The following is a 44,524-nucleotide window of genomic DNA, read 5'->3' as shown; positions in this document are numbered from 1 at the left end:
CACCCACCCTCGCCTCTCCTCCGCCGCCACGCTTGGCATTGCCGTGGGCATTCTGGCGCCGGCCGACTCGATCATCAGCAAAATCCTCTTCGGCTGGAACGCCGGCGTCTGGGCTTACCTGATCCTGATGCTCTGGCTCACCGCGCGCGCCAAAGCGCCGGATGTGAAACGCATTGCCGAGGTCGAAGACGAAAATGCCGGGCTGGTGCTGTTTATTGTAAGCATCGCCGCGATAGCGAGCCTGGCGACCATCGCCTTTGAACTGGCCGGCAGCAGGGAGCTGGAAACCACCCGCAAACTGTTGCACTACGGCTTTACGGCATTGACCGTGATCGGTTCATGGCTGCTGATCGGGGTGATTTTCAGCGTGCACTACGCCCGTCTGTTCTACACCTGGGCGGGCAAAGACCCTGCACTACGTTTTGCTGAAGGTCTGACAACGCCCAACTACTGGGACTTCCTGTATTTCTCTTTCACTATCAGCGCGGCAGTCCAGACGTCCGATGTCGGCGTGGCGACCCGGGATTTGCGCAAGATTGTCCTGGCGCAGACGCTGATCGGTTTCCTGTTCAACACGGCCATTCTGGGGTTCTCGATCAACATCGCAGCGGGACTGTTCAATTGATCCCTGCACAAACGTTCTAGTCATGGCGCGCCCCCTGGGTGCTTGGGCAGCCACGCGCAGAAGTATTTCAACCGAGCGATGGGAGTCCTCCCTTTAGGTGCAGTCTGGCTACCACTGTTAATGGTATAGACGACATCGCTATAACAGTGTTAATCACTTCCCCAATACAACTCAAGAGCAATTTACACTCACAAATACAGCCTCTTGTAAACTGTCAAGCATGACAGTTTACAAGAAACCCAAAGCACGCTCTTATGGGGCATCCAGAGTAAGGCTATCCTTTCCGAACTTTGGATAACCTACTTCACGAATAACGGAGAGCGCATCCATGAACGCAGTCGTTAAACGAGTCAGCTTTGCTGAAGGAAATTTTGTCACCGCTTTGGCGGTGGGCAATAGTAACTTCCCGGAATTTATTGCCACTTCGCGACTGATTGAAAAAATCAAAGTCGGCAGCACTGAAGTTGTGTTACTAACTGCCATTGAGCGAGTAAATAAAAAACTTCGGGAAATCTATATCAGTGTTCCCGCCGACCTTACGCCCCGGACTTATAACGTACAGAACAATGGCCAAGTGTCTTTCGGTCTGAAAGTCGACGACAACATTTATGAAAGCGTCGCCGGTGAGATCACCCTCAATCCGCCCCTTGACGACAAAAACATGGCCGGTAGTTTCAAAGTAGAAGTCGAAGTGCCTGACAGTGATGGCAAGACCTTTGTTATCAAAGGTAATTTCCAAGTATTGAAGGCGTAAGCTCCCAGCCACAATAAAAAAGGGAAGCCATAGCTTCCCTTTTTTTACTGCCAATGATCTGCGCGCCTTTTTAGTCCAGTTCATTCAGCGTACCTGTAAAAACGCCCGAGACAGTGCCCGGGCGTCTGGTAATGCCTATGTGTTTCTGCGCCAAGGTTCAGAAACTGAAATGTGCCCCCATGTTCACACCAAAGTCTTTGGTTACGTTATCTCCTTTGCTGGTGTCCAGTTCCGCATGCAACTGCCAGCGTTCGTTTAATGTCCAGGACGCCCCGGTGGCTACTTCGAATCGAGTACCGGACAGGTCATTATTGAACTGGTTGTCATTGACTCGAACTTCGTTATTTTTGACAAATTCCTGGACCACCGCGGCACGAATATGCGGTTGCAACTTGCTGCCATTGGCCAGCGTCATGCCGCGTCCCAGTGTCACACCTGCCTTGCCTAGCAAGGAACGCGTGGTATCGGCGTCCGCCTTCAGCCCATTGTCCAGGCTAAATTCTTTTCCTTGTGCCGCTGCCGCTTGCCACTGAGTGAACGGTTCGATGTAGTAACCGTTCTGGAACTCGATGTGTTTGCCGAACTCGACCGATGTACTGGCGCCGAAATTGTTGTAGTTCCCCTTGGTCTTGGTGCCATCGCTCATAGTAACGTCGGCCTCGTTACGGAAGTGATTGAGTTTGGCTAATACATCCAGATAGTAACCGCTGTCGCCCAGCCAGGTGCCGTAAACACCCAGCGATGTACTGTCGATGTCCCCTGAGCTGCCGCGCTTCAAGTCCAGGCTGGATTTGCTGTAGCCGGCAAAAACGCCGAGCAATACTTCCTCGCCAGCGATCTGAACCGGCGTGTCGACACCAATCGACAGACCATATTGGTTTTGGGTATAGCCATCCCCATACGCATTGTTACTGATGGTGTATTTACTGCCGAATGTGCGAGCCCAACCACCCGTCTGGCCGCCATTGACCCGTAAGTCGCCCATGCGGTTGTTCAACAACACCATTTCTGCGTAACTCACGGTAGGCGCGGTGCCAAATATCGCCAATACCGAACGCGTCGGAGTACTGACCTCTTCTTTATTTGGCTTCAGATACCAATCATCGCCTTCCTTGACCAAACCATAGGTGAAGGCACCCACATCAACCGGACCATTGGCCAGACCAAATTGAGCACTGCCACCTTGGGTTTGTACGACTTTGATCGGTGTATCAACCACCGGGTCAGCGCCGCTGCTGGCGACCAGCAACTGGTGACTACCGGCCGAGCTGCCCGTGACGCTCAACAGGTCGCTGGTACCCCTGTAGAAATCAGTACCCATCTCGAACGTACCGCTTCCAGACAGATTGGCGACGTTCAGTTGGAAATATTGCGCGTTAGTGCCAAATCCAACACGACCGCCGTTGAGTGCAAGGCTGTTGATCGACTGACTGTCGGTCATCTGCCACAGGGCCTGATTATTGATCGATAGGCTGGCGACGTTGTTGACCTGCCCAGTGAGTACAGAACGGTTATCCAATGTCAGCGTGGAAACGCTGCCAGGCGCAGCGGTCACATTGCCGGTCATGTTGCTTTGGTTATTGATCGATACTCTGGCGACACTTTCCAGGTCACCGACAAGTGTTGAAGCATTGTCGATGATCAGACTGGATGCACCCACAACATTGCCAGTCATACGCGCCTGATTATTGAGAGTCGCGGTACTGACGTTTTGCAAGTTACCGACCAGCGATGCATTATTTTGCAACGTGACGTTGGCGGTACTTCCAGAAGCGGCCACCACATTGCCACTCAGCGCACTGTTGTCCACCACCAGGTTGGCCGTGGCTCGATTGTTGATGGCCACGAGGGTGCCGTTACCCGCGATCAGCGTCGAGCCATTACGGACCACCAGGTTTGCCGACGTCGGTACGAGCGAGTTGTTCAGACCCACAACAATGGCTGAGCCAGTCGAGCCCTCTAGCCGCGTGCTGTCCAAAGTAATCGTCGAAGAAACTAACGCTGTCGGGAGTGTGTCGGTACCAATCGTCAACCCGTCCCGGCCACCGATGATCGTGGCGCCGCTGGCATTGAGGGTTCCCTCAAGCAGGCGTACACCGAAACTGTTCGCCCCAGTGCCTTGCACTGTGGAGTTGTTAAGGTTTAATTCGCTGAAACGATTACCCGCAATACCACCCAGTAAACCGCGAACAACACTGCCGTTATTTAGCGTTACGGTTGAACCACTGGGGACTGCCACGTTGCGTACGGCGGATATACCGATGTCGTTGGTGCTGATAACGGTTGAATGGTTCAGCGTCGCACTGGCATTGGTTAACACAATACCTCTGGTCAGCCCACCTTCTCCCGAAGAAGTAGCCGTCGAGTTGGTCAGGTTGATGACACCGCCGGCACTGCTGGTTAAACCGAAGGTGACAGCCCCCGTGCCTGTTAGCGTGGCGTTGTCCCCAAGCTGCCAGAAATCCTGTGCAGTGGTGTTATCAAGTGTCTGGTTGCCCCCAGGTAAAACAATGGCTGCCTGCGTCATTGACGCACTCATGGCGAACAAGGATGAAGACACCAAAAGACTGATGTGTTTTCGTTTCAAACAACTAACTGACTGTAATGTCATTCTGAATTTCCCGCTCTATTACATTCCAAGACAAACAAGCCAACAACCCAGGAAGTTAATGAGTCGGACTATTTAAAGGCCGCCAGCCTACTGTTTATCCGCACATTGTTATGTAGGATTAATCCTGCGAGACGTATGAAAAGTCCTCAGTCGTTGTGATGACTCGAAAAAAACAATGTAGGAGATTTCGTCAACCCCTCCATATGGGCGACAGTTCTTACGCCCATATGGAGAGGATTACTGACGTGACATGCCGATCAAGGTGCTTCCGGGCGCTCTACTTCGCAGTACACAAAGCTGGCGTTAATTAGCGCGACCGGCACGATCACCGAAGACTCCGTTCCGTTGACGGTATAAGCAATGCGCGCATAACGAGTAGCAGGTCGCGTCGGCTTGGTTTCCGGCGGTACTGGTGGCACTGGAGGCAGTTGAATCTCGCGCATGGCTGCGTAATTGGTTAATCGGAACTCAAGATCACCCGTCGCCGGCATCGGCAACGACGCTTCGATCAGAGTATTGGGAATTACCGGAGCTCCCACGGTGTTAGTTGTCTGCCCCTCAAATCGCAGATTGACCATCGCGCCGGTGGGAATATTGGTATCGCGTCTGACTCTGATCCGCAGGGCCCGGGGGAGATAAGTTGCTGGCGGCCCCACTGTCAATTGATGATTCAGGCTCGGACAATTGAGCACGGTCCCCACGCGCTCCGGTGTCGTGCCGAAGCCTGAAATAATCATTTGCGGCGCAGGCAAGTTAATGACAATAGCCGTGACATCAACATTGGTATCAATCGCTTGTTTCATTGGATTGGCACCGCCAGGGAACCCGACCGTCACATAGGCTTTTCGGGCGTTCACGCCAGTTCCGTTTTTCTCTGTCTGAATCGTCTCCCACGGCAGAGTGGTAGTGACTGCAGTGTCGCCAGCTCGTACCGGGATGGGTGCTCCGACCTGTTTGCCTTGATAGTAGAACGTGACAATCTCACGCCCGGTCACCGGCCGGGCCGGGTCCGTGGGCCAAAGCGGCCAAGTCATCGTGGCGTCCAAAAGGGCTTGCTGTGGCCCCAGTGTGTTGGGGGTGGGTGCTGGCGTTCCCGCGCCTTGGACCACGACTGGAAGGATATTGAGGTTGTCCTCACCGGGCAGGTTGGGTTGCTCTGGACCGGCATAGGTGAAATCAACAGTCGCTGTTGCCAGCGGAGAAACAGGGGGTACTGGAATCGTTGACCGCACCAACTCGTACCCATAGTCGATCGATACATCATCAGTGCCATTGGCGTCGCCAAAAAGCGGCGCCAGGTCGGTTTCATACTCCAAAACAAAGCGCAGAGGGCCAAGGGTTCCATCCGGCGGAATAGACTGCTCCGGCAGAAAGACAGTATCGTGGATTGAACTCAGGGACGGAATAATCCTGTCCCCCTCTAACGAATGGAGCGGAAACTCAATTTCCATCACCACGCGGCTAGGCGCAGGATCTCTTACGGCCGCGAAGGTAATCGGCGTAAGGCCGTCAGCGCCTGTGATTGGAATTCTTGCTGGCCTCAGAACAGGGGCGGGGGCTTTGACCACCGAGAAAATGTTAGTAATTTGCGAGTTGTGGCTGATATTGCCCGGCAGGTCCCGAAGGTTATAAGCGTAATAGTGCTCCCCCTCGGGCAGCCCGCGCAGGAAGGCCAGCGGGATATTGATAATGCCACTGGCAGGTAATACGCCGCTGAATGCCGGCGGCTCACCTTGCATCAGTGCAAAAGTCAATCGCGTCGAAATGTAGAAGTTGATGACGTCCACACCGGCTTCAAACTTGGTGTAGGCGGTGGGAACGGTCACGTTCAAACCACCGGCATTGGCAGGGTCGGCGAGCCAGGCGTCGTTGATGATCACATTGGGCACTGTCACCAGTGCAGGCCGCAGCTTGGCCCGCTCCGGCTGGACCTGATATGGGGCAGTAAGGTCCACCAGCGGACGGGCAAGGTTGGCCACGGGCGTTGTATCCGGGTTTTCGAACTCGTCATAGACCGCAAACCCGAAGTAATAGGGCGCGTAGCCGCCTGTTGCATGGTAGTGATCCAACATCAATGCCCCAAGGGTCAGGCTATCGGATTTATCACCGACCCGATCATCGAGGCTGACTGTAAATTCAATGTTTGTCGGCCAGACACCTCCTGGCTGATCGGCCCTCAACATGGCTTTCCCGACCCGGCTGGATTTGTTGGCGTCATCGAAGTTTACGGACGTGGGTAAAGTAGCGAAAAAATGAAGTTCCACCGATGTACTGTTCGGGTCCGTAAGTGTTGTCACACGTACGGTAAACGTTCTCGTCACCCTCAATTGCTCATACGTAAACCTGCCGTCGGCGGTCAAACCGTCAATCACCGGTGCCACAGCCAAAATGCCACCGCCCATATTTGCCTTTACGTTCATTTTCAGAGACTCCAGCCAAGCGTTGATTATTGACTTGCGCTTACTTATTGAGCCGGCGGAGAGCTTCGCGACAACAGCTGCATGTTTCATGCACTGCAAGTGCAAAAAATCCGGCTTTGAAGCGGCACAAGACGTACGGGACAAGCGTTAAAACATCTACCAATTACAACTCACCTGATTTACTTTGAAGCGACATGCTTCGACAACGCTTAGTTGCAGCGTCAATCAGGGTTTACGGCCTATAAAACCTATCAAAACTTCAAACATTCAACTCACTTACATCCAAACAACATTTTCCGATTCTTTAACATGCCTATCTTTTACAGGTGTCATGTTCACGATCACAATGAAAGATTTCACCTGGAACAACCCGGTCAAACTTAGCCCAACCTACATCGGATTGGCCCATCGCAGTTCCACCGCGATAAAGTGTGTAACGTGCCGACGCCGAACCTGTCGTGCCTGCCTTGCCATCTGTCTTTATCTCTATCTTGCCCATTGGTGCGATGTATCGTTCAAATTTGTCCGCCCCCAAAACAAAATCGAAACCGATGGGGGAGTCGGCATCCTGTTTAGTCAGCTTCTTTACAAACCGGCCCGCAGTACCGGGGATTGCTCTAACGCCGTTCAGTGTGTAGAAACCCTCCCAATCCAGGATGCACTCATCATCTTCGGAAAACCGGCCGGGTTGCGCTGGAACGCGCACTTTTACTTCGTCCCACATTCGCGGCACTGAACAGCATTTGAAGTACCCCCAGAGTGTTGCGCTGGGGAACACCGGTTTAGCCAAATTGATCGGCACCTGGCGCTTCAACGTGAACCGTTGTGGCAACGCTGTATCCGGGTTCCCGTTTTCTCCTAACGTCACCCGATACCGCAGGCTGATCTCACCTTCACGTTGCAGGTACTGTGCCGGCAGATGGAACCGCGCGGGGATTGTTACCGGGACAGGAAAAAGGTTGCTATAGAAAAGCCTTTCAAGCAGTACACCCGGCTCCAGCACCCAGATTTCCAACAAGTCGCTTTTACCAATACAGACGGATGGCCCCTCCCACATGGGAATGTTCAGGTACACGCCTTTGGTCGATGCATCAGGCGGCAACTGCGCCGTCGGGTCGTTTGGATCTACGCCCTCCACAGTGAACGCTCGGGCGAACAAACCAATTCCGGTATTTGTTGTAGAAGCCATTTGTTGTTCCCCGGTTCAGAGTAATTGGGTGCGCATGGAACAAATTAGACCCGCTTATCTCATTGCCGCCTACTGTCACATTTGACAGGTAGCGCGACCGCTCGTCGGAATAACAACGCTTCGCTCCATCGATCGCGGCACGACTTGCTTGACGTACGACCCTTAATGGAGTTTCCTGAAACCGGTTTCAGCGCAGTATGCTCGAGCCTAATAACTCCAATAGAAAGGTCAACCTTTTGAACGATTTCTCCGCCGCCCAACGCAGCCGCGTGACCATGCTCGACGTCGCCGAACACGCCGGCGTCTCCAAGGCCAGCGTCTCGCGCTTCATCGGCGATGACCGCGCCCTGCTCTCCGATGCCATAGCCCTGCGCATCGAGCAGGCGATTGCGGAACTGGGCTATCGCCCGAACCAGATGGCCCGCGGCTTGAAGCGCGGGCGCACTCGCCTGATCGGCATGCTGGTGGCCGATATCCGTAACCCTTATTCGATTGCCGTGATGCACGGGGTGGAAACCGCCTGCCGTCAGCACGGCTACAGCCTGGTGGTGTGCAACACCGATCGCGATGACGAGCAAGAGCGTCAGCACCTGGCGTTGTTGCGCTCGTACAACATCGAAGGCTTGATCGTGAACACCCTCGGCCATCACCGCGACGAGTTACGTGAACTGCACCGGGAAATGCCGCTGGTGCTGGTGGATCGCAAGGTCGAGCAGCTGGAGAGTGATCTGGTCGGCCTGGACAATCCGGCCGCCGTTGAAATGGCCCTCGCTCATTTGCAAGAACGCGGCTATCGCGATGTGCTGCTGGTCACAGAACCCTATGACGGCACCAGTTCGCGGATCGAGCGGGTCAGCAGTTTCAAGGCGCAGATCGAGCAGCGTCCGACGCTTCAAGGGACCATCGCCGAGACCGGCAGCGATCTGAGCACACGTTTGAAAACCTTCCTCGAAACACCCGGCCCCGGTCCGAAAGCGCTGTTCTGCGCCAACGGTATCGCCGCGCTGGCCACCACCCATTCGTTGCGTGAACTGAAGTGCAATCTTTTCGAGGATGTCGGCCTGATCGCCCTCGATGATCTGGATTGGTATCCGCTGGTGGGTAGCGGGATCACCGCCCTCGCCCAGCCGACGGCTGAAATTGGCGCCAGTGCGTTTGAGTGTTTGCTCAAGCGTTTGCGTGGTGATGACGGGCCGGTGCGGACCCTGGATTTTTCGGCGCGGTTGATTGTGCGGGGGTCGACCGATGGACATTCTCGGTGACTGGACCGGCCTCTTCGCGAGCAAGCCCGCTCCCACAAGTGCACCGCGTTCCAAGGTGGGAGCGGGCTTGCTCGCGATGAGGCCGGTAAATTCACCACAAAACATCATCACTATTTTTTTGAATAAAAATGAAACCGGTTTCAGAGGTATACAACAATGAATAAACCACCCGTTTCCATCAGCCTGTCGAGCTACGGCGCCGACCTTGTTCGCCAACGCGGCCAAGGCAGCTTCATCGACGTATTGGCCGCCGCGGGCGCCACGCGCATCGAATGGCGCGAAGAACTGCTGACCGTCGAAGACCCCGCGCAACTGGCCGATGCCACGCAGGCCCAAGGCCTCGAAAGCGTGTATTCCTCGCCGATGGAGTTGTGGCTGGCCGGCCAGTCAAAACCCAATCCCGAACTGATCTCTGCGCTCCAGCGCGCCCAGGCATTCGGTGCCAAATGGCTGAAAGTGTCCCTGGGTTATTTCACCGACAACAGCGACCTCCAGGCCTTGTCCCGCGTACTAGGCAAAAGTGCGGTGCAGTTGCTGGTGGAGAACGATCAAACCTTGCACAGCGGCCGCATCGAACCGTTCCAGCGCTTTTTCACTGAAATAGAGCAACATAAGCTGCCGGTCAAAATGACCTTCGACATCGGTAACTGGCATTGGCAAGACCAGTCCGCCGCCAGCGCCGCGCGGTTGCTCGGTCGCCACGTCGGTTATGTGCACTGCAAAGCCGTGACGCGCCGGGCGGACGGCAAACTGGTCGCCATACCGCCGGCCGTCAGTGACCTGTATCTGTGGGAGCAACTGCTGCGGCACATGGCCCAAGGCGTGATGCGGGCGGCGGAATATCCGCTGCAAGGCGACGACCTGGTGCAGCTGACCACCGAGCACGTCGCCACCCTCGCCCGCCTCGGTCAAACCCGGTTGGAGAGCGCTCATGTCTGAGATCGATATCCTGTCGTTCGGCGAAACCATGGCCATGTTCGTCGCCGAGCAGAACGGTGATTTGGCCGACGTCGGCCACTTCCACAAACGCATTGCCGGGGCCGACAGCAATGTCGCGATTGGCTTGTCGCGGTTGGGCTTCAACGTGGCCTGGTTGAGCCGGGTGGGCGCTGATTCTCTGGGACGGTTCGTGATCGACACCCTGGAAAAGGAAGGTCTGGATTGCAGTAACGTCGCCCTCGACACCGCGCACCCCACCGGTTTTCAGCTCAAGTCGCGCACCGACGACGGCAGCGATCCGGTGGTCGAGTACTTCCGCCGTGGGTCGGCGGCGAGTCACCTGTCGCGGCAGTCGATCGCGCCTGAGTTACTGAACGCCCGGCACTTGCATGCCACTGGCATTCCCCCGGCGCTGTCCGAAACGGCTCGGGAAATGTCTTTCGAATTGATGACCCGCATGCGCAATGCCGGGCGCAGCGTGTCTTTCGACCCGAACCTGCGCCCAAGCCTGTGGGCCAGCGAACAACAGATGATTAGCGAGATCAACCGTCTCGCCGCCCTCGCCCATTGGGTGCTGCCGGGGTTGAGTGAAGGCCGTTTGCTGACCGGTTTCGAAGACCCGGCCGACATCGCAGCGTTCTACCTCGACCAAGGCGCCGAAGCCGTGGCGATCAAACTGGGCCCGCACGGTGCGTATTACCGCACCCATCTGGACCAGGGTTTCGTGGCGGGCGTGCCGGTGAAAACGGTGGTCGACACCGTCGGTGCCGGCGATGGTTTTGCCGTTGGCATGATCAGTGCCCTGCTGGAAAACCACAGCTTTGCCGACGCCGTGAAGCGTGCCAACTGGATTGGCAGCCGCGCGGTGCAGAGCCGTGGGGATATGGAGGGGTTGCCCAATCGACTTGAGATGTCCGCCGAATTTGAGGCCGCCATTCGCGAGCAAGCCCGCTCCCACATTCAATCGGATTCGCCCTCCCATTCTGTGTATGACACAGATTCAAATGTGGGAGCGGGCTTGCTCGCGAAGAGGCCCGCACAATCCCTGAAGATTTAACCCGTTACCTGCTGCGACAAAAACAACAAGCTCAGGAGCACCACTATGAAAACCGCAACACTCGCCGCCCGCCGCTGGTGGTACATCATGCCGATCGTATTCATCACCTACAGCCTGGCGTACCTGGACCGCGCCAACTACGGGTTCGCCGCCGCCTCCGGGATGGCCGCCGACCTGATGATCACACCGGGCCTGTCGTCGATGCTCGGCGCACTGTTCTTCCTTGGCTACTTCTTCTTCCAGGTGCCGGGCGCGATCTACGCCCAGAAGCACAGCGTCAAGAAGCTAATTTTCGTCAGCCTGATTTTCTGGGGTGGCCTGGCCACGTTGACCGGGATCGTCTCCAACGCCTATTGGTTGATCGTGATTCGCTTCATGCTCGGGGTGGTCGAAGCGGCAGTGATGCCGGCGATGCTGATCTATCTGTGCCACTGGTTCACCCGTGCCGAACGCTCGCGCGCCAACACTTTCCTGATCCTCGGCAACCCGGTGACCATGCTCTGGATGTCGGTGGTCTCGGGGTATTTGGTGCAGCATTACAGCTGGCGCTGGATGTTCATCATCGAAGGTTTGCCGGCGGTGCTCTGGGCGTTTATCTGGTGGCGTCTGGCCGATGACCGTCCCGCCCAGGCCAAGTGGCTGAGCGACCAGGAAAAGCACGATCTGCAAAGCGCCCTGGCCGCCGAACAGGTGGGCATCAAAGCGGTGAAGAACTACGCCGAAGCCTTCCGTTCGCCCAAGGTGATCATCCTGGCCTTGCAGTTTTTCTGCTGGAGCATCGGCGTCTATGGCTTCGTGTTGTGGCTGCCGTCGATCCTCAAGGCTGGCGCGCAAATGGACATGATCGAAGCCGGCTGGCTCTCGGCGCTGCCGTATCTGGCGGCGGTGATTGGCATGCTGCTGGTGTCCTGGGGCTCGGACAAAATGCAGAAGCGCAAACGCTTCGTCTGGCCGCCGCTGCTGATCGCCTCGATTGCTTTCTATGGCTCCTACGCCTTGGGCGCTGAACACTTCTGGTGGTCCTACACCCTGCTGGTGATCGCTGGCGCCTGCATGTACGCGCCTTACGGTCCGTTCTTCGCAATCATTCCGGAAATCCTTCCAGCCAACGTGGCCGGGGGTGCCATGGCGCTGATCAACAGCATGGGCGCGCTCGGTTCGTTTGGTGGTTCGTATCTGGTCGGTTACCTGAACAGCTCCACCGGCTCGCCGGGTGCTTCTTATCTGTTGATGAGCGGCGCGTTGATGCTCTCGGTGGTTCTGACAATTTTCCTCAAGCCCGGCGCCAGTGACCGGGTCGTGGCCAAGGCCGCTGTGCAACGGTCTACGGCCGCTCATTCCTGAATTGAAGTTGAGATGATGACGATGAAAAAGCAGGTTGTGCTGTACAAGAAACTCTCGCCGCTGCTGATGGCTCGCCTGCACGAGCAGACCGAGGTGACGCTGATCGACAACCTCAATGCCGACGGCTTGGCAGCGCTGCGCGAGGCCCTGCCCCGCGCCCATGGGTTGCTCGGTGCGAGCCTGAAACTGGATGCCGGATTATTGGATCTGGCACCTGATCTGGAAGCCATCGCCAGCGTCTCCGTGGGGGTCGACAACTACGACATCGACTACTTGACCGAACGACGGATCCTGCTCAGCAACACCCCGGACGTGCTCACCGAAACCACGGCCGATACCGGTTTCGCGCTGATCCTGGCGACCGCCCGGCGCGTGGTGGAACTGGCGAACATGGTTCGCGCCGGTCAGTGGAAGCGCAATATCGGTCCCGCGCAGTTCGGTACCGATGTACACGGTAAAACCCTGGGCATCATTGGCATGGGACGGATCGGTGAGGCGCTGGCCCAGCGTGGGCATTTCGGGTTTGGCATGCCGGTGATTTACCACAGCCACTCGCCGAAACCGGCGGTGGAGCAGCGGTTCAATGCGCAATACCGCAGCTTGCCGGAGCTGTTGCAGCAGGCGGATTTCGTTTGTCTGACTTTGCCGCTGACCGCTGAAACCGAAGGGCTGATCGGCGCAGAGCAATTCGCTCTGATGCGCCCAGAAACCATCTTCATCAACATTTCACGGGGCAAGGTGGTGGACGAGGCAGCACTGATCCGGGCCTTGGGTGAGGGGCAGATTCGCGCTGCGGGGCTGGATGTGTTCGAGCGTGAACCGCTGAACACTGACTCTCCGCTGTTGCAGCTGAACAACGTGGTGGCGACGCCGCACATTGGCTCGGCGACGCATGAAACGCGGGAGGCGATGGCCACGTGCGCGGTGGATAATCTGCTGGCGGCGCTGGCGGGTAAGCGGCCGAAGAATCTGGTGAATGTCGGGGCGTGGAAGGCTTAAGAAATTCGGCGCCTGTCAGGCAGCCTTCGCGGGCAAGCCCGCTCCCACAGGGTTTTGTGAACGCCAGAGATCCCTGTGGGAGCTCGCTCGCGAAGAGGCCGGCAATGGCAATACAGACTTTCAGGCCCGACGCGCTTCCAGCAAGTCCGCCGCACACAACGCAATCCGCCGACACGCATCCGCCAGCTTCAGCTGATCCACCACCAACCCCAGTCGAATATGCCCCGCCGCACTCGGGCCGAACGCTTCACCCGCCAGCACCGACACGCCATAACCTTCCAGCAGCCGCTCGGCAAAACCCTGGGCACACAACCCGGTCTGGCGTACATCGATCATCACGAACATCCCGCCATCAGGCCGGATCGGCCGGATGCCCGGGCAATCCCTCAGACGCGCGCACACCAGGTCGCGACGCTGGCGATACTCCTCGCGCATCTGCGCCACTTCCGGCAGGTCCTCATCCAGCGCCAATTGCGCAGCGTTCTGAATGAAATCCGGAATGCCAAACAGCATGCACAACGACAGGTGCACCAAGTGTTCGGCCAAAGGTTTCGGCCCGATCACCCAGCCCACGCGCCAACCGCTCATGGCGTGGGATTTGGACAGGCTATTAATGGTCGCCGTGCGCTCAGCCATGCCCGGCAGGCTCGCCGGGCTGATGTGCACGCCTTCGTACAACAGATCGCTGTAGACCTCGTCGCTGATCAGCCACAGGTCGTGACGAACACACAGCGATGCCAGTTCCTGCCAGACCATCAGCGGCAAACTGGCGCCGGAAGGATTGTTCGGACTGTTGAGCAAAATGGCGCGGGTCTTGGGTGTGATCAGCGCCGCGACATCCGCCGGATCGACCCGAAAGCCGTTCTCGGGACGTACCGCCACCGGCACTACTTTGGCCGCGCAGGCACCGAACACGCCTTCATAGGTCACGTACATCGGCTCGGCGACGATCACTTCATCGCCCGGGTCGAGCAGGCACTGCGCGACCGAATACACCGCACACTGCGCACCCGGCAGCACGATCACATGATCGGCCTCCACCGCTTGACCACTGCGACGTCGATGGCGGTTGGCAATGCTGTCGCGTAACCCCCGACTGCCACGTACTGACGGGTAGTGGGTGTCACCGGCCAACAAGCTATCGATGCACGCCTGAACGATGGGCTGCGGCGTATCGAAGTCGGGATCGCCGATCGATAGCAGCAGCACATCAACACCCTGCTCAATTAATTCAAGTGCTCGGTCATGAATCTGCCAGGCCGCAGCGCCGTCACCGGCAATTCGTTTGGTCAAGGCTGAATAGCGCATGTAATTCTCCAGTCGCGCAGGTTCCAAGCCACAACCCTATCTCAAATCACGAAACGCGCCAGCTATTTGGCATCACCCGCAGCTCGCGGTGTAAAACCCACTAATGTGGCTGCATTCTCGTGGGCCGTCTACCTGACAGATCTGACAGTAGACCAGGGTGTTATCGGGCGGCTCAATGACGTCAGGAATTTCGTTTTCCCGATGCAGTTTCCTGCCGAAAACCACCTAACGATGGAGCATCGACATGTCGAATTTGAATGATGGAGTCCTTGAACTGGCGCGCCCCGAAATTATTGGAGCATTGCCCAATTTTCCAGGTAGTGAAAATAATCTGCTGCCAAGGGCATTGCTTTTCGACCCGCTTAAAGTGGCCATTCCCACCTGGCAAGAGCTGGAATCTCCCGCATTTCTGACACTCTGGTTAGGCTGGAATGGGCAAACCCTGCCAGTCACAGAATACTATTTCGAACCACCAATCAACCCCGGCCTGTTCCCCTATACCGCAGAAATTGCACCCCAGCTTTTTTCGCAGGAGGGCGAATACGAAGTCCACTATAAGTTAGATATAGGAGGAAATGAGTACGTGTCGCACCTCAACACCTTCACCGTCGACAGGACTCCACCAAACTTAGGTAATCCTGGCCCATTGCCTTTGTTTCCACAGGATTTGATTGATCGCACCATCACTCCCGAATACCTGGCAGCACACAACGACGAGGTGGAAGTCACCATCGCACGTTATTTAGGTCAACGGCCGTGCGACGTCATCACGTTCTATTTTGGCGCTGCGACCGAAAATAATGGTCTGCAGATATCCGTCCATGACTCAGCTTCCGACACGGTTTTCAAACTCAAAGGGGACATTATTCGTGCGAAAGGCGATGGAGACCACTTCGCGTTCTATTCGCTGAACGACCGCGCCGGTAACGAAGGACGCAATTCTCGGTATCAGCCAATCAGAGTGAGTGGAATGTAAAAACAAAACGGTTGTAGAGAGCCTTGTAGAACTAACAGCACTCTTTCATTTCTTCCAGCTTATACCGCTACTGTTCCACTAAAGCTGGAGCGTTGAGTCGCTCCAGCTTTAGGCCTTCAAATCACGAAACGCGCCACCATGGCATTTAAATCCACGGCCAGGCGCGACAGTTCGTGCGTCGCGGCGCTGGTCTGATTGGCACCGGCGGCAGACTGGGTAGCGAGGTCGCGAATGTTCACCAGGTTGCGATCGACCTCGCGGGACACCTGGGCCTGTTCTTCGGACGCGCTGGCGATCACCAGGTTGCGCTCGTTGATCAATTGGATCGACTGAGTGATCTGCTCCAGCGCCACACCAGCGGCGCGGGCCATTTCCAGGGTGCTTTGGGTGCGTTGATTGCTTTGTTGCATTGAGGAGACCGCTTGGCCGGTGCCGTTCTGGATGCCGGCGACCATTTTTTCGATTTCCTGGGTCGATTGCGCGGTGCGATGGGCCAGCGCCCGGACCTCGTCGGCCACCACCGCAAAACCGCGTCCGGCTTCACCGGCACGGGCGGCTTCGATGGCGGCGTTCAGTGCGAGCAGGTTGGTTTGCTCGGCGATGGCGCGGATCACGTCCAGCACCTTGCCGATGTCGCGCCCCTGAGCGGCCAGGCCTTCAATCATCACCGAGGTGTTTTGCACATCGTGGGTCATGGTCTGGATCGCGCCAACAGTTTCCACCACACGGTCACGACCTTCGCGGGCGGCCTGGGTCGACTGGTTCGAGGCTTCGGACGTCGACACCGCGTTGCGAGCCACTTCTTCCACGGCGGCGGTCATTTCGTTGACCGCGGTGGCAGCCTGTTCGATCTCGTTGGTCTGCTGTTGCAGACCGCGGGACGCTTCCTGGGTGACCGTGCTGAGTTCTTCAGCGGCGGCACCCAGCTGGGTGGCAGAACCGGCGATTTGTTCGATGGTTTTGCGCAGGCTGGCCTGCATCGCGGACAAGGCACCGAGCAAGCGGGCCGGTTCGTCAGTGCCGTCGACCTCGATGACGTTAGTCAGGTTGCCGCCGGCAATGGTTTGCGCCGCCAGCAACGCACGGTTCAGCGGTGTGACGATGCTGCGGGTCAGCAACCAGGCCAGCAGCACGGTCATCAGCGCCGCGATGACCGCCACGGCGATGATGCCGGTAATGGCGCTGCGGTACTGCTCGCCCGCTGTGGCCGATGCGGTTTTCGCATCGGAACTATTCAGCGCCACCAGTTTGTTCAACTGCTCGCCCATCTGGTCCGTACCTTCCTTGATCCGGGTGTTGATCAGCGTGCGCATTTCATCAAGCTTGTTCTGTCGCGACAGCTCCAGCATCTGATTCTGGGCTTGCATGTAGCTGTCCAGCGTGGCCGTGAACGTCTTGTACAGCGCAGCTTCTTCCGGTGAGGCCGACAACGCGGCATAACTCGATTGTGCGCTGCGAACCTTGTCGACCAGCACGCCGATACGCGTCTGGGCTTCCTGCAACGCGGCTGGATCACGATTGACCAACACCCGGAACGAGAGAATGCGCATGCGCAGTACGTTTTCCGTCAGGTTGCCGAGAAACCCGACGCTGGGCAGCTGCGTGGTTTCCATGTCGATGGAGGCTTGGTGGATGCTCGTCATGCGGTTCACGGCAAACACACCCAGCACGATGACGAGCAAGGCAATGAAGGCAAAACCCAGGAAAGCTCGAGGCGCGATATTCAGATTACGCAGTGACATAGGATGATTCTCGGGTGATGGGGCTACGAGCATCCTTGCGTGATCGCTGAAATGGCGGGCGGCGGCGCACGCGCGTTCAGTTTGGCGCCACTGTTGGAATAGGTTTGTGTGGGCCTATTGGCTGTATCGGCCGGAGATGAGGATTTTTGCGGGGCGTTGAGAAATAAATTTCAGGAGGTTGCGAGTGTTTCAGCGGTGAAACACCCGAGCGATACGTAGCAGCTGCCTTGTGGCGAGGGGATTTAGCGAAACGTCGCACCGCCCCGTTGGGCAGCGAAGCGGCCCCTGTTTTTCCAGCCATACCGTCCAATGGATTACGACGGCTTCGCCGCCGAACGGGGCGGTGCGACGTTTCGCTAAATCCCCTCGCCACAACGCAACTGCTACAGAATCGTGGGGGCGTCAGGTTTTGCGAGCGGCCACTCTCCAAACCCGCGCAACATCACTCGCCCGTTCCCGCAACAACCGCGGTGCCTCGGCACACGCCTGTTCCAGTGTCATCGGTCCACTGGCCAAGGCAAACGCGGCATCGATGCCATGTTCGTACAGCGCCTGATACCCCTCACCCAGTGTTCCGGCGAGGACGATCACCGGCACGCCGTGCTGCCGAGCAATACGCGCCACACCAAACGGCGTCTTGCCACGCAGGGTCTGAGCGTCGAAACGACCTTCACCGGTGATCACCAGGTCGGCGCCTTCGACCGCATCGTCCAGGCCGACCAGTTCAGCGACCACTTCGACCCCGGCCTTGAACTGAGCCCCCAGAAACGCCTTGGCAGCAAACCCCAGGCCGCCTGCCGCACCGCTACCCGGTTCGTCACGTACATCTTTGTTCAGGACCTGAGCGCACCGTTCGGCAAAGTGCCCGAGCGCGCGATCCAGTTGCTGGACTTGCTCGGGCGACGCGCCTTTTTGCGGGCCGAAAATCGCTGAGGCACCGTGAGGGCCGCACAGTGGATTGTTGACGTCGGCGGCGATGTCGAATTGCACCTCGGCCAGACGCGGATCGATTTCACTCATGTCGATTCGCGCCAGTTGCGCGAGGGCCAAGCCGCCCGGTGACAGTATTTGCCCCTGGGCGTCCAGCAGTTTGACGCCCAAGGCTTGCATCGCACCCGCCCCGCCGTCGTTGGTGGCGCTGCCGCCAATCGCCAGAATGACCCGTTGCGCCCCGGCATCGAGCGCCGCGCGGATCAACTCGCCGGTGCCGAATGTACTGCTGATGCAGGCATCACGCTTGCCCGGCGGAACCAGTTGCAAGCCACTGGCCTCGGCCATTTCGATGATCGCGGTGTGGCTCTGGGGCAGCCAGCCCCAGGCGGCCTCAACCGTTGCGCCGAGCGGCCCACGGACTTGGGTGCGGCGCAGTTCGCCCTCGCACGCCGCCAGAATGGACTCGACGGTCCCCTCCCCGCCGTCCGCCATCGGGCATTTGACCAGGAGCGCATCGGGCCACACCTGCGCCAACCCCAGAGCAATGGCGTCAGCCACACCCTGGGCACTCAGGCTGTCCTTGAACGAATCGGGGGCGATGACGATTTTCATGCGAATTCTCCAGTTCCAATGCGTTCCATGCTGCCAGCAGGCAAGAACAATAACGCCGGTCCGCTGCACAAGCCGGTGTGGCGTTTATTGTTCATTTCCACAAAGTCCGTGTTTTCAAATCTAGCTCCGAGTTGACTGATCGTCCGCTATCGCGAGCAAGCTCGCGATGACGTCCTCGGACTCGCCATCGCCATCGCCGGCAAGCCATGCGCCTACAGAGTTGTGGGCGCGTCAGTCTGGGGTAGGAGCTGGACGCCGAGATAGAGCGCAAGCATCCCGTCCAGCTTTAGCGGATCAACACCGCTGAGCTCGGCAATCCGCTCCATCCGGTAACGCAAACTGTTGCGATGGATGCCCAGCGCATCGGCGCAAGCCTGGCTCTGACCATCGTGATCGCACCAGCTGCGCAGGGTCGCCAGCAGTTGGCCGTTGCCATCCTTGGCGATGACTTTGCGCAGCGGTTTGAGCAACTCGTCCAACGCGTCGTCGTTGCGGTGCCGCCAGAGCATCACCGGCAACCGATAACGGTTGAGCGTCAGCAAACGGGAATGCGGCAACACCAATCGCCCATAGGCCAGCAAATCGCCCACGCGTCGATAGCAACGACGCAGCCCGGACAATCCATCCGCCTGCCCGCCCACGGCGATGCGCAGAATGTTCCAGCCGAGGCCGTCGAGTTTTTCCAGCAGCCGATCATTCTCGATCGCCTGCGCCGCCGGTCGGCACCAGAGCAACGATGACTTGGCCGAACTCATGCACCAACTGTCCGGGTAGCGCGAGGTCAGCCAGGCGCTGAGCGCCTCGACAGTTTGCCCCGGACCGTGTTCCATCCCAAACTCGAACAGGTACGGCACCCGCGTCATCTGCGGCTTGAGCCCCAGCTGCTGCGCTTCGTCGATCAACCGCGGCGAATCCCCGGCCTCGCTGAGCAGCAGCGCCAGCAGATCGTCGCATCGCTGGCGCCGCCATTGCTGTTCGGCCTGCTGATTGCGCTGGGCGACCAGCATCTCGGCGGTCATCCGCACCAGTTCGGCGTAGGTGCGCAATTGCTCGGGTTCACCGGTGATGCCCAGCACGCCAATCAAGCGCTGATCGAGCAACAACGGCAGGTTGATACCCGGTTGCACGCCTTTCAAATGAATCGCCGTTTGGGCGTCGATCTCCACGACTCGCCCGTTGGCCAGCACCAGTTGCGCACCTTCATGCCGGGTGTTGACCCGCTCCGGCTCGCCGCTGCCAAGAATCAGGCCCTGGCTGTCCATGACGTTGACGTTGTACGGCAGGATGGCCATCGCCCGGTCGACGATGTCCTGGGCCAGGTCGTGATCGAGTTCGAACATAGCGCGGATCCTTGAAAGCGTGATGGAGCGGATTGTTCACCCGCACAGGCCTTGGTTGCAAACCATGTGCTCAGGCACAAAGACAATGACCCAGACGGTGGCCGAGACTCACCGGGCGGTCAACGTTACCCTTGCATCGCAAAAAATCATAATAAAGAGAGAGCCCGCCATGTCACAGAGCGCCGCCGCTACCCAGGCCATCGTTGACGAAAAAAATGCCGTCTACAAGCGCATTACCCTGCGTTTGATCCCCTTCATCTTCATCTGCTACCTGTTCAACTACCTCGACCGGGTGAACGTTGGATTTGCCAAGCTGCAGATGCTCGACGCGCTGAAGTTCAGCGAAACCGTGTACGGCCTCGGGGCCGGGATCTTCTTTATCGGCTACGTGTTGTGCGGCGTCCCCAGCAACCTGGCCCTGACCAAATTCGGCCCGCGCCGCTGGATCGCGCTGATGATGATCGTCTGGGGCTCGCTCTCGACCTGCCTGCTGTTCGTCACCACCCCGACCGAGTTCTACACCCTGCGCCTGTTCACCGGCGCGGCCGAAGCCGGGTTCTTCCCAGGTGTGGTGCTTTATCTCTCGCAGTGGTTTCCGACCTTCCGCCGTGGCCGCATCATGGCGCTGTTCATGTCGGCGATCCCGGTGTCCGGCCTGCTCGGCAGCCCGTTTTCCGGCTGGATTCTCAATCACTTTGGCGCAGGCCAGGCAGGTTTGGCGGGCTGGCAGTGGATGTTCCTGCTGCAAGGCATTCCGACGGTGATCCTCGGCGCTCTCGCCTACTTCCTGCTCAGCGACAGTTACGCCAACGCCAAATGGCTCACGCCGTTCGAGCGCTCGGTGCTGGAAGCCGACCACGCTATCGATCTGGCCAACAAACCGAAAACCACCACCGACTCGCTGCTGGCCGTGTTCAAGAACCCGGCGATCTGGGCCTTCGGTCTGATCTATTTCTGCATCCAGAGCGGCGTCTACGCGATCAACTTCTGGCTACCGTCGATCATCAAGAACCTGGGCTTCAGCGATAACCTGGTGATCGGCTGGCTCAGTGCGATTCCGTACCTGCTGGCGGCGCTGTTCATGTTGATGGTCGGCCGCTCGGCGGACCTGCGCAAAGAACGCCGCTGGCACTTGGTGGTGCCGATGCTGATGGGCGCGGTGGGTTTGCTGATCGCTGTGAACTTTGCGACTACGCCGGCCATTGCCATCCTCGGCCTGACCATCGCCACCATGGGCGCCCTCACCGGCCTGCCGATGTTCTGGCCGGTGCCGACTGCGCTGCTGAGCGCGGGCGCTGCGGCAGGTGGTTTGGCGCTGATCAACTCCATGGGGCAGATGGCCGGGTTCCTGAGTCCGTATCTAGTGGGTTGGGTCAAGGACAGCACCGGGTCGACCGATGCCGCGCTTTACCTGCTGGCGGGCGTGATTGTTTGCGGGAGTTTGTTGGCGCTGCGCATGACCCGTACGCTTCGCGTCTGATCACCGGCAACTGATCGTTCCCACGCTCTGCGTGGGAATGCAGCCCGGGACGCTCTGCGTCCCTTTCCAGAGCTGGAACGCGGAGCGTCCCTTGAGGCATTCCCACGCAGAGCGTGGGAACGATCGGCACCGGGTGTTTGAGATTTGCGTTTGCTCTGGGCAGTCGTTCTGGTATTTGATTGAGCCTTTCTCCCACCGGTAAAAGGATTTCGTCATGAGCTATCGCACGCTGGGTCATTCGGGTTTACAGGTTTCCACCCTGACCCTGGGCACCATGATGTTCGGCGAACAGACCAGCACCGAAGATTCCCTGCGGATCATCGACAAGGCCTGGGACCAGGGCATCAATTTCATCGACACCGCAGACGTTTACACCAACGGCCGCTCCGAAGAGATCGTCGGCGAAGCGATTGCCGGCAACCGCCACGAATGGGTGCTGGCGACCAAGGTCGGTTTCGGCCCGGTGGACGGCGTTCCAAACCGCAGCGGTCTGAGCCGCAAGCACCTGTTCAATGGCATCGACGCCAGCCTGACGCGTCTGGGCACTGACTATCTCGACATCTATTACCTGCACCGCGAAGACCACAACACACCGTTGGAAGTGACGGTGTCGGCCATCGGCGATTTGATCCGCCAGGGCAAGATTCGCTATTGGGGTTTGTCGAACTACCGTGGCTGGCGCATCGCTGAAGTGATTCGCATCGCTGATCAACTAGGCGTCGACCGGCCGGTGATCAGTCAGCCGCTGTACAACATCGTCAACCGTCAGGCGGAAACCGAGCAGATCACCGCCGCGCAAAACTATGGCCTGGGCGTGGTGCCGTACAGTCCGCTGGCGCGTGGTGTGCTCAGCGGTAAATACGCGCCGGACGTGAAGCCGGATGCCAACAGCCGCGCCGGCCGCGCAGACAAACGCATTCTGGAAACCGAATGGCGCGTTGAATCCCTGCGCATTGCTCAGCAGATCCAGCAGTACACCCAGGGTCGCGGCGTGGGCATCGTCGAATTCGCCATCGCCTGGGTGCTGAACAACAGCGCCGTCACCTCGGCCATCGTAGGGCCGCGGACCGAAGAACAATGGGATGCCTACACCAAGGCTCAAGCGGTGAAGATTACGCCTGAGGATGAAGCGTTCATTGATTCGCTGGTGGTGCCTGGGCATGCGTCGACACCGGGGTTTAATGATGTGAGCCACTTTGTGTCGGGGCGCAAACCGCGTCTGGCTTGAGATTGATCGCGAGCAGGCTCGCTCCCACAGGGGATTCGTGGCGGATGCAGATTTTGTGTTCGGCGCAGATCAAGGTGGGAGCGAGCCTGCTCGCGAAAGCGGTGGGTCATCCAAATAAGATGCTGGATGTGCCGGCCTCTTCGCGAGCAGGCTCGCTCCCACAGGTTCTTAGCTCATTAGTTAGATAAGCTTTAGCCCACAAGAAAGCCATGTTGTGAATATTGATCACTCGGCCAATATTCAGCACAAAAACCACGTATCCTCCGCACCCGTTTCACGTTCAACTTCGCGAGGACAGTTTGTCTAAAGGTATCGCTCTATCGGTTTCAGCCTCGGTGCTGTTTGCCGTCATGTATTACTACACGTCGTTGCTCACGCCTTTGAGCGGCGTGGAAATTTTCGGTTGGCGAATGCTGCTGACCCTGCCCTGCATGACCGTGTTCATGGTGGTCTCCGGTGAATGGAAACGCGTCGTCGCCCTGTTTCGACGGCTGGTTGGCCAACCAAAACTGCTTGCCGGCCTGATCCTTTCCGCGACGCTGCTTGGCCTGCAACTTTGGTTGTTCATGTGGGCACCGCTCAATGGCTATAGCCTCGACGTGTCCCTGGGCTACTTCCTGTTGCCACTGGCCATGGTGCTGACCGGGCGGTTCGCCTATGGCGAGCGACTGTCTTACCTGCAAAAGGTTGCCGTGTTTTTTGCGTCCCTCGGGGTGCTCAACGAGCTGTATCAGGTCGGCGGTTTTTCCTGGGCGACCTTGCTGGTCGTCATCGGTTATCCGCTCTACTTCATCCTGCGCAAACGACTGGCGACCGACAACCTCGGCGGTTTGTGGATGGACATGGCCTTGATGATTCCGTTGGCGTTCTGGTTCGTACAAGGCGGTGAACAGGGTTTCGCTGTATTCGATCAACACCCGTGGCTGTCGCTGCTGATCCCGTTGCTCGGCGTCATCAGTGCTTCGGCGCTGGTGGTTTACATCATCGCCAGCCGGTTGTTGCCGTTCAGCCTGTTCGGGTTGTTGAGTTACGTCGAGCCGGTGCTGTTGCTCGGCGTCGCATTGCTGCTGGGGGAAAGCATCAAGCCCGGTGAGTGGCTGACCTACATTCCGATCTGGTTGGCGGTGGTTGTTCTAGTGTTCGAAGGGTTCAAACACCTGGTCCGGCATCGACGAAAATCGATGTAGGACCGGCACGAAAAAGCCCGGTCAGCATTGCTGCTGACCGGGCTTTTTTTACATCTGAAATGGCTTAGTCGGTGGAGAGCACGCCACGACGAACCTGGTCGCGCTCGATGGATTCGAACAGCGCCTTGAAGTTGCCTTCGCCGAAACCATCGTCGCCTTTACGCTGGATGAATTCGAAGAACACCGGGCCCATCAAGGTTTCCGAGAAGATCTGCAGCAGCAGACGCTTGTCGCCTGACTCGGACGAACCGTCCAGCAGAATGCCGCGCGATTGCAGTTGATCAACCGGCTCACCGTGGTTCGGCAAACGACCTTCGAGCATTTCGTAATAGGTTTCCGGCGGCGCGGTCATGAAACGCATGCCGATGCTTTTCAGGTGATCCCAGGTCTTGATCAGGTCATCGGACAGGAAGGCAACGTGCTGGATGCCCTCGCCGTTGAACTGCATCAGGAACTCTTCGATCTGCCCGGCACCCTTGGACGATTCTTCGTTCAACGGGATGCGGATCATGCCGTCCGGCGCGGTCATGGCCTTGGAGGTCAGGCCGGTGTATTCGCCCTTGATGTCGAAGTAACGGATTTCGCGGAAGTTGAACAGCTTCTCGTAGAAGTTGGCCCAGTAGGCCATGCGACCGCGGTACACGTTGTGGGTCAGGTGGTCGATGATCTTCAGGCCAGCCCCGACCGGGTTGCGGTCGACACCTTCGATGAACACGAAGTCGATGTCGTAGATCGAACTGCCTTCGCCGAAACGGTCGATCAGGTATAGCGGCGCGCCGCCGATGCCCTTGATCGCGGGCAGGTTCAGTTCCATCGGGCCGGTTTCGATATGAATCGGCTGGGCGCCCAGTTCCAGGGCCCGGGCAAACGCCTGCTGGGCATTCTTGACGCGGAACGCCATGCCGCACACCGACGGACCGTGCTCGGCCGCGAAGTACGAAGCGACGCTGTGGGGTTCGTTGTTGAGGATCAGGTTGATCTGGCCCTGGCGATACAGGTGTACGTCTTTGGACCGGTGGGTCGCGACCTTGGTGAAGCCCATGATCTTGAAGATCGGCTCCAGCGTGTTCGGGGTCGGCGATGCGAATTCGATGAATTCAAAGCCCATCAGGCCCATTGGGTTTTCGTATAAATCTGCCATGGTTGGCGCCTCATCATTTTCTTGTCAATTAACGGATCGTTAGTTGCTAGCAATGCTGAGACCGGCGGGTGGCGCGCAGGAGATGCCCCGCACGCTGCGGGCGAGGAAGTCACCGTAGATCAATTGAAACCCAAAACTCTTCATTGTCGACCCAAGGCTCTTGCGGGCGAGGCTTCTGCTGCCAGAAGACGATTATTCTTATATGCGTAACCCGATTCTACACAGCGTAAATAGGTTTGTCCGCCTTCTGTATCAAATCCCCTTTTTCCCTGCTCGCGCAAGGGGTTTGTTGCACAGGAAAATCCCCACGAGGATCAGCCCTCCTCCCAGGCACATCGCCAGGGTCAACTGCTCGCCCAATAGCAGCGCACCGAGGATCACCGCCGTCAGCGGGTTCAGAGCGATGAACACCCCTGAACGCGTCGCGCCGATTTTGCGAATGCCGTCGTAATAGCCAATATAGGCCAGCGCCGAACCCAATACGCCCAGGTACATCAGGCTCAACCATTGCGTGGGTCCGAGGCTGGTGAGAGCAGCCACACTCAACTCACCACGAACAGCACTGGTCACCCACAGCATCAGCGTGCCCAACAGAATCGAGTACGTCACCGTTTGCACCGGCCCCAGGGTGTGATTCAAATCTTTGGAAAACAGCGAATAAACGCCCCAGCCAAGCACACAGCCGAAGATCAACAGATCGCCGATCCACGCGTCGGCGTTGCCGGCCAACAATTGCGGGTTGCGGCTGACGATCACCAGGCTCGCCCCGGCAATACAGATCGCGATTCCGAAAACCTTTGCTCGACTCAAGCGTTCCTTGAACAACAGCCACGACGCCAGCCCGATCACGGCCGGGTTCAACGCCACGATCAATGACGCCCGTGAGGCATTGATGTAGTGCAGGCCATAAAAGAAGCACAGGTTGTAGAAAAAGATCCCAAAGAACCCCAGCAGCGCCAATTGCAGCCATTGCCTGGGGCTGGGCCTTGCAAGGGGCACGCGGGCCAGTAGCAGAAACACCAGCAACGCCACGCTGGCCAGCAAGAATCGCAGGCTGGCGGCAAACAAGGGGCTGAGGCTGTCGGCCAGAAGCCGTCCGGCGACAAAGGTGCCGCCCCAGATCATGGTGACGGCGGCCAGTTTCAGATAAACCGGGACATCCGAAGGGCTGGACAGGCTTTGTTCACAGGTCGTCATAGGTTTCCAGAACGAGAAAATCGGGAGAGATGACGTATCATTCGGCTAATACCTTCTCATCGTAAAATGAGTAAACACTCATGACACTGACCCAACTGGAGATATTTTCTCTGGTCGCCGAGCTTCACGGTTTTACCGCGGCAGCCAATCGCTTGGGGATTTCCCAATCCGCGGTCTCTCACGCCCTCAAGTCGCTGGAACAGGAATTGGGCGTCGAGCTGCTGCGTCGGCATCAGTCCCGGGTCGAACTCAGCGACATCGGCCAACAGCTTTTGCTGCGCGCCCGGGCGATGCTGGGCCTGGCCAACACCCTGCGCCAGGAAGCGGCCGATGCTCGCGGGATGAAACGCGGCACGTTGCGCATCGGCTCGTTCGGCCCGACCTCATCGATCAAACTGCTGCCGCTGATCCTGCAGCACTACCGCGCGGCTCACCCGGGCATCGAGGTCCATATAGATGAAGGCCCGGACCGACAGGTGATCCAGTGGCTGGAGGAACGGCGCATCGATATCGGTTTCGTGGTGTTGCCCGAGGAGCGGTTCGACACCTTTGCGCTGATCGAGGACCAAATGGTCGCGCTGCTGCCCGTCGATCATCCGCTGGCCCGCCGCGACAGCCTTAGCTTGAGCGATTTGTGCAACGACCCCTTTGTCTTGACCGAGGCCGGTTCGTCGGAACTGGTGTCGCGACTGTTCAGCGCTGCGCGGCTGACACCGAACATCCGTTATCGCTGCTCGCAACTACTGAGCACGCTGGACACCGTTGGCCGAGGCGACGCGCTGACGGTCGTCGCCGAAAGCTCATTGCCCGATGATCGCGACAGTCGCTACGTGAAAAAACCGCTGTCGCCAACGGTCACACGCCAGGTGGGTCTGGCAGTGCTCGATCTGCGCCAGTCATCACCCGCGACGCTGGCCTTTATCAAACTGGCAGAGCGACTGAACGACCGTTGAGCGGCGTACGCGCCGGGGGCCAACTATCATGGCCTCTACCTGAACTCTTTTTGGAAGGCGTTCGGTCCTGCCGATTATCTGACCGCTCACGGCGTGAACTTCTTGCAAGGTTTTCTGTTCGGCCGGCCAATGCCCGGCGCGGACTTCATTAACGCATTAAGTCACCATTAACTAGCGGCGCTCAGAGACGCGACAAGGAAATCGCGCACCAATTTGAATCAAAAGACTACTGTTGTTACATGAAGAAAAAGACAGGATTTACTCTTGGCCAATTAACTACTACAATTTTTCATGCCTGCACTAGATTGGCAGGTGAGCCATTATCACCGGGTCGCTTCAAGGCTCTTGGCTTATAGCTTTGTTTGCGGTTGGTATCAGCCAAACACACTATTGGAGTAAAGATATTGTCCAGACTCGCTGAATTTCGTGCAGCTGAAAAGGCCCTTCAAGAGCAGCTCAAGCAGCTGGAAACCCTGAAGAATGATGCCGGGCTCAAGAAAGAAATCGAATTCGAAGAAAAGCTCCAGGGGCTGATGAAAACCTACGGCAAGAGCTTGCGCGACATCATCGCCATTCTCGATCCGAACCCGGCCAAATCCGGTCTGCAACAGGCAACACCTAAAACCCGCCGCGCTCGCGTGGTCAAGGTTTATCAGAATCCACACACCGGTGAACTGATTGAAACCAAGGGTGGCAACCACCGCGGCCTGAAAGCCTGGAAGGAACAATACGGTGCCGCTACCGTTGATTCCTGGCTGCGCGGCTAAGCACTCGCGGTGACCAAAAAGCCCTGCCAATGCAGGGCTTTTTCATGGATGCCTTCTAAATGCAACGTTTGGCGTCGATCAACTCGCTACTTGTTGAACAACTTTGTGCTTAATCCGTTTGGGTATCTAAAAATTTCAGAATGCGCTGAAACCGGCAGCCATTGAAATCTTTAACTAAAGTTTCAAGCTGTTACGGGCTGTCTCTATTTCATCCTGACTTGCCTTATAAACCTCTGCCTGCCCCGCGTAGGAAAGAACATAGGCCTTATCGCCATCCACGGCGGCGACCAATGTTTGAGAGAGCACATGCCTTCCGTTCTGGGTGATCGTGCAGGTAGTTTCCAGCGCTGATAAGCGGCTCAAGGTCGTCGGGTGAATCTTGTTGCAGACACTTTGATAACCGCCTTGAAAGAAGTCCTTCTGCACCGACTTGCGCATCTCCAGCAATACGCCTTGCAGATTTACCTGATGACCGCTTTCCACCTGAGTCATGGTCAACTCCATCACCATCACCGGCGTGCCGCCCTGATCGTTTTTCACCGCGCGCTGGCGGGATACCTGGGCGTTGGCGTCATCTTGCGGGACAGCTTCGACCTCCCAGCCGTTGGGCCAGGTCATGATTGGCTCGTCTGCGTGAGCGCTGTTAACACCTGCAAGCACACAGATCAGGACGAACATCGATTTACAAAAACGCATCATTGCAATGAACACTCACGGATTGAACCGTAAAGTCTGAGCCTCGCCCGTCGGTCAGGCAATAGCCGACTGTTTGGGTTTGGTGATGTCAGAGCCCTTGCGTATCATTGTCGCCATTCGTTAGCCCCACTTATTTTCCGGAGGGCCCATGAGCCTGCACGAATTGAACACCTTCCCAGGCGTGACTGCCCAACCTGACACCGCCACCCAGAAGTTCGTCTTCAACCACACCATGCTGCGGGTCAAGGACATCACCAAGTCCCTGGATTTCTACACGCGCATTTTGGGTTTCTCGCTGGTTGAAAAGCGCGATTTCCCGGAAGCCGAGTTCAGCCTGTACTTCCTGGCGCTGGTTGATAAAAACCAGATCCCGGCCGACGCTGCTGCTCGCACCGAGTGGATGAAGTCGATCCCCGGCATTCTCGAGCTGACCCACAACCACGGCACCGAGAACGACGCGGATTTCGCTTACCACAACGGCAACACCGACCCGCGTGGCTTCGGTCACATCTGCATCTCAGTGCCGGATATCGTCGCGGCGTGCGAGCGCTTCGAAGCGCTGGGCTGCGATTTCCAGAAGCGCTTGAATGACGGCCGTATGAAGAGCCTGGCATTCATCAAAGACCCGGATGCGTACTGGGTCGAAATCATCCAGCCTGCACCGATGTAAGCCCGCTCCCACATTGGGAATGTGCAAGACATAAAAAACCCCATGATCGCTCATGGGGTTTTTGTGTTTTCAGCGTCGGGTTTTATGCCGGAGCCGAGGTCCGGATCAAGTGATCGAATGCGCTGAGGGAGGCCTTGGCGCCCTCGCCCACCGCAATCACGATCTGTTTGTACGGCACGGTGGTCACGTCACCGGCAGCGAACACACCCGGCATCGACGTTTCACCGCGGGCATCGACGATGATCTCACCGCGAGGCGACAACTCGATGGTGCCTTTGAGCCAGTCGGTATTGGGCAGCAAACCGATCTGTACGAAGATCCCTTCCAGCTCGACACTACGCAACTCGTCCGACTGACGATCCTTGTAACGCAAGCCGTTGACCTTCTGGCCGTCGCCCAACACTTCAGTGGTTTGCGCACTGGTAATCACGGTGACGTTCGGCAAGCTGTGCAACTTGCGCTGCAAGACCGCATCGGCGCGCAGCTGCACGTCAAACTCCAGCAGTGTTACGTGGGACACGATACCCGCCAGGTCGATGGCCGCTTCGACGCCGGAGTTACCGCCGCCAATCACCGCCACGCGCTTGCCTTTGAACAGCGGACCGTCGCAGTGCGGGCAGTACGCAACGCCTTTGTTGCGGTATTGCTGCTCACCCGGGACGTTCATTTCACGCCACCGCGCACCGGTCGCCAGGATCACGGTCTTGGCTTTCAGGGTCGCGCCGCTGGCGAAGTGGACTTCGTGCAGCTCGCCATTTTTACCCGGCACCAACTTGTCGGCGCGCTGCAGGTTCATGATGTCGACGTCGTATTGCTTGACGTGTTCTTCCAGCGCCACCGCCAGTTTCGGCCCTTCGGTTTCCTGCACGGAGATGAAGTTCTCGATGGCCATGGTGTCGAGCACCTGCCCACCAAAACGTTCAGCCGCCACACCGGTACGAATGCCTTTACGGGCAGCGTAGATCGCGGCCGAAGCACCGGCCGGGCCACCGCCGACGACCAGCACGTCGAAAGCTTCTTTGGCGCTGATCTTCTCGGCCTGACGCTCGATGCCGCTGGTGTCGATCTTGGCGAGAATTTCTTCGAGGCCCATTCGGCCCTGGCCAAAGTTCACGCCGTTCAGGTAAACGCTTGGCACGGCCATGATCTGACGGTCATCGACTTCGGCCTGGAACAGCGCGCCGTCAATGGCGACGTGGCGGATGTTCGGGTTAAGCACGGCCATCAGGTTCAGTGCCTGGACCACGTCCGGGCAGTTCTGGCAGGACAGCGAGAAGTAAGTCTCGAAGCTGAACTCGCCTTTGAGCGAGCGGATCTGTTCGATCACTTCAACGCTGGCTTTCGAAGGGTGACCGCCGACTTGCAGCAAGGCCAGCACCAGGGATGTGAATTCGTGGCCCATCGGGATGCCGGCGAAACGCAGGCTGATATCGGCACCCGTGCGGTTGATCGAGAACGATGGTTTACGGGCATCGTCACCGTTGTCGAGCAAGGTAATTTGAGTAGAAAGACTGGCAACGTCTTTGAGTAATGCGAGCATTTCCTGGGATTTCGCACCGTCGTCGAGGGATGCAACGATCTCGATCGGCTGGGTGACCCGTTCCAGGTATGACTTCAACTGGGCTTTAAGATTGGCGTCCAACATACGGGCGATTTCCTTTTTGAATTCGAAAAAAAACGCCCGAGCGAATCTCGCCCGGGCGTTTTTATTGGGCGGTTGCAGCTTACTTAGGTGCGGAAACCCGCCCTGATGATGCGATCCACAGACTTAGATCTTGCCGACCAGGTCCAGGGACGGAGCCAGAGTGGCCTCGCCTTCTTTCCACTTGGCTGGGCAAACCTGGCCTGGGTGAGCAGCGACGTACTGAGCAGCCTTGATTTTGCGCAGCAACTCGGAAGCGTCACGGCCAACGCCGCCATCGTTCAGTTCAACGATTTTGATCTGGCCTTCAGGGTTGATCACGAAGGTGCCACGGTCAGCCAGACCTGCTTCTTCGATCAGCACGTCGAAGTTGCGGGAGATGGCGTGAGTCGGGTCGCCGATCATGGTGTACTGGATTTTGCCGATGGCTGGCGAAGTGTTGTGCCAGGCAGCGTGGGCAAAGTGGGTATCGGTGGAAACGCTGTAGATCTCGACGCCCAGCTTCTGGAACGCGTCGTAGTTGTCAGCCAGGTCTTCCAGTTCGGTCGGGCAAACGAAGGTGAAGTCGGCTGGGTAGAAGAACACGACAGACCACTTGCCTTTCAGGTCAGCGTCCGACACTTGTACGAAGTCGCCATTTTTGTAGGCGGTAGCTTTGAACGGTTTAACTTGGCTGTTGATGATAGGCATCGATGACTCTCCGTCAGGGTTTAAAAGTTTGGTTGAGAAGTTGATGGAGTGGATCCTACCGACTCGATTGCCGGATGGCTCATTGGCAAAGCTCATGCTGCTCATTGGTTTTCGCTATTAGCCGAACGTATTAATAGAAGAAACCTTACTTGGCAGCGCCAATGGTTTTTTCCGCGAGCGGTGTCATCCCGAGAAACGGGCTGGCTTCAACATAGCGCATGGCGGACTTCATATCCTTCCAGCCCACGTAACTCATCAACGACTTCAAATCCCACCCGCTCTGATGCGCCCAGGTAGCAAAGCCGCGGCGCAAGGAGTGACTGGTGTAGTGCTCGGCCGGGATGCCGGCGCGCTCCAGCGCCTGGCGCAGTAACGGGATCACGCTGTTGGCGTGCAGCCCCTCCTCGCTCAGGTGGCCCCAGCGGTCGATGCCCCGGAATACCGGCCCGCGAACCAACGCGGCTTCGCTGATCCAGTCGATGTACGCCTGCACCGGGCACAGGCGCTGCAACGCTGGCGTCTGGTAAGTCTTGCCGAGGTTTTCGCGGTCGCTCTTGGTTCGCGGCAAATACAGCGTGATGCCTGAGCCGGCAGCCGCTTGCACGTGCTCGATCTGTAACCGGCACAACTCATCGCTACGAAAACCGCGCCAGAAGCCCAACAGGATCAGTGCCCTGTCGCGCCTGGCCCGCAACAGAGCCGGTTGATCGTGTTCGGATTTTGCGGTGTGCGCTTCTTGCTCCAGCCAGGCAACGACTTGCTCCAGATGTTGAAGCTGTAACGGCTCGGCCTGTTTTTCTTGAGCCGGGTGTAGCGCGCGAATGCCCTTGAAGACCTTGCGCACCACCGGCGCCTTGGTGGGATCAGGAAAACCCTGACTGTTGTGCCATTGCGCCAGCGCTGACAAACGCAATTTCAAGGTATTGATCGACAGCACACCCGCATGAGCGACGAGGTAACGCGCCACGCTGTCACTGGTCGCCGGCAGGAAACCGCCCCAACTGACTTCGAAATGCTCGATAGCCGCCCGGTAGCTGCGACGGGTGTTGTCGCGGGTGGCGGCTTGCAGGTAACGATCCAGCTCAGTCATGGGCTCAACTCTCTAAAACGTACCGCTTTGGCGGGTGAAAACGCGCTACAGGGCTTATCACGCGGGGTAATACCAGTATATCCCGCCTGAATACTTGTCGTATTTTACGTTTTTATGTTGCGTGGTACATTGTGTACTTAGGTGGCATGTACCACAGTACGAAATCGTAGGAGAACTCATGGCTCGTGGCGGTGTAAACAAAGCGGTGGTGCAAGCGGCGCGCCTGGCAATTCTGGCGCGCGGTGAAAACCCAAGCATCGATGCGGTACGGATCGAGATGGGCAACACGGGCTCGAAAACCACAATTCATCGCTATTTGAAGGAACTGGATAACGGCACCGAGCGCACCGAAGTACTGCCAGAACCGATTGATGACGAGCTGGCGGGACTGGTCGCGCGGCTGGCACAAAGACTCAAGGAACAGGCTCAGGAGCCTATCGATCAGGCCCGCGAGCAGTTCGATAAACAAAAGAAAGCGCTGGATACGCAACTGCATGAAGCCCAACAAGCCAACACGCAATTGCAGCAGCAGTACGAAATTCAAAGCCTGGCACTAACTCAAGAGTCCGAGGCCCTGCAAGAAACCGGCGCCATGCTGCAGACCGAGCAAACCCGCAACGCCGGACTGAACCAGGCGCTGGCGGATTTCGAATTACGCTTGCAAGACAAGGATGAGCAGATCCGCTCACTGGAAGAAAAGCACCTGCACGCTCGCGATGCCCTGGAACATTATCGCAACGCTGTCAAAGAACAACGCGAGCAGGAGCAACGTCGCCACGAAAGCCAGGTGCAGCAGATTCAAATGGAGTTGCGCCAGGCCCAGCAAAGCGCATTGGTGCGTCAGGATGAGATCACGCAATTGCACCGCGACAACGAGCGTTTGCTGACGGAGAACCGTGGCACCCTGAGAGAATTGAGCCTGCTGCAGGATCAACTCAAGCAAACCAACGCTCGACAGGATCAGTTACTGGAACAGGTCAACCGTATCGACAACGAACGCACCCTCCTCCAGGAACGCTTGCGCGCTGCCCTGCTGGAAAGCCAGTCACTGAAACAGAGCGTCGATGAGCAGTCGCAGATAAACAAAGCGCTGGAAATTGAGTTACTCAAGACTCAGGCGAATCTCGATGAGAGCGTGCGCCTGGCGGCCGTCATTGCGACAGCGCCAGACGCATCAGAGCCCAAAAAGGACGATTAACCCGCGACCGGCGTGCGCATGGTGACGAATTCTTCGGCGGCAGTGGGGTGCACGCCGATGGTTTCATCGAAGTCGCGCTTGGTGGCACCTGCCTTCAAGGCGATCGCCAAGCCCTGAACAATTTCCCCAGCCTCCGGACCGACCATGTGACAGCCCAGAACCTTGTCGGTCTTGGCGTCCACCACCAGTTTCATCAGGGTTCGCTCCTGACATTCGGTCAGGGTCAGTTTCATTGGACGGAAGCGGCTTTCGAAGATCACCACATCGTGACCGGCCTCCCGCGCCTCTTCCTCGGTGAAACCGACCGTGCCGATGTTCGGCAAGCTGAACACCGCGGTCGGGATCATCTTGTAATCCACCGGGCGATATTGCTCAGGCTTGAACAAACGTCGCGCCACGGCCATGCCTTCGGCCAGAGCGACCGGCGTCAGCTGAACCCGACCGATGACATCGCCAAGCGCCAGGATCGACGGTTCAGCCGTCTGATACTGCTCGTCGACTTCGACGAAACCTTTCTTGTCGAGTTTGACCCCTGTATTTTCCAGCCCAAGATTGTCGAGCATCGGACGTCGACCGGTGGCGTAGAACACACAATCCGCTTCCAGCTCACGGCCGTCCTTGAGGGTCACCTTCAGGCTGCCATCGGACTGCTTGTCGATACGCTCGATGTCGGCGTTGAACTGCAGGTCCATGCCACGCTTGGTCAGCTCTTCCTGCAAGTGTTTGCGCACCGCACCGTCGAAGCCGCGCAGGAACAGCTCACCGCGATACAGCAACGTGGTGTCGGCGCCCAGACCGTGGAAGATCCCGGCGAATTCGACGGCGATGTAACCACCGCCTACGACCAGAACACGTTTGGGCAGCTCTTTGAGGAAGAACGCCTGGTTGGAACTGATTGCATGCTCATGCCCCGGAATCTCCGGAATCTGTGGCCAGCCACCGGTAGCAATCAGGATGTTTTTGGCGGTGTAGCGCTCGCCATTGATCTCGACCTGGTGCGGATCAACGATTTTGGCGTGGCCTTCATGCAAGGTCACGCCGCTGTTAACCAGCAGGTTGCGATAGATGCCGTTCAGTCGATTGATCTCGCGATCCTTGTTGGCGATCAGCGTCGCCCAATCGAACTTCGCTTCGCCCGGCGTCCAGCCAAAACCCGAAGACTGCTCGAAGTCTTCGGCGAAGTGTGCGCCGTAGACCAGCAGTTTCTTCGGCACACAGCCGACGTTCACACAGGTGCCGCCAAGATAGCGGCTCTCGGCCACAGCCACTTTCGCGCCAAAACCGGCAGCAAAACGCGCAGCCCGCACACCGCCGGAACCGGCGCCAATCACATAAAGGTCAAAATCGTAGGCCATTTTCAATCTCCTCGGCAGTCCACAAGCATACCCGCAGACATCCGTTGGGCAAGCGCTGCAAACGATATGGGGACGGAAAATGAAAAAGCCACCCGAAGGTGGCTTTTCGATACAAGTGGGTCAGAGGCTATCAGTAAGCCTTGCCAGTCTTGTAGAAGTTCTCGAAGCAGAAGTTGGTGGCCTCGATGTAGCCTTCAGCGCCACCGCAGTCAAAACGCTTGCCCTTGAACTTGTAGGCAATCACGCAACCGTTTTTCGCCTGCTTCATCAGGGCGTCGGTGATTTGAATCTCGCCGCCTTTGCCTGGCTCGGTTTGTTTGATCAGCTCGAAAATATCCGGCGTCAGGATGTAACGACCGATGATCGCAAGGTTCGACGGTGCGTCTTCCGGGGCTGGTTTTTCGACCATGTTGCGAACGCGGTACAAATCATCAGCGATCAGCTCGCCGGCGATCACGCCGTACTTGTTGGTTTCCTGCGGATCCACTTCCTGGATCGCAACGATGGTGCAGCGATACTGCTCGTACAGCTTGACCATCTGGGTCAGGACGCCGTCGCCTTCGAGGTTGACGCACAAGTCGTCCGCCAGCACTACCGCGAACGGTTCGTCACCGATCAGCGGGCGACCAGTCAGGATCGCGTGGCCCAGGCCTTTCATTTCGGTCTGACGGGTGTAGGAGAACGAACACTCGTCCAACAGTTTGCGGATGCCGACCAGGTATTTTTCCTTGTCGGTGCCTTTGATCTGGTTTTCCAGCTCGTAGCTGATGTCGAAGTGGTCTTCCAGAGCGCGTTTACCGCGACCGGTGACGATGGAGATTTCGGTCAACCCAGCGTCCAGTGCTTCTTCGACGCCGTACTGGATCAGTGGCTTGTTTACCACCGGCAGCATTTCTTTGGGCATGGCTTTAGTCGCTGGCAGGAAGCGAGTACCGTAACCGGCTGCTGGGAACAAGCATTTCTTGATCATATAAGTCCTTGATAGGGCTGTGTGTACGAGTTTCGGCGCAGTCTAATCAGGCGGCGTGCACCTTACAATGCCCCCGCGCTGGCTAACCGATGCCATCATAGAGAAATATTCTCGCGGATAGTTCCCGAGATAACTCCGCAGCCTTTATAGATAGCACAGACCATCAGGTCTGCACGGCCGCCAATCCTACACCTTCAGCACCCGTTGAGTGCATTTGGCGCTATCATTGCGCGATTGAACCAGCCAACGAGGCAGATAGATGTCGGAAGCAAAAAGTGTCAACGGGTTCCTGATCAATCAGGCGAAAGACGGCCAGTGGTGGGTAGACAGTGCAGGCGGCGAAAATATCGCCGGGCCTTTCCCTACCGAAGCGTTGGCGATTGAAGTGGCATCCGTTCTGGAGCTCGAACACCCAGCCCCGAAGCGTCGCGGCAAGGACAAGTCCTGAGAAGTACCGAACTCGGCCCAAGCCCTGCCTTACGCGGGGCTTTTTTGCGATTGCCTGAAACTAAGTGGCCATTCGCTATAACCTTTTGATGCCAGCGCTGTCACAGGCTCAGCCCCTTCATCCTGATGACGACAACGACATGAATAAATTCTTGCCACTGATTGCGGCACTGGCCCTGAGCGGCTGCGCCACTTCCGAAACGACCTACCTGAACAACGGCGAGCAAGGCCTGGCCATCGACTGCTCCGGGGAAGCCAATTCCTGGGCGACCTGCTACGAAAAAGCCGATGCCTCTTGCGCCGGCACCGGCTATCGGATCGTCGGTACCGACGGAACACCCTCGACCAAGGAAAGCGACAAGACGCTGGGCGTCGACGTCGGCAATTACAAGAACCGCAGCGTCGTGGTGGTCTGCAAGTAAGGCGCCCTGCCCTACATGTGAATTTCGGCGAACTTGATCCCCAGACCGCGCACCGTCTCGATCAATTCATCGAGGCTACTGAAGGATTCGACTTCATCGTTTTCATCCACCAGAAAATAACTGCGCCCGGCGCTTTTCTTGAAAAACACGATCCATTCGCCCGGATTCGCCGGATTCTGAATCACGTGGGTGGCAGAGATGTGACCCTCTGCATGGCGCTGCTGTACCTGCTCTCGCTTCATGCTCGACTCCAGAAATGACAATGCCGCCAAAGCGCTGCTTTGGCGGCATCGTGCTGACGGGCGACAGTCTATCAGCCGGAAATGCACGCCGTAGCGGCATTGCGTACATCCATGGGGCGCAACGGCACATTTGATATACGCTCATGCAATTTGATGCTGCTGCCAGTGGAGCGGTCTTCGATATCAAATACCGCGGCCGGCCCCGACGAGAACTTCTGCGGCACGATGACTCGCATACCATCCTTGTGCGGCTCGACTTGCAGGGCTCCCCGGCTACCGGCCAGTTTTTCGGTCAGGCATTGCGCGTACTCATGAGGCTTCTTGCCTGAAATTACGTTCATGGTCGGTAGCGACTCATTGATCTCCGAGACACTCGCACAACCACTCATCGCTATTGCCATAGGCAGGAACAGCACACCCCACTTCATACAACACCTCCGATAAAGACACTCCGACAGTACAAATGCTGTTTTTCTCCGAGGCATGCTGCATTTATCGCTCATAGAATTCCGAATAACTGTTTTTAATTGTCAAAGCAGACCTCGACGACCGGATAATAACCCGTTCGGGCTGATAAACTGCGCCAATCGCACATGCTATCGTTTTGATTTTGTAGAAAAAGCCCTTCTGGAGGCGCCTCATGAAATTTATCCACCAGCGCGAGCACCTCAACGAAGACGACATCGTCGTCATTCAATGCTCCCAAACATGCAATATCCGCTTGATGAACGACGCCAATTTCCGCAGTTTCAAAAATGGCGGCCGCCATACTTATCACGGTGGTGCATTCGACACCTTCCCAGCCCGGATTACTGCACCGAGCACCGGTTTCTGGAACATCACCATCGACACGGTCAACCGCCGGCCGATCAGCGTGACTCGCAAACCGACCCTGACTCACACCATCAAGATCATCCGCCGCTCCAGCACGAAACTGAGCTGAGTGACACCCAAACACCAAGACAAGCAGGTATGACCGTGGCTCAAACGACCAAGTACGTCATCAAGTACAAACTCAATGGTGAGCGTCGCTTCGAATTTGCCCAACTTGAAAAAGGCACCGAAGAAGAAGCCAAGGCCGCATTGGATGCTCTTCACGGTTCGAGCGAAGACGTCATCAGCGACATCAACGTCAGCAAAGCGCTGTAACGGGATCCGGAGCGACAACATGGACGTCTGCTCCTGTCTCTGGAATTCAACCGCAAGCGCCGGAGTGTTAACGAAGTCCCCGCTCCCTAGACTGGCTACCTCAACCTTTGGTTAAGGAGTCAGAACATGTCTACTTCCTCGATTCGCTTCATCAGCGGCACTTCCAGCCTTGGCGTCTTGCTGCTGGCGTTCAGCGCCGAGGGCTTGTGTGCACTGCTGATCGGTGATGATCTGGCAATGCTGGAACGCGATCTTTCGCAACGCTTCCCCGGCCAACAAGCACCGCAGCGCGATGAAGGCTTGATGCCTGCGCTGGAGAAAACCCTGCGCCACCTCGAAGACCCGCGCACCACTCTGGATTTGCCGCTGGATCTGACAGGCAGCGTGTTTCAACGGCGAGTCTGGGATGCCCTGCGGCAAATACCCGTGGGTGAAACCGCCAGCTATCTGGATATCGCGCGACAACTGGGTCAACCCACGGCTTTTCGGGCGGTGGCCAATGCCTGCGGAGCCAACCCGCTGGCGGTGATCGTGCCGTGCCATCGAGTGCTGCGTCAGGATGGCAGCCTTGGCGGCTACCGTTGGGGGCTGGAGCGCAAACGGCAACTGCTGGATCGTGAGGCGCAGCGATGAGCGAGCGTTCTCTCGATGAACTGGACTGGGAAGCGCTGGCACAGCAACTCGATCAGGATGGCTGCGCGATCATCCGGTCGCTTTTAAGCCACGAGACATGCGATGAAATCAGCGCTCTGTACGCCAGTCCCGAGCCGTTTCGCTCGCAAGTGATCATGGCTCGTCACGGCTTTGGCCGTGGCGAGTACAAATACTTCAAATACCCGTTGCCGGATATCGTCGCCCGTTTGCGCAGCGCGCTCTATCCTCGATTGGTGCCCATTGCCAATCGCTGGTGCGCGCACATGGACCTGCCGACCCGTTTCCCTGAAGCGCATGAAGCGTTCCTCGACCGCTGTCATGCCGCCGGTCAGACACGCCCGACGCCGTTGTTGCTGCAATATGGACCGCAGGACTACAACTGCTTGCATCAGGACCTGTACGGCGAACACGTCTTCCCGCTGCAAGTGGCGATTCTGCTGTCAGAGCCGGACGACGACTTCACTGGTGGCGAGTTCGTGCTGACGGAACAGCGCCCGCGGATGCAGTCGCGCCCTCAGGTCATTGGCCTGAAGAAAGGCGACGGGCTGATCTTTGCCGTCAACCAACGACCGGTCAAAGGCGTTCGTGGCTATTACCGAGTCACCCTGCGCCACGGCGTGAGTCGCCTGCACAGTGGAAAACGGCATACCCTTGGAATCATCTTTCACGACGCGCTATGACCCCATGAACCCGCTCACCTTCGACTTGTTTGCCGACGCGGAACCCGAGCAGCAACCCAGGCTCGATCATATCGGCGAACAATCCTGCGTCCTCAGAGGCTTTGCCCTGCCCTGGCTGGATCAGTTGCTGCCCGCACTGGACACGGTTCTGGCGGCGGCACCGTTTCGGCAGATGATCACGCCCGGAGGTTTTACCATGTCGGTCGCCTTGAGCAGTTGCGGCGTGCTGGGCTGGACCACCGACCGCAGCGGCTATCGCTATACCCGCGATGATCCGCTGACTGGAAAACCCTGGCCGAAAATGCCCGAGGTGTTTCTCGAACTGGCACAAGCGGCGGCCCGGGAAGCGGGGTTTGCGGATTTCACGCCTGATTCCTGCCTGATCAACCGCTATGTTCCCGGGGCCAAGATGTCGTTGCACCAGGACAAAGACGAAGTTTCCTACGCAGCGCCCATTGTTTCAGTGTCTCTGGGATTGCCGGCAATGTTCCTGTTCGGCGGCTTCGAACGCAGCGATAAAAGCCAACGAGTACCGCTGCTCCATGGCGACATCGTGGTCTGGGGTGGCGTGGATCGCTTGCGTTATCACGGGGTCTTGCCGATCAAGGACGGCCAACACCCGCGACTGGGCGAACAACGGATCAACTTCACCTTTCGTACCGCCGGATAAAGCCTTCGAATTCGACCGCAAGACCCGGGGTGCAGCGACCCCGTCGGCTGGTTAATCTGCATGAAACGGATCAACGGACATGAAGCCATGACAAGCCATTCGACAAAGATTGCCACCGAGAACGATCCTCGCTGGGCCGCCGTTGTCGCGCGTGATCCCCGGGCAGACGGACAGTTTGTATACGCGGTGAAAACCACCGGCATTTACTGCCGCCCCAGCAGCCTGGCGCGTTTGCCGAAACCGCAGAACGTCGAGTTCTTCGACACCGCCGAGCAGGCCCAGGCGGCGGGTTATCGCCCCAGCAAACGCGCCGCGAAGGATCAAAGCGATATCGCCGCGCAACATGCTGCGACCGTGGCGGCCGCTTGTCGCCAGATCGAAACCGCGGAGAATCCGCCTGTCCTGAGCGAACTGGCTGTTGCTGCGGGCCTCAGCAGCTTTCACTTCCATCGGGTGTTCAAAGCGGTGACCGGTCTGACGCCCAAGGGTTACGCTGCGGCCCACCGTTCACGCCGGGTCCGTGAGCGCCTCGCGGACGGAGACTCTGTGACCGACGCGCTGTATGACGCCGGCTTCAACTCCAACAGTCGTTTCTATGAATCCGCCGATCAGCTATTGGGCATGAAACCCGGTGATTACCGTGCGGCCGGTCAGAACAACGACATTCGTTTTGCCGTCGGCCAGTGTTCCCTGGGCGCGATTCTGGTAGCGCAGAGTGAGCGTGGTGTTTGCGCGATCCTGCTGGGCGATGACCCGCACCAACTGGTCTGCGATCTGCAGGACAAGTTTCGGCGTGCCAATCTGATTGGCGCCGACCAAGCGTTCGAGCAACTGATCGCCAAGGTAATTGGTTTTATCGAAGCGCCGGCCCTTGGCCTGGACTTGCCGCTGGACGTTCGCGGCACGGCTTTTCAGGAACGGGTCTGGCAAGCCCTGCGGGAGATTCCCGTCGGCTGCACCGCCAGCTACGCCGATATCGCTCAGCGAATCGGCGCGCCAAAAGCGATGCGCGCCGTGGCTCAAGCCTGCGGCGCGAACAACCTGGCGGTGGCGATTCCGTGCCACCGCGTGGTGCGAAGCGACGGCAACCTGTCGGGCTATCGCTGGGGTGTGGAGCGCAAGCGTCAGTTGCTTGAGCGCGAAAACCCGTCTGAGTCCTGAATGCCGATATAGACCGACACTGAATCCGCGCTGGTATAGACCTCGAAGTCCGTTGCGAACGAGCGGCAAACCTGCGGGTTGTCCTTAAAGTAAGCCCAGATCAGGCCCCACGCCTGAATGACGCAGTCCGGCATCGCTCCTTTGGCGCTGAACACCAGGTAATCGCCTCCTTCCACCTGAATCTGCGCAAAGCCCTCCGAGGGCGCAGTGACCGCCACACCCGCCGTCACATCGAAGCAGCCCGAAGCGTCGGACTCGTAGTTGGAGTAGACGCCGTACATGAAGGAATCCGGCTGTTTGTGGGGGATCTTGTCGAAAATCCCCTCAACGAAGAATTGTTCCCACATCGGACCGATGCGCGCAGTGCCTGGTTGCTGCTCTGCGGCATTGCAAGTGCGCACTTGCAGGCCCGAGACGCTAAAGGGCCGTACTTCACGCTGCTTTACATCCATGGTCAATAGTCCTTGTCTCTGTCATTTGTTTGTTTGAATTATGGTGCAACAGTCAACGATTGACGTCGACCACCACCCGACCACGCAACTGACCAGCGAGCAAACGCGGTGCGGCCTCGATCGTTTCACTCAAACCGATTTCGTGACTGATCAACGGCAGCAAGGCGAAGTCGAGATCCCTGGCCAGACGATTCCACGCCAGTATCCGCTTGGCTTTGGGTTGAGTCACGCTGTTGATCCCGGCCAGGGTCACGCCACGCAAAATGAACGGTGCGACTGAAGCCGGGAAGTCCATGCCTTGCGCCAGGCCACACGCGGCGACAGTGCCGTTGGCCTTGGTGCTGGCACAGGCGTTGGCCAGGGTGTGACTGCCGACCGAGTCGATGACCGCCGCCCAACGCTCCTTGGCCAAGGGCTTGCCCGGTTCGGACAGCGTGGCGCGGTCGATGATTTCGCTGGCGCCCAGTTGCTTGAGGTAATCGTGCTCGGAGGTTCGGCCGGTGGATGCAACCACCCGATAGCCGAGCTTGCTCAGCAGTGCGATGGCGAAACTGCCTACACCGCCATTGGCGCCGGTGACCAACACTTCGCCTTGCTCCGGCGTCACGCCATTATGTTCCAGCGCCAGGATGCTCAGCATCGCCGTGTAACCCGCCGTGCCGATGGCCATCGCTTGCGCCGCAGTGAACTCTTTGGGTAGCGGAATCAACCAGTCGCCATTCAAGCGAGCCTTCTGCGCCAGTCCGCCCCAATGTCCTTCACCAACACCCCAGCCATTGAGTACGACCTGATCACCGACCTTGTAGTCTGGATGCTCACTGGATTCGACAGTGCCTGCCAGATCGATCCCCGGCACCATCGGGAATTTTCGCACCACCGGGCTGCTGCCGGTGATCGCCAGGCCGTCCTTGAAGTTCAGCGTGCTGTATGCCACCCGCACAGTCACATCGCCCTCGGGCAGTTGATCGTCATTGATCTCTTGCAGTGTGGCCCGGTAACCGCTGTCGTCTTTGTCGATCAAAATGCCTTGGAACATTGCTGCCTCCAGATGGAATCACTCAGTTATCGTGCCGTTGAAATAACATATAGCAACATTTCACCGTACTCGACTTTAAGCCAAGAGTGACACACGGAACAAAAACTCGACTGGCCTTATGTCAGGCATAGCTGTTACAAAATCGGTCCTACCGTCCCTGCCCTGTTATGACGTCGGAGAACCCTTCAAATGAGCAAATGGCCAGATACCCGCATTCTTGACCTGCTCGGCATTGAGCTGCCGATCATCCAGGCCCCCATGGCCGGCGCGACCACTTCGGCCATGGTTATCGCAGCCTGCAATACCGGCGGCCTGGGCTCGATGCCCGCCGCCATGTTGAGCATCGATCAGTTACGCGAGGAGCTGAAAACGATTCGTCAACACACTCAGCGCCCGATCAACGTCAACTACTTCTGCCATCAGCCGCCCGCCGCCGATGAGCAGCGCGCTCGAGACTGGAAGAATCTGCTGGAGCCCTACTACCGGGAACTTGGCGTGGACTTCGACGCGCCGACGCCGGTGTCCAATCGAGCACCGTTCGATAACGCGGCCTGCGAAGTGATCGAAGAGTTTCGCCCCGAAGTCGTGAGTTTCCACTTCGGCCTGCCGGAAAAGCCCCTGCTGGATCGCGTGAAAGCCACTGGGGCGAAAGTGCTCTCCTCGGCCACCACGGTCGAAGAGGCCATTTGGCTCGAGCAGCACGGTTGTGACGCAATCATTGCCATGGGGTATGAGGCCGGTGGCCATCGGGGCATGTTTCTCAGTGATGATCTGAGCAGCCAAGTGGGGATCTTTGCGCTGGTGCCGCAGATCGTCGATGCGGTGAAAGTGCCGGTGATTGCTGCCGGCGGGATTGCCGATGCACGAGGCGTCGCAGCGGCTTTCCTGTTGGGGGCTTCGGCGGTGCAAGTGGGCACGGCGTACTTGTTCACGCCAGAGGCCAAGGTCAGTGCGTCTCATCACAAGGCGTTGCGCACGGCCAAGGAAAGTGAAACCGCCGTCACTAACATTTTCACCGGACGCCCGGCGCGCGGCATTCTCAATCGGGTAATGCGCGAACTCGGACCGATGAGCGCCAAAGCACCGGCCTTCCCGCTGGCGGGTGGTGCGCTGATGCCGTTGCGGGCCAAGGGAGAAGCGGACTTCAGCAATCTCTGGGCAGGTCAGGCATTCACCCTGGGCGTTGAAATGACCACGGCTGAACTGACCCGGCGCCTGGCTGAGGAAGGATTGGCT

At 57.9% G+C, this 44,524-nt stretch carries 43 protein-coding genes and 1 pseudogene; 24 read left to right on the top strand and 20 right to left on the bottom strand.

Annotated features, from left to right (window positions below; genetic code table 11):
• A partial coding sequence (locus tag KGB03_RS21375) for a DUF1345 domain-containing protein (RefSeq protein ID WP_223528802.1) occupies positions 1–625 on the top strand: 625 nt, incomplete at its 5' end.
• A 328-nt stretch (positions 626–953) separates the two neighbouring features.
• Positions 954–1,379, top strand: a complete 426-nt coding sequence (locus tag KGB03_RS21370; protein WP_223528799.1) for a hypothetical protein — start codon at positions 954–956, stop codon at positions 1,377–1,379.
• A gap of 157 nt (positions 1,380–1,536) precedes the next feature.
• Here KGB03_RS21370 and KGB03_RS21365 read toward each other — a convergent pair whose 3' ends face one another.
• The 3 genes from KGB03_RS21365 to KGB03_RS21355 all read right to left on the bottom strand — a co-directional run bounded on the left by KGB03_RS21365 (position 1,537) and on the right by KGB03_RS21355 (position 7,599).
• Complete coding sequence (locus KGB03_RS21365) at positions 1,537–3,906, bottom strand: autotransporter outer membrane beta-barrel domain-containing protein (protein ID WP_223528796.1); 2,370 nt, start codon at positions 3,904–3,906, stop codon at positions 1,537–1,539.
• Between the two features lie 341 nt (positions 3,907–4,247).
• Positions 4,248–6,410, bottom strand: coding sequence for a hypothetical protein (locus KGB03_RS21360; protein WP_223528793.1), 2,163 nt, complete (start codon positions 6,408–6,410; stop codon positions 4,248–4,250).
• Positions 6,411–6,723: 313 nt separating this feature from the next.
• Entirely contained in the window at positions 6,724–7,599 is an 876-nt protein-coding gene (locus KGB03_RS21355; RefSeq protein ID WP_223528791.1) for a hypothetical protein, read from the bottom strand.
• A gap of 236 nt (positions 7,600–7,835) precedes the next feature.
• Between KGB03_RS21355 and KGB03_RS21350 the strand changes: the two genes are divergently transcribed.
• The 5 genes from KGB03_RS21350 to KGB03_RS21330 all read left to right on the top strand — a co-directional run bounded on the left by KGB03_RS21350 (position 7,836) and on the right by KGB03_RS21330 (position 13,200).
• Positions 7,836–8,861 (top strand): LacI family DNA-binding transcriptional regulator, encoded by a 1,026-nt coding sequence (locus KGB03_RS21350; protein ID WP_317851241.1) that lies wholly within the window; start codon positions 7,836–7,838, stop codon positions 8,859–8,861.
• 156 nt (positions 8,862–9,017) lie between these two features.
• Positions 9,018–9,800, top strand: coding sequence for a sugar phosphate isomerase/epimerase family protein (locus KGB03_RS21345; RefSeq protein WP_223528788.1), 783 nt, complete (start codon positions 9,018–9,020; stop codon positions 9,798–9,800).
• Positions 9,793–10,857 (top strand): sugar kinase, encoded by a 1,065-nt coding sequence (locus tag KGB03_RS21340; protein WP_223528785.1) that lies wholly within the window; start codon positions 9,793–9,795, stop codon positions 10,855–10,857. Before KGB03_RS21345 ends, KGB03_RS21340 begins: the two co-directional genes overlap by 8 nt.
• Before the next feature lie 45 nt (positions 10,858–10,902).
• Positions 10,903–12,201 carry an MFS transporter gene (locus tag KGB03_RS21335; protein ID WP_223528782.1) on the top strand — a complete coding sequence of 433 codons (1,299 nt, stop codon included), beginning with the start codon at positions 10,903–10,905 and terminating at the stop codon, positions 12,199–12,201.
• 21 nt (positions 12,202–12,222) lie between these two features.
• Entirely contained in the window at positions 12,223–13,200 is a 978-nt protein-coding gene (locus KGB03_RS21330) for an NAD(P)-dependent oxidoreductase (protein ID WP_223528779.1), read from the top strand.
• Between the two features lie 120 nt (positions 13,201–13,320).
• Here KGB03_RS21330 and KGB03_RS21325 read toward each other — a convergent pair whose 3' ends face one another.
• On the bottom strand, positions 13,321–14,508 hold the full coding sequence (locus tag KGB03_RS21325; protein WP_218538869.1) for a pyridoxal phosphate-dependent aminotransferase: 1,188 nt from the start codon (positions 14,506–14,508) through the stop codon (positions 13,321–13,323).
• 244 nt (positions 14,509–14,752) lie between these two features.
• Here KGB03_RS21325 and KGB03_RS21320 point away from each other — a divergent pair, with 244 nt between their 5' ends.
• Positions 14,753–15,484 (top strand): hypothetical protein, encoded by a 732-nt coding sequence (locus tag KGB03_RS21320; RefSeq protein ID WP_218538870.1) that lies wholly within the window; start codon positions 14,753–14,755, stop codon positions 15,482–15,484.
• Positions 15,485–15,600: 116 nt separating this feature from the next.
• On the opposite strand, the gene KGB03_RS31420 is transcribed toward KGB03_RS21320, so the two are convergent.
• The 4 genes and pseudogenes from KGB03_RS31420 to KGB03_RS21305 form a co-directional block, all read right to left on the bottom strand.
• The gene (locus KGB03_RS31420; protein ID WP_371922171.1) at positions 15,601–16,464 is read right to left on the bottom strand and encodes a methyl-accepting chemotaxis protein; all 864 of its coding nucleotides are present in this window, start codon (positions 16,462–16,464) and stop codon (positions 15,601–15,603) included.
• A pseudogene (locus KGB03_RS31415) lies at positions 16,459–17,226 on the bottom strand (MCP four helix bundle domain-containing protein); the annotation flags it as partial. The gene KGB03_RS31420 and the pseudogene KGB03_RS31415, both read right to left, overlap by 6 nt.
• Positions 17,227–17,628: 402 nt before the next feature.
• On the bottom strand, positions 17,629–18,771 hold the full coding sequence (locus KGB03_RS21310) for a glycerate kinase (RefSeq protein ID WP_223528776.1): 1,143 nt from the start codon (positions 18,769–18,771) through the stop codon (positions 17,629–17,631).
• A gap of 212 nt (positions 18,772–18,983) precedes the next feature.
• Positions 18,984–20,111: a sugar diacid recognition domain-containing protein gene (locus KGB03_RS21305; protein WP_223528774.1), complete on the bottom strand. Its 1,128-nt coding sequence runs from the start codon at positions 20,109–20,111 to the stop codon at positions 18,984–18,986.
• Positions 20,112–20,280: 169 nt separating this feature from the next.
• On the opposite strand from KGB03_RS21305, the gene KGB03_RS21300 reads away from it, so the two are divergent.
• The 3 genes from KGB03_RS21300 (at position 20,281) to rarD (ending at position 24,006) form a co-directional block, all read left to right on the top strand.
• On the top strand, positions 20,281–21,591 hold the full coding sequence (locus KGB03_RS21300; RefSeq protein WP_223528771.1) for an MFS transporter: 1,311 nt from the start codon (positions 20,281–20,283) through the stop codon (positions 21,589–21,591).
• A 214-nt stretch (positions 21,592–21,805) separates the two neighbouring features.
• Positions 21,806–22,819, top strand: a complete 1,014-nt coding sequence (locus KGB03_RS21295) for an aldo/keto reductase (RefSeq protein ID WP_218538875.1) — start codon at positions 21,806–21,808, stop codon at positions 22,817–22,819.
• A 299-nt stretch (positions 22,820–23,118) separates the two neighbouring features.
• A complete protein-coding gene (gene rarD / locus KGB03_RS21290) occupies positions 23,119–24,006 on the top strand; it encodes an EamA family transporter RarD (protein ID WP_218538876.1) in 888 nt (295 codons plus the stop codon).
• 64 nt (positions 24,007–24,070) lie between these two features.
• Here the strand turns inward: rarD and hppD are convergent, their stop codons facing one another.
• Positions 24,071–25,147 (bottom strand): 4-hydroxyphenylpyruvate dioxygenase, encoded by a 1,077-nt coding sequence (gene hppD / locus KGB03_RS21285; protein ID WP_111450107.1) that lies wholly within the window; start codon positions 25,145–25,147, stop codon positions 24,071–24,073.
• Positions 25,148–25,399: 252 nt separating this feature from the next.
• On the bottom strand, positions 25,400–26,344 hold the full coding sequence (locus KGB03_RS21280; protein WP_223528768.1) for a DMT family transporter: 945 nt from the start codon (positions 26,342–26,344) through the stop codon (positions 25,400–25,402).
• A gap of 80 nt (positions 26,345–26,424) precedes the next feature.
• On the opposite strand from KGB03_RS21280, the gene KGB03_RS21275 reads away from it, so the two are divergent.
• Positions 26,425–27,297 carry a LysR family transcriptional regulator gene (locus tag KGB03_RS21275; RefSeq protein WP_218538878.1) on the top strand — a complete coding sequence of 291 codons (873 nt, stop codon included), beginning with the start codon at positions 26,425–26,427 and terminating at the stop codon, positions 27,295–27,297.
• A 404-nt stretch (positions 27,298–27,701) separates the two neighbouring features.
• A complete protein-coding gene (locus KGB03_RS21270) occupies positions 27,702–28,064 on the top strand; it encodes a histone-like nucleoid-structuring protein, MvaT/MvaU family (RefSeq protein WP_008155126.1) in 363 nt (120 codons plus the stop codon).
• A gap of 174 nt (positions 28,065–28,238) precedes the next feature.
• Here KGB03_RS21270 and KGB03_RS21265 read toward each other — a convergent pair whose 3' ends face one another.
• Positions 28,239–28,742 (bottom strand): DUF4946 domain-containing protein, encoded by a 504-nt coding sequence (locus KGB03_RS21265; protein ID WP_375154743.1) that lies wholly within the window; start codon positions 28,740–28,742, stop codon positions 28,239–28,241.
• A gap of 166 nt (positions 28,743–28,908) precedes the next feature.
• Here KGB03_RS21265 and gloA point away from each other — a divergent pair, with 166 nt between their 5' ends.
• Entirely contained in the window at positions 28,909–29,430 is a 522-nt protein-coding gene (gene gloA / locus KGB03_RS21260) for a lactoylglutathione lyase (protein ID WP_033055156.1), read from the top strand.
• Positions 29,431–29,512: 82 nt separating this feature from the next.
• Here gloA and ahpF read toward each other — a convergent pair whose 3' ends face one another.
• The 3 genes from ahpF to KGB03_RS21245 all read right to left on the bottom strand — a co-directional run bounded on the left by ahpF (position 29,513) and on the right by KGB03_RS21245 (position 32,852).
• On the bottom strand, positions 29,513–31,075 hold the full coding sequence (ahpF, locus tag KGB03_RS21255) for an alkyl hydroperoxide reductase subunit F (RefSeq protein ID WP_223528765.1): 1,563 nt from the start codon (positions 31,073–31,075) through the stop codon (positions 29,513–29,515).
• Positions 31,076–31,198: 123 nt separating this feature from the next.
• A complete protein-coding gene (gene ahpC / locus KGB03_RS21250) occupies positions 31,199–31,762 on the bottom strand; it encodes an alkyl hydroperoxide reductase subunit C (RefSeq protein ID WP_008155117.1) in 564 nt (187 codons plus the stop codon).
• A gap of 145 nt (positions 31,763–31,907) precedes the next feature.
• Positions 31,908–32,852 (bottom strand): site-specific integrase, encoded by a 945-nt coding sequence (locus tag KGB03_RS21245; protein ID WP_111450113.1) that lies wholly within the window; start codon positions 32,850–32,852, stop codon positions 31,908–31,910.
• Positions 32,853–33,030: 178 nt separating this feature from the next.
• On the opposite strand from KGB03_RS21245, the gene KGB03_RS21240 reads away from it, so the two are divergent.
• On the top strand, positions 33,031–34,050 hold the full coding sequence (locus KGB03_RS21240; RefSeq protein ID WP_218538880.1) for a DNA-binding protein: 1,020 nt from the start codon (positions 33,031–33,033) through the stop codon (positions 34,048–34,050).
• Here the strand turns inward: KGB03_RS21240 and gorA are convergent.
• Entirely contained in the window at positions 34,047–35,405 is a 1,359-nt protein-coding gene (gene gorA / locus KGB03_RS21235; protein WP_111450115.1) for a glutathione-disulfide reductase, read from the bottom strand. The two genes, KGB03_RS21240 and gorA, sit on opposite strands and share 4 nt — an antisense overlap.
• A 130-nt stretch (positions 35,406–35,535) precedes the next feature.
• The gene (gene galU / locus KGB03_RS21230) at positions 35,536–36,375 is read right to left on the bottom strand and encodes a UTP--glucose-1-phosphate uridylyltransferase GalU (protein ID WP_008155104.1); all 840 of its coding nucleotides are present in this window, start codon (positions 36,373–36,375) and stop codon (positions 35,536–35,538) included.
• A 259-nt stretch (positions 36,376–36,634) separates the two neighbouring features.
• Between galU and KGB03_RS21225 the strand changes: the two genes are divergently transcribed.
• On the top strand, positions 36,635–36,823 hold the full coding sequence (locus KGB03_RS21225; RefSeq protein WP_111450116.1) for a hypothetical protein: 189 nt from the start codon (positions 36,635–36,637) through the stop codon (positions 36,821–36,823).
• Positions 36,824–36,962: 139 nt separating this feature from the next.
• The gene (locus tag KGB03_RS21220) at positions 36,963–37,244 is read left to right on the top strand and encodes a hypothetical protein (RefSeq protein WP_056740098.1); all 282 of its coding nucleotides are present in this window, start codon (positions 36,963–36,965) and stop codon (positions 37,242–37,244) included.
• A gap of 11 nt (positions 37,245–37,255) precedes the next feature.
• Here KGB03_RS21220 and KGB03_RS21215 read toward each other — a convergent pair whose 3' ends face one another.
• Both KGB03_RS21215 and KGB03_RS21210 read right to left on the bottom strand, forming a co-directional pair.
• Complete coding sequence (locus KGB03_RS21215) at positions 37,256–37,486, bottom strand: hypothetical protein (RefSeq protein ID WP_111450117.1); 231 nt, start codon at positions 37,484–37,486, stop codon at positions 37,256–37,258.
• A gap of 71 nt (positions 37,487–37,557) precedes the next feature.
• Positions 37,558–37,914 (bottom strand): hypothetical protein, encoded by a 357-nt coding sequence (locus KGB03_RS21210; RefSeq protein WP_111450118.1) that lies wholly within the window; start codon positions 37,912–37,914, stop codon positions 37,558–37,560.
• Positions 37,915–38,126: 212 nt separating this feature from the next.
• On the opposite strand from KGB03_RS21210, the gene KGB03_RS21205 reads away from it, so the two are divergent.
• The 6 genes from KGB03_RS21205 to ada all read left to right on the top strand — a co-directional run bounded on the left by KGB03_RS21205 (position 38,127) and on the right by ada (position 41,800).
• Entirely contained in the window at positions 38,127–38,429 is a 303-nt protein-coding gene (locus KGB03_RS21205) for a DUF1883 domain-containing protein (RefSeq protein WP_024164534.1), read from the top strand.
• A gap of 29 nt (positions 38,430–38,458) precedes the next feature.
• The gene (locus tag KGB03_RS21200) at positions 38,459–38,635 is read left to right on the top strand and encodes a hypothetical protein (RefSeq protein WP_218538881.1); all 177 of its coding nucleotides are present in this window, start codon (positions 38,459–38,461) and stop codon (positions 38,633–38,635) included.
• 126 nt (positions 38,636–38,761) lie between these two features.
• Complete coding sequence (locus tag KGB03_RS21195) at positions 38,762–39,268, top strand: methylated-DNA--[protein]-cysteine S-methyltransferase (protein ID WP_218538882.1); 507 nt, start codon at positions 38,762–38,764, stop codon at positions 39,266–39,268.
• Complete coding sequence (locus KGB03_RS21190; RefSeq protein WP_218538883.1) at positions 39,265–39,969, top strand: 2OG-Fe(II) oxygenase; 705 nt, start codon at positions 39,265–39,267, stop codon at positions 39,967–39,969. The genes KGB03_RS21195 and KGB03_RS21190 overlap by 4 nt, the downstream gene beginning before the upstream one ends.
• A gap of 4 nt (positions 39,970–39,973) precedes the next feature.
• The gene (gene alkB / locus KGB03_RS21185; protein ID WP_218538884.1) at positions 39,974–40,639 is read left to right on the top strand and encodes a DNA oxidative demethylase AlkB; all 666 of its coding nucleotides are present in this window, start codon (positions 39,974–39,976) and stop codon (positions 40,637–40,639) included.
• 87 nt (positions 40,640–40,726) lie between these two features.
• Positions 40,727–41,800 (top strand): bifunctional DNA-binding transcriptional regulator/O6-methylguanine-DNA methyltransferase Ada, encoded by a 1,074-nt coding sequence (gene ada, locus KGB03_RS21180; protein WP_218538929.1) that lies wholly within the window; start codon positions 40,727–40,729, stop codon positions 41,798–41,800.
• Here ada and KGB03_RS21175 read toward each other — a convergent pair.
• Complete coding sequence (locus KGB03_RS21175; protein WP_218538885.1) at positions 41,764–42,252, bottom strand: GyrI-like domain-containing protein; 489 nt, start codon at positions 42,250–42,252, stop codon at positions 41,764–41,766. The two genes, ada and KGB03_RS21175, sit on opposite strands and share 37 nt — an antisense overlap.
• A gap of 52 nt (positions 42,253–42,304) precedes the next feature.
• Positions 42,305–43,288: an MDR family oxidoreductase gene (locus tag KGB03_RS21170; RefSeq protein ID WP_218538886.1), complete on the bottom strand. Its 984-nt coding sequence runs from the start codon at positions 43,286–43,288 to the stop codon at positions 42,305–42,307.
• A 189-nt stretch (positions 43,289–43,477) separates the two neighbouring features.
• Here KGB03_RS21170 and KGB03_RS21165 point away from each other — a divergent pair.
• The coding region (locus tag KGB03_RS21165; RefSeq protein ID WP_223528762.1) for an NAD(P)H-dependent flavin oxidoreductase at positions 43,478–44,524 on the top strand (1,047 nt) is incomplete at its 3' end.

The organism is Pseudomonas sp. BF-B-26 (genome assembly GCF_019956495.1).
GTDB lineage: Bacteria > Pseudomonadota > Gammaproteobacteria > Pseudomonadales > Pseudomonadaceae > Aquipseudomonas.
The sequence above is the reverse complement of the archived record's forward strand: the minus strand, read 5'-3'. Positions and strand labels throughout refer to the sequence as shown.

Excerpts from the sequence above, each read along its gene's own strand:
- KGB03_RS21370 (WP_223528799.1), top strand. The coding sequence starts at position 954 with ATGAACGCAGTCGTTAAACGAGTCAGCTTTGCTGAAGGAAATTTTGTC.
- KGB03_RS21365 (WP_223528796.1), bottom strand. The coding sequence starts at position 3,906 with ATGACGCAGGCAGCCATTGTTTTACCTGGGGGCAACCAGACACTTGAT.
- KGB03_RS21360 (WP_223528793.1), bottom strand. The coding sequence starts at position 6,410 with ATGAACGTAAAGGCAAATATGGGCGGTGGCATTTTGGCTGTGGCACCG.
- KGB03_RS21355 (WP_223528791.1), bottom strand. The coding sequence starts at position 7,599 with ATGGCTTCTACAACAAATACCGGAATTGGTTTGTTCGCCCGAGCGTTC.
- KGB03_RS21345 (WP_223528788.1), top strand. The coding sequence starts at position 9,018 with ATGAATAAACCACCCGTTTCCATCAGCCTGTCGAGCTACGGCGCCGAC.
- KGB03_RS21340 (WP_223528785.1), top strand. The coding sequence starts at position 9,793 with ATGTCTGAGATCGATATCCTGTCGTTCGGCGAAACCATGGCCATGTTC.
- KGB03_RS21335 (WP_223528782.1), top strand. The coding sequence starts at position 10,903 with ATGAAAACCGCAACACTCGCCGCCCGCCGCTGGTGGTACATCATGCCG.
- KGB03_RS21330 (WP_223528779.1), top strand. The coding sequence starts at position 12,223 with ATGAAAAAGCAGGTTGTGCTGTACAAGAAACTCTCGCCGCTGCTGATG.
- KGB03_RS21325 (WP_218538869.1), bottom strand. The coding sequence starts at position 14,508 with ATGCGCTATTCAGCCTTGACCAAACGAATTGCCGGTGACGGCGCTGCG.
- KGB03_RS21320 (WP_218538870.1), top strand. The coding sequence starts at position 14,753 with ATGTCGAATTTGAATGATGGAGTCCTTGAACTGGCGCGCCCCGAAATT.
- KGB03_RS31420 (WP_371922171.1), bottom strand. The coding sequence starts at position 16,464 with ATGCAGGCCAGCCTGCGCAAAACCATCGAACAAATCGCCGGTTCTGCC.
- KGB03_RS21310 (WP_223528776.1), bottom strand. The coding sequence starts at position 18,771 with ATGAAAATCGTCATCGCCCCCGATTCGTTCAAGGACAGCCTGAGTGCC.
- KGB03_RS21305 (WP_223528774.1), bottom strand. The coding sequence starts at position 20,111 with ATGTTCGAACTCGATCACGACCTGGCCCAGGACATCGTCGACCGGGCG.
- KGB03_RS21300 (WP_223528771.1), top strand. The coding sequence starts at position 20,281 with ATGTCACAGAGCGCCGCCGCTACCCAGGCCATCGTTGACGAAAAAAAT.
- KGB03_RS21295 (WP_218538875.1), top strand. The coding sequence starts at position 21,806 with ATGAGCTATCGCACGCTGGGTCATTCGGGTTTACAGGTTTCCACCCTG.
- hppD (WP_111450107.1), bottom strand. The coding sequence starts at position 25,147 with ATGGCAGATTTATACGAAAACCCAATGGGCCTGATGGGCTTTGAATTC.
- KGB03_RS21280 (WP_223528768.1), bottom strand. The coding sequence starts at position 26,344 with ATGACGACCTGTGAACAAAGCCTGTCCAGCCCTTCGGATGTCCCGGTT.
- KGB03_RS21275 (WP_218538878.1), top strand. The coding sequence starts at position 26,425 with ATGACACTGACCCAACTGGAGATATTTTCTCTGGTCGCCGAGCTTCAC.
- KGB03_RS21265 (WP_375154743.1), bottom strand. The coding sequence starts at position 28,742 with ATGTTCGTCCTGATCTGTGTGCTTGCAGGTGTTAACAGCGCTCACGCA.
- gloA (WP_033055156.1), top strand. The coding sequence starts at position 28,909 with ATGAGCCTGCACGAATTGAACACCTTCCCAGGCGTGACTGCCCAACCT.
- ahpF (WP_223528765.1), bottom strand. The coding sequence starts at position 31,075 with ATGTTGGACGCCAATCTTAAAGCCCAGTTGAAGTCATACCTGGAACGG.
- ahpC (WP_008155117.1), bottom strand. The coding sequence starts at position 31,762 with ATGCCTATCATCAACAGCCAAGTTAAACCGTTCAAAGCTACCGCCTAC.
- KGB03_RS21245 (WP_111450113.1), bottom strand. The coding sequence starts at position 32,852 with ATGACTGAGCTGGATCGTTACCTGCAAGCCGCCACCCGCGACAACACC.
- KGB03_RS21240 (WP_218538880.1), top strand. The coding sequence starts at position 33,031 with ATGGCTCGTGGCGGTGTAAACAAAGCGGTGGTGCAAGCGGCGCGCCTG.
- gorA (WP_111450115.1), bottom strand. The coding sequence starts at position 35,405 with ATGGCCTACGATTTTGACCTTTATGTGATTGGCGCCGGTTCCGGCGGT.
- galU (WP_008155104.1), bottom strand. The coding sequence starts at position 36,375 with ATGATCAAGAAATGCTTGTTCCCAGCAGCCGGTTACGGTACTCGCTTC.
- KGB03_RS21225 (WP_111450116.1), top strand. The coding sequence starts at position 36,635 with ATGTCGGAAGCAAAAAGTGTCAACGGGTTCCTGATCAATCAGGCGAAA.
- KGB03_RS21220 (WP_056740098.1), top strand. The coding sequence starts at position 36,963 with ATGAATAAATTCTTGCCACTGATTGCGGCACTGGCCCTGAGCGGCTGC.
- KGB03_RS21215 (WP_111450117.1), bottom strand. The coding sequence starts at position 37,486 with ATGAAGCGAGAGCAGGTACAGCAGCGCCATGCAGAGGGTCACATCTCT.
- KGB03_RS21210 (WP_111450118.1), bottom strand. The coding sequence starts at position 37,914 with ATGAAGTGGGGTGTGCTGTTCCTGCCTATGGCAATAGCGATGAGTGGT.
- KGB03_RS21205 (WP_024164534.1), top strand. The coding sequence starts at position 38,127 with ATGAAATTTATCCACCAGCGCGAGCACCTCAACGAAGACGACATCGTC.
- KGB03_RS21200 (WP_218538881.1), top strand. The coding sequence starts at position 38,459 with ATGACCGTGGCTCAAACGACCAAGTACGTCATCAAGTACAAACTCAAT.
- KGB03_RS21195 (WP_218538882.1), top strand. The coding sequence starts at position 38,762 with ATGTCTACTTCCTCGATTCGCTTCATCAGCGGCACTTCCAGCCTTGGC.
- KGB03_RS21190 (WP_218538883.1), top strand. The coding sequence starts at position 39,265 with ATGAGCGAGCGTTCTCTCGATGAACTGGACTGGGAAGCGCTGGCACAG.
- alkB (WP_218538884.1), top strand. The coding sequence starts at position 39,974 with ATGAACCCGCTCACCTTCGACTTGTTTGCCGACGCGGAACCCGAGCAG.
- ada (WP_218538929.1), top strand. The coding sequence starts at position 40,727 with ATGACAAGCCATTCGACAAAGATTGCCACCGAGAACGATCCTCGCTGG.
- KGB03_RS21175 (WP_218538885.1), bottom strand. The coding sequence starts at position 42,252 with ATGGATGTAAAGCAGCGTGAAGTACGGCCCTTTAGCGTCTCGGGCCTG.
- KGB03_RS21170 (WP_218538886.1), bottom strand. The coding sequence starts at position 43,288 with ATGTTCCAAGGCATTTTGATCGACAAAGACGACAGCGGTTACCGGGCC.